The organism is Bradyrhizobium sp. BTAi1, from assembly GCF_000015165.1.
GTDB lineage: Bacteria > Pseudomonadota > Alphaproteobacteria > Rhizobiales > Xanthobacteraceae > Bradyrhizobium > Bradyrhizobium denitrificans.
This window is the reverse complement of record NC_009485.1, coordinates 1,903,689-1,960,489: the sequence shown is the minus strand read 5'-3', so window position 1 is coordinate 1,960,489 and position 56,801 is coordinate 1,903,689. Positions and strand designations below refer to the sequence as shown.

Below are 56,801 nucleotides of genomic sequence, written 5' to 3'. Positions count from 1 at the left end.
AAGGCCTCGCTCAGGATCTCGTCTGTCAGCGGAATGCTGCGCGCGACGCCGGCGGCGTCGCCACCTTCTGCCAGCATCCAGTGCGAATCTGGTTCCTTGCCGACCAGGTCGACGATGAATTTCAAGGGCACGCCGGTCCACTCATTGGTGCTGACGAGCCCGTGGGTGTGCTGCACCGTCAGATTCTCGTCGGCCTTCTTCCAGTTCTCCCAACCATTGCCGGTGCATTCAATGAAGACGACCCGAGAAACTGACGGCATGGCCTTGAGGTCTTCGACATTGAAGACCAGCGGCTTCCCCACCATGCCGTGGACCAGAAGGCGATGTTTCGCCGGATCGAGGTCGGGGGCGCCGGAGTGGCTGCGCTCATAGTGCAGATCGGTTGGCGTGATGCCGCCGAACAGCTTGTCGAGTGGCGCCTTGGAATTGATCGCATCGCTCGGATCGACGTTGCGCTTGCCGGGCCCGGCTTCGGGAATACGGGCAAGCTTCACATATTGCGATCGCTCGCTGTGCCCACTGAGATTGGCGCCGTCCTCGCGCGGCGGAACGTCGGCCAGCGAGTCCGCTGCCACCGGGGCGGCAATAAGGCTACCCGCAAGGCCTGCGGAGGCGGCGAAGAAACTCCTGCGCGACGGGCTGGCTCGTAGGCGGTCGGACTCAACAAGATCGGGCGGAGAATTGCCGTGGTCGGCCATCTCGATTTCCTGGAAGTCGTTGCACTGGTGCGAACATACTTCCCGTCCCGCATGCATTCCCTGATGCAGTTCTGAAGATTCCTGAAGTAAGGCGTGATTCAGACAGCTGAAGCCGAGCAAGGGCTTGGGGAGATGCCGGCGCCTCGCCCGTGGCTCTTCGGGAGGCTGATTTTAGCGCAGCGCTTCGAGCATGGTCCTCGCGGCGCGCAGATCGGCGGTGTCGAAGCCCTCGGTGAATCTCCCGAACGCGGATGCCAGAATCTGGCGCGCCTCCTCCGGCCGATCATGACCAAGCACGCCAGCGAGACTCACGGCGCTGCGCAATTCCCACAACAGCGCCCCCTGGCGGCGCGCGACATCGAGCGCTTCCTGAAAGCACGCCTGCGCCTCCGCGCGATCTCCGCCGGCCTGGAGCAGGAGTTCACCCTTGATCCGCAGCATCTCGGCGAGGTACCAGCACGCCTCACCTCGCTCGGCGTCCGCGAGCGCACGCGCGACGGTCGAGAGTGCTTCGGAAAGCCGCCCCAACCGGGCAAGGCCCTCGGCAAAAGCACCGAGGAAATCGGGGAACCGGACGGCCCAGCCGGGCTTGGCGTCAAGCACGCCGTGCAGCAAGGCCAAGCCCGATGCGAACTCGCCGCGCCGAATGGCAAGTGTCCCTTCCAAGGCGCGCCCGACGCTTTGCCAGAACGGCAGACTGCGCCGCGCGGCGAGGTCGACAAGGGTCGCCACGAAGTCTGCGCCCGCATCAAGATCACCGATCATCAGCGACAGCGGGCACAAGCCCCAGCCCAGGACGTAACGGATCGTGAGGGAATGTCCTGAAGCCCGCGCCTGTTCAAGGCTCTCCCGGGCCATCTGCGTTGCCTGATCCAGAAAGCCCTGAAGGCAAAGCACCCGCGCCAGCACGACTTTGGCGACCACAAGCTGATCGTGTTGAAACCAGATCACGTGACGCTGGCCGGCCGGAGCGACATAGCCTTCGACCACCCGTTCAAGGTAGCCGCGCGCCTCGACTTGGTCTCCGAGATAGTGCGTCGTGTAGCCGATCAAGCGGTCTCCGACGAGGATATCTGCGCTATCGCCTTTTCTGCCCGCGGCTTGCGCGAACTGCTGCGCGACGGAGCGCGCTGCCCCGTGCTCACCCTTGTGATCGAGGTAGCACCACGTGGCCCAAAGCGCCCGCAGCTCTGCATCGACATCATTGATACTTCTTGCGATTTCGAGTCCCTTCGACAGCACGGAGTCGATCTGCTCTTCGGCCCCCATCGATTGAACGACGGCTCTCCCGAACGCGATATAGAGCTGCATCCGCAGGTGTGCGCTCAAGGCCTGTTCGATCTCGGGACAGGCCAGCGCGCGCTCGGCGCGCTCCCGACATTCGGCGACCAATGACAGATTGAGCCAGACCGGCACGCAGGCCGCGGTGAGCGAAACCCCGATTGCCAGATCGCCGGCCGAAGAGAAGCACCAGTCGAGCGCGGCGCGGACGTTGTCAAGATCGCGGACCTCGTAAGCGATGCCGTCGGCTTTTGTCTCCAGCGACGCGCGCGAGCTGATCGGCATGAACAGGTCGCGAAAATACTCGGCATGAAGCCGCCGGGCGCGAGCGGCTTCGCCAGCATCGTTCAGCTTTTCCAGGGCATAGGCGCGGATCGTCTCGAGCATCCGCCAACGGTCGCCTGGCCCTGATCCATCCAGTGCTAGCAGCGATTTAGTCGCCAGCTTGCAGACGATATCCTCGACCACCGGCAAGGTATTCGCCGGCTCCTCCGCCACCGCAGCCGCTGCTTCCAGCGTAAAGCCACCATGAAAGACACCCAGACGACACAGAACGTGTTGCTCCAGCGGGGCTAGGAGCTCGTAACTCCAGTCGAGCGTTGCACGCAGCGTCTGGTGGCGCGCAAGCGCGGTGCGCCGACCACTGGTCAGCAATCCGAAACGATCGTCCAGCCGCGCCGCGACATGGCGAAGCCCGAGCGTGGCAGCACGGGCGGCCGCAAATTCGATCGCAAGCGGGATGCCGTCGAGGCGCCGGCAGATGGCGGAAATGGCCGAAATATTTTCGCCGTCGGGCAGGAAATCCGCCTGCGATGCCATCGCCCTGGAAACGAACAGCCGTGCCGCGCTGTGATCGAGAACCCGCTTCGGATCGGCCTGATTTTCGGGTGGCACGTCCAGCGGAGGAACGCGATACACATATTCGCCGTCGATGCGCAAAACCTCGCGGCTGGTTGCCAAAATCGATACGTGCGGACACAGGCGCACGATCGTTTCCGCAAACCGAGCCGCAGCCTCGATGACGTGTTCGCAATTATCAAGCACGAGAAGCAGCTTCTTGCCGCCCGTAATCTGCGCGATGGTATGCGATGCGGCATCCTCGCCGAGCCTCAGGCCCATCGCCCCCGCCACGGCGGACGGCAGGAGTGCGGGATCCGACAGCGACGCCAATTCAACAAGGAAGCGATCGCCATGAAAATCTGGGACCAGACTACGAGCGACCTCCAGAGCAAGTCTCGTCTTTCCGATTCCGCCCGGCCCCGTCAGCGTTACGACACGATACGTCGACAGGAGATTGCGCAGATGCTGTCCGGCAGCATCGCGACCAATCAACTCAGAGGTCGCCTCGGGCAGATTGGTTTGAAAGGTCGCCCCGGAGACCGCGTGGAAGTGTACCGGACTGGTCCTCAAGACCGCACCTGATGCCCTTGGCGCCCACGTGCCAAGCAGACGGTAACCGCGGCCGGATATCGTCTTTAACATTTCTCGGTCCGGTCCCAAGGCCTTTCGCAACGCGGATATATGGACTTGCAGGGTGTTTTCTTCGACGGTCGCACCCGGCCAAACTTGGGACAGCAGCTCGTCCTTTGTGACAAGCTTACCCTCCGATTTGATCAGAACTTCCATGATTTCGAAAGCTCGGCCACCAAGGGGGACAGGTCCCCCCCGCGCGCGTAGCTCACGACGATCGAGATCGATCTCCCACTCACCAGTTGCAAAAACGACTTTTCCGCCGAGTGCGGGCATTCTCGCAAATCCTCTCGAAACACTACATAGAGCCAAAGCGCAGGCGAGCACCAAATGCCGCACTTGCACTCCTAGGTTAGCATTTTTCCGTGATGGTCAGCGTGGAGAAAAGACATCTAGCGCGACGAACGGAAGAACCTAGACCCTTACGGCGATGCCTTGCCTTTTCCTGAACGACCCATAAGGGTGGATTATAGATAGGGTGATTCGCCTTCTTTGCGCTGAACCATTTGGCCGACTTACTCCCAGTCGGGACACTGACCCTACTTCAGAATTCTTCAGAAACTCATCAAGGTATCCGAGCGCGACAGCGGATATGATCCGCAGATGCATTGGTACAAACCATCATCGAGCTGATCGCAAAAATTATCGGGGCAATCCATGTCCACCGGCAAAGACGCCTCAGAAAACAAAGCCGTTGTTAAAGCGAGCTTCGACCGATGGAGTGCCGGTACCGGCACCCCATTCGAACTGCTGCTGGCGGACGCCGATTGGACGATTGTCGGCTCATCGCCACTATCGAAGACCTACGCGACTCGCGAAGCTTTTCTGGAGGAAGTGATTAAGCCGTTTAACGCTCGGATGGCTACGCCGCTGGTTCCAGCCGTTCGCGGCATCTACGCCGACGGAGACGTCGTGATCATATTCTTTGACGCCTCCGCGACAACGAAAGATGGACTGTCGTATCGCAATACGTACACATGGTATTTTCGCATGAAGGACAAGAGAGTGACAAGCGCTGTCGCCTTCTTCGACACGCGCGAGTTTGATGAGTTTTGGAATCGCGTGTCACCCGCGAAATGAAAGCCCATCGATTTCGGACCTGTTTTGCGCCCGGGGTCGCGGTTCCCTACCCCTCGCTTATTCTTTCATCACGTTGATCGCAGCGGCGAAATCAATGGCGTTTGGAAACGGAAAAGGCCCAGCCTCAATGATCACCAGTCGCTCTTCATCTGTATGGCTGGTCCTGTGTCCCAAGGCGCCAGCGGAGCCATGTCCAGCCAACGGGCGGGAGGACCAATGGATTCGAGCAAATCCACGACAATGTCCACTGCGACCAGACGGGAGGTCCTGATCGGGGACCGGAGCCATCGCTCTTGCCAAAACGCTGCCCGTCATAGCGGCGAGCTCAAGCCAAGCAACCATTGAAAATAGGATTGAGATCATGAACAGCATCAAGGTCAAAGACGGCGCGCAGATCTTCTACAAGGATTGGGGCACCGGACAGCCCATCGTGTTCCACCACGGCTGGCCGCTGAGCGCCGACGACTGGGACACCCAGATGCTGTTCTTCCTCGCTAAGGGATACCGGGTCATCGCGCACGACCGGAGGGGCCATGGCCGCTCAAGCCAGACCTCCGCGGGCAACGACATGGACACCTATGCAGCTGACGTCGCGGCCCTCGCTGAGGCCCTCGACCTTCGTGACGCAATACATATTGGCCACTCGACGGGAGGCGGCGAAGTTACGAGGTACGTCGCCCGGCACGGCAAGGGTCGGGTCGCCAAGGCGGTGCTCATCTCCGCCATCCCGCCCGTGATGGTCAAGTCGGCCAAAAATCCCGGTGGACTTCCCATTGAGGTTTTCGACGGCTACCGCGCGGCTCTCGCGGCCAACCGAGCGCAACTCTACCTAGATATCGCGAGTGGCCCGTTCTACGGCTTCAACCGCCCCGGCGCGGTCATCTCCGAAGGCACGATCCGCAACTGGTGGCGCCAGGGCATGATGGGGGGAGCGAACGCGCACTATGAGTGCATAAAGGTGTTCTCGGAGACCGATTTCACCGAGGATCTGAAGCTTATAGACGTGCCGGTTCTCATCATGCATGGCAGTGACGACCAGGTCGTGCCCATCGCCGACTCCGCCGAACTTTCTGTCAAGCTGCTCAAGAACGGAACGCTCAAAGTCTACGATGGCTACCCTCATGGAATGTTCACGACCCATGCCGATGTGATCAACCCGGACCTGCTCGCCTTCATCAAGTCATGAGCGCCGCTGCTGTCAGAGACCTCCCTCCGACCTGCATACACTGATTTAGAGAGTCGGCTCACCTGAGACCGGCTGCGGAAAAGTACATCATGAAATCCGGACACATGATCTCCCGCCGTGGATTCTGCCTCTGCTGCATGGGTACGGCAACATTCGCCGCCACCGGCGGGTGGATGAGCCCACGCGAGGCCTATGCGGAAGCACGCGGCCTGGTAAGTCTCATCAAGGATAGTGCCGCCCAGGCAAAAATCGTTACTCACAGGCTGAGAGACAACGTTTCCATTCTCGAGGGGTCCGGAGGCAACGTCGCGGTTCTGAGCGGAAGAGACGGCCTCGTCATGGTTGATGCAGGCATTAGTGTGTCGCGCCACCAGATGACCAAGGCTCTCTCCGCGATCTCCCCTCAGCCGGTGACGCATCTCATCAACACCCACTGGCATTTTGACCACTCTGATGGCAATCCTTGGATCGGCGCTGGAGGAGCTGAGATCATCGCCCATGAGAACACACGCAAGTACCTGTCGCAGGTGAAGCGTGTGGAGGATTGGGACTACAATTTCCTACCGCTCGTACAGACCGGGCTGCCCGGTCGGGTGTTCTCAAAGGAGCATTCGGTCAAGCTCAACGGTCAGTCGCTAACCCTGAAGCACTATCGCTCGGCACATACCGATGGCGACATTTCAGTAATGTTTGCTGAAGCGGACGTCCTGCATACCGGCGATACCTACTGGAACGGAATCTATCCGTTCATCGACTATTCGACAGGAGGCGGCATTGACGGCATGATCGCCGCTTCCGATGCGAACCTTGCCGCATCGACCGACAAGACAATCATCATCCCAGGTCACGGAAACCCAGTGAGCAATCGCGCCGAGCTGCAGGAATTCCGAGACATGCTTGTCGCCATCCGCGAGAATGTCGCAACGCTCAAGCGCCAAGGACGTTCGAAGAATGAGACCGTCGCCGCTAAGCCAACGGCCGCGTTCGACCTCAAGTGGGGCAATTTCGTTATTGATCCAGGCTTCTTCACCCGGCTGGTCTACGAGGGCGTCTAGAAACAGCCTCGGTTGATCCCGAAGTCCAGTAGCGAGTTCCTCGCTCCAATTTCCACGTGCCCGCGACTCCCTTTGGATCGTGGCGGCTCAAATCCCATGACAAAACTCCGTGCCCACAGGAGGCAACCACGTCGGAGACGACAAGCGGTCCGACCATCGATATTCCTGTTGAGCTGAAGGAAGTAAAGTCGGTTCACAGCATCGGGGGTCTCCAGTTTGAATGACCAGCGTTGGTGTGAAAGACTACGATCACATCTGATGCCGCCTTCCGGTTCGCGATATCTGTGGTGATCAGTTGAAGATGGACCACCGAAGCGGGCAGCCCCCTTCAACTGATGCGTGCGGCGCAAATCATCGTACTTGCGCCCATGTATGCGTAAAGCTCCGGTCGCCCTGAGGCTGACAAACTGCCTATGCGTAAGATTGGATAGGAATTCCCGGTGACGATGTTGCGCCAATGATTATACGCCACGTCATTCAGCGTGACGTAGCGGAGCGCGCGACCCACCGGGGGGAATCATCCCAGCAAGGTGACAAGGTGCTTTGCAGCCGCTCGCTCCTGTGAGCAGCTGCGCCCCCTGGAATGACGAAAGCCCCACGTTGAGGGTCAAAGGCCATCTTCCAAAGAACTCGCAAAAAAATGTGGAGCGTCCCAGATTCAACGTTTGACACTTCCAGGAAACGCTACGATCACAGCCAATGGTTGATGATTCGGACTGCTGCCTGTCGGCCCATGCAAGCTCCCCGCCATCCCAATGCATCCGTCTCGCAGTCAGGGCAACAAGCGATTCCGGATGAATATAGCCATGACTTATGGCTGCCGTATCGGCATTACCAAACGTCAGGGCCCGCTTTGCGTTCATTGCAACACGTTGCTCAAGGAGGACCTCAATGGTTAAAGGCGGAACGAACAACCCTGCTTGACCGAGATCTGCGCGGCACTGCGTGATGGTTGTGCTTTTCGCTGGGTGCGCGTTCCTCAGAACATTGAGGACGCGCGGCGCCTATTTCGCAACATAAATCATAGCTATCTCCGGATGGGACGGTTTATTCGCTCAGGCGTCGGCGGCCGACTTCTTCAGTTCCACATTCTCTTTCCAGAGCTGCATGGCCATCGCGAAGAGGCCATCAACATAGTTGTGCTAAGCCGTCATTGTTGTCGGATCGCGGCCGGATTTCGCGGTCATAAACCCGACGATATCGTCTGATTCAGCGACCTAACGGGCCGAGCTCTAGCAGGCGAAGCGCGATCGGATCGAGGGCGAGCGGCAGCGCAACATCGATCTTGTCATCCGATACGTCATTTCGGAGGACGACGCTCGGCAACGCATCGCGAGCTCAAAGAGGAGCGAGAGCGGGTAGAGGCGGAACTGGCCGCGCTTGAGGAAGCACCTGTTCCAGTTGCCCTTCACCCGGCAACCTTGGACCGATATGTCGCAACCGTCGATGCGCTGGCGGAAACTGTGGCGGACCACGCCAGTGCCGAGGACGACCGAGGCACGCTCATCGACGATTTCCGGGCTCTCGTGCACAGCGTCACGATCTACCCGAAGAGACCCAGGGAAGAATTTGAGATCGAAGTAAAGGGGAAGCTAGCCGCATTACTCGGGAAAGGAGTGTTCCCGGATGCCAGCTACAATAGTGGGTCACGCGTGGTAGCGGGGGAGGGACTCGAACCCCCGACCCCAGGATTATGATTCCCGTGCTCTAACCAGCTGAGCTACCCCGCCACGGTGTCCGATCAAGGCGAGAGGGGGTCGACGCGTGCGACCGGCCTTGTGAACGGGCCGCTTATAAGGAGCCGTTCCGGCCCCTGTCAAGCAAAGCCCGCCGCCGCGCGCCGATTTCGTTCTGTGCGATTTTTGTCCGCCTGCTCAAGGCCTTGCCATCGCATTCCCGGTGATGGCCGAGCTGGAAGCCGGCGCCCAGGGCGCAGCGCACGGCCGCGGTCGAATCCGCGCATTCCCCGAGGATCATTTCGGCTGCACGTTGGGATTGCCTCCGGGGCTGCCCGGCGGCGGAATCACTGGCGTGGTGCCGCCTTCAGGCGTCGGCGCATGCATCTCGGGATCGACGCCGCTCGGCGGGCACAACACACCATTGGTCTTGGCGAGCTTCTCGCCAAGCGGTTCGCCAGCGCGGCCGGTGGTGATGCCGTCGGGCGTCGGCGTAGCCCGCGCATTCGGCGCACATGCCGCGTTCTGCCTGGGGGCCGGCGCGGTCGCCTGCGGCGGCGTTGCCGGTGTCGGCGGTGCCTGGGCGTGGGCGGCAGACGCGGCCGACGCCAGCACGAAAGAGAGGAACAAGGATTGCCTGATGCTCATGGCGGAGCAACGCCGAGCCCGCGGCAGCGTTCCCGCGTGACGACGGGTCGATCAACCGAACTGCGCGCCCTGGCGATCAGCCCTTGCGATAACGAATCAGCGAGAAATGCCCGAGTGGCGGCATCGGCCGGCGTTCCGCGAGCGTCACACCGCCATGCTTCGCAGCCCAGTTCGCCAGCCGCGCCCAGGGGAACTCCGGCCGCCAGCCGAGCCGCCGCGCGATTGGCGCGAAGGCGAGCTCGAAAATTCGGCGCGGACCGCTCTCGGCACCGATGTGATTGACCAGGATCAGCTCGCCCCCCGGCTTCAGCACGCGGATGAAATCATCGAGAGTCGCTTCCGGATCCGGAACTGCGGTGATGACATATTGCGCCACAACCGCATCGAAGAAATTGTCCGGAAAAGCGAGATGCTTCGCGTCCATGACCGCGAGCGTCTCGACGTTGAAGAGCTTCAGCTCGCGCACCCGCGCCTGCGCGCGCCGGAGCATCGGCTCGGAAATGTCGACGCCGCAGATCCGGGTGGTGCGCGCATAGTCCGACAGCGACAGGCCGGTGCCGACGCCCACGTCGAGGATGCGGCCGCCGATACGGTCGGCTTCCGCGATGGTCGATTGGCGTCCCTGATCGAAGACCTTGCCGAACACCAGATCGTAGATCGGCGCCCAGCGCTCATAGGCCTTTTCGACCCCCGCGCGGTCGATGTCCCCCATGCCCCTGCCCTGAATGATTGATCAGCCGCGGACCGGCTCGGCCACGCGCTGCGGCCTGACGAGACCGGCGGTGGTGCGGCTCTCGGCAACGGCGCTCTGAATGAAGCCGCCGCCAAGAACACGCGCACGACCAGAGGCGGCGTCATAGAACACGCAGGCCTGCCCCGGCGAGACGCCCTCCTCGCCGGCGACGAGCTCGACCTCGTATTGTCCATCGGCGCCGCGGAGCCAGGCCGGCTGCGGCGGCCGCGTGGAGCGCACCCGCACGAACAGCTCGAGGCCGTCGCGCACGGCGGCATCCAGCACGCCGTCGCCGATCCAGTTGACCTCGCGCAGCGTGATGCGGTGCGTGCGCAGCGCCTCACGCGGGCCGACGACGACCCGGCGGGTCGCGACGTCCAGCTTCACGACATAAAGCGGTGCGCCGGCGGCGATGCCGAGCCCCTTGCGCTGGCCGATCGTGTAGTTGGCGATGCCCTGATGCGCCCCGAGCACCCGGCCATTGAGGTCGACGATCTCGCCGGGCTCCATCGCGTTCGGCCGCAGCTTGCCGATGATGTCGGTGTAGCGGCCGGTCGGCACGAAGCAGATGTCCTGGCTGTCGTGCTTGTCGGCGACCTCCAGGCCGAAGCGGCGCGCCAGTTCGCGCACCTCCGGCTTGGTCATGTCACCGAGCGGAAAGCGCAGATAGTCGAGCTGCTCACGTGTGGTCGCAAACAGGAAATAGCTCTGGTCGCGATCGGCATCGGCCGCGCACACGAGAGCGCGCGATCCATCCGCCAGCCGGCGCGAGGCGACATAATGGCCGGTGGCGAGCACCGAGGCACCGAGCTCGCGCGCGGTCTTCAGCAGGTCGCCGAACTTGATCGCGCGATTGCACTCGATGCACGGCACAGGGGTCTCGCCAGAGGCATAGCTGGCGGCAAAATTGTCGATCACCGACTCCCGGAAGCGGTCCTCATAGTCCAGCACATAATGCGGGATGCCGAGCCGCTCGGCGACGTTGCGCGCGTCGTGAATGTCCTGGCCGGCGCAGCAGGCGCCCTTGCGGTGGGTCGCCGCGCCATGATCATAGAGCTGCAAGGTGATGCCGACGACGTCGTAGCCTTCCGACTTCAACAGCGCAGCCGTGACCGACGAGTCCACGCCGCCGGACATGGCGACGACGACCCTGGTGTCTTCGGGACGGCCTTCGAGATCGAGACTGTTGAGCATGGTCAGGTCACTGCGATCGCGGCGTCAGGCGACGTGTTCCCGGCGCGGGAACGCCTCGCATGCGCCGTCTTTGCGGATGGCTGGCTCCCGGCGATCTCCGAACGAGGTAGGCTGATCGGACACGGCGCGGGAGCCATGGTCTTTTAATATAGGGGCGCTTCCTGCGAAGCAATCGCGCTGGCTCCAAGTATCGGCGGCAAATCTTGCCGGCCGGGCAGAAATGACGGGGCCCCGGCTGCCGCCTGCCCTGCCGAGCGCCGCAGCAAACCATTGTATATATTGTATTTTTTTAACCCTCTCAGTTTGGCCCACTCCTTGCTGAACTGGCTTGTCGAGTTTCATTGCGAGAGGTTCCAAGGTGTTCAGCGTTCCGTCAGACATCCCGGCCAGTACGACCGTCAGGACCGCCGTTGCCAAGACGTCCCGCTCGGACGCCTCGCAGCCGTCCGACAGCTTCGCCGCGCTGGTCGAGGCCGCGGCCGCGCCGGACACGTCCACATCTCCCCTGCCCGGCGGGTCGTCGTCTCCAGCGCCGCGCAGCAGCGCGTCCAGCCCGAGCCGCGAGTCTGCACGCACCGACTCCGACCGCGCGGCCCAGGCGAAGTCCCCTGACAAGAGCGACGGCAGCTCGTCGCGTCCCGACCGCAGCGACAAATCGTCATCCGATCAGACATCCGACCCCGTCAGCGACAAGAGCGCCACAACTGGCACGGCTGACGCCACCGACGGCAAATCCACCGACAAAGCCGACAAGAAGGACGGCGACCCGGCTACGGCGGATACGACCAAGGCGGCCGACGCAACCGCCAGCGCTCAGGCGACTGCAGCGCCGACTCCGGTCGCCGTTGCGCTTCCGTCCGAGATCATCTTGACTAACGTCGTCAGCGGCGCGGCTGCGACGAACAATGACGGGTCTTCCACCACGCCGGCGGCCTCTGTGCCGGCTGGTCCGAGCGGCGTCGGTCCGCAGGGTGCGGTCGATGCCACCGCCGGACTCGCAGCCGCCGCAGCCAAGTCGGCCGGTGCGACCAAGACGTCCGAGAACACCACCGCGGCGACCGCGGGCTCCGGCCCGGCCACGACGCCCTCCGGCGACGCGGCGGCCTCCGCGGACCAGAGCTTCACCGCCGCCCTCGATGCATCGGCGGCCGGCGACGCCAAGACAACCGGCAAGCCGGCTGCGCAAACCAAGACCGGCCTCGTGAACGGCGACGCCGGGAAGGTCACCGAGCAAGGCAACGGCCCTGTCCAGGGGGCTCAGCAACCGACTCACGGCCTGACGCAACAGCCCGCGGTCGGAGCGAAGCCGGAAACGGTCCCATCAGACGACACCGGCAAGGCCAGCGGCAATACCCAGCCGCCGTCCGGACACGATCGGAATGGTGCGCAAGCGGCCAATCAGGCGAACGCCCCGGCTTCCGATCCGACGGCGCAGCTGGCGACCGCGTTGCAGCCGCAGCTCACGACTCCGACCTCACAGTCAGGCCAGATCACGTCAGCCAATCTGACCGCGACGGCCGCCACGGCTACAGCCGTGCCGCTGCATGGGCTCGCGGTCGAGATCGCCGCGTCCGCGCTGAATGGCAAGAGCCGCTTCGAGATCCGACTGGACCCCGCCGAACTCGGACGCATTGATGTGCGCATCGACGTCGATCGTAACGGTCAGGTCACCTCGCATCTGCGGGTCGAGAAGCCGGAGACGCTCGCGATGCTGCAGCAGACCGCGCCGCAACTGCAGCAGGCGCTGCAGGACGCCGGCCTCAAGAGCAACAATAGCGGGCTGCAATTCTCGCTCCGCGACCAGAATTCGTCCGGCCAGAACGGCGGCGACAACCAGCAGAACGGCAACGCGCAACGCCTGATCGTGACCGAGGACGAAACGGTTCCAGCCCAGCTGGCCGGACGGTCCTATGGACGCATGTTCAGCGCGCAGGGCGGCGTCGATATCCGCGTTTAACAGGAGGCTTCCATGGCAATCGGTGACGCAATCACGTCAAGCCCGCCAGTTTCGGGGACGACCACCTCGTCCACATCGAACGGCAGCAGCCTGAGCTCGAAGGCTGGCTCGACCATCGCGGGCAACTTCCAGACCTTCCTGACGCTGCTGACGACGCAGCTGCAGAACCAGAACCCGCTTGATCCGCTGGACACCAACCAGTTCACGCAGCAGCTCGTTCAGTTCGCGGGCGTGGAGCAGCAGCTCAAGACCAACGACCAGCTGGGCTCTTTGATCTCCATGCAGCAGACGACCCAGGCCACCCAGGCGCTGGCCTTCGTCGGCAAGACGGCGGTCGTCAACGGCTCGACGACCAACCTGGCGAGTGGCAAGGCCAGCTGGGACCTCAGCATCCCCAAGGACTGCACCATGACCGCGACGATCACCAACAGCGTCGGTCAGACCGTCTTCAGTGGCACCTACAACGCAAAGGCGGGCGATAACCAGGCCTACAACTGGAACGGCCAGGGCAGCGACGGCACCCAATGGCCGGATGGAAAATACAAGCTCACCGTGACCGCCAAGGACAGCTCCGGCAATCCGGTGGCGGTGTCGACCCAAATCGAGGGGACCGTCTCCTCGGTCGACCTGACGCAACAACCGCCCTTGCTCTCGATCGGCGGCCAGACCTACACCGTGAGCCAGATCCAGCGGATCGTTAACTGACCGTTGGCGCCGCCCCCCGCTCTTAAGACAGCGGATACGGTTGCAGCTGAGCTTCAACCTCAAGCTCAGCCACGGCGGCAATATATCGGCGTAACCGCCGGAAATTCTTAACCAATCATTTACCCTATTCCCGCTCCCGGAGCCGTCAGGCGCCGGGAGCGCCGGCATTTGCGGCCAGGGCCGTATTCACGCCCTTTGCTTAGGCAAATTTTAAGCGAGGCGGCGTAGGGTCTTACCGTGAGTTCAGTGGTTAAGAGTTTGTGAGTACGCCATGACAGAACCCCATCGCCCGAGGGTGAAATACGTCATCGGGCCTGACGGCAGCCCGCTCACCATCGCGGATTTGCCTGCCCCAGGCACCAAGAGGTGGGTCATTCGCCGCAAGGCTGAAGTCGTCGCCGCCGTTCGCGGCGGATTGCTGTCCCTCGAAGAAGCGTGCAGCCGCTACACCCTGACCGTCGACGAATTCCTGTCGTGGCAGTTCTCGATCGACCAGCACGGTCTCGCCGGCTTGCGCACCACCCGAATTCAGCAATATCGCCAATAAAGCGTTTCAAACGCGGCGCGATGTCTTCGAAAATCGGCTTGGTCCCGCCAAGCCGATTTTTGCCATGTCTACACTTTGTTAGGACCCTTTAACCACCGTTAACCATATCGAAACCTTCCCATAGGCAATAATTGCCCAGTGGTTCGATTCAACCTCCGCGACCTGTCCGTACGGGGCCGCGGCTGAATCGGATCGCCACCTGGAATGCGGGTGTCGGCGAAGGTTACGGGTTGAATTTCGCGAATTCTGCAACCGGCCTTAAAGGCCTGCGAAGCTCAAATCACCTTCCTGCTGCCACCCGTCGAATGCCGAATTATGGGGCAGTTGCTTGCAAGGTCTCTTGGACTTCCTGAAGGGTTTGGGCGCCGCGCGGCTCACCGCCATGATCGCGGTCACTGCCGCTTTGATCGGCTTCTTCGGCTTCGTCATCATGCGGGTGACGGCGCCCCAGATGACGACCCTGTTCACCGACCTCGGCATGGACGACTCCTCCAGCATCATCAAGGATCTGGAGCGGCAGGGCATTCCGTTCGAGATCCGCAATGAAGGCAGCGTGATCCTGGTCCCGAAGGACAAGGTGACGCGGCTGCGGATGAAGCTCGCCGAAGGCGGCCTGCCCAAGGGCGGCGGCGTCGGTTACGAGATCTTCGACAAATCGGACGCGCTGGGCACCACGAGCTTCGTCCAGAACATCAACCATCTGCGCGCGCTGGAAGGCGAGCTCGCCCGCACCATCCGCGCCATCGACCGCATCCAGGCGGCCCGCGTCCACCTCGTTCTGCCCGAGCGGCCGCTGTTCTCGCGCGAGACGCCGGAGCCGTCGGCCTCGATCGTGGTCCGCGTGCGCGGCGCCCTCGATGCCGCTCAGATCCGCGCCATTCGCCACCTCGTCGCCTCAGCGGTCAACGGCCTGAAGCCGCAGCGTGTCTCGATCGTCGACGAAGCCGGACAATTGCTCGCCGACGGCACCCAGACCGACATCGACCAGCAGGTCGGCGACGAGCGCCGCAACACGTTCGAAAAGCGGATGCGCAAGCAGGTCGAGGACATCGTCTCCTCGGTGGTCGGCGCCGGCCGTGCCCGCGTCCAGCTCTCCGCCGATTTCGACTTCAACCGCATCACTCAGACCTCCGATCGCTACGATCCGGAAGGCCGCGTGCTCCGGTCGAGCCAGACCCGTGAAGAGCAGTCGGCCAGTTCGGAAAGCAACGGCCAGGTCACGGTCAACAACGAGCTGCCGGGCAACCAGCAGAACCAGCAGCAGCAACAGCCGCCGCGCGATCAGAGCAAGAAGACCGAAGAGACCAACAATTATGAGATTTCCCGGACCACCAAGACCGAAGTGACCGAAGCCGGCCGTGTGAACCGAATCTCGGTCGCGGTCCTGGTCGATGGCGCCTACTCCAAGAACGAGAAGGGCGAGCTGGTCTACAAGGAGCGCAGCAAGGAGGAGCTCGATCGCATTGCGGCTCTGGTCCGCTCCGCCATCGGCTTCGACCAGAAGCGCGGCGATCAGGTCGAGGTGGTCAACCTGAAATTCGCCGATGCACCGACGGTCCCGCAGATCAACGAGCCCAGCGGCTTCCTCGGAATGCTCCAATTCACCAAGGATGACGTCATGTACGTCATCGAGCTCGCCGTGATGATGCTGCTCGGCATTGTCGTAGTGTTCATGGTGGTCCGGCCGCTGGTGAAGAAGATCATCGCCTCCGACGAGGTCGCGGCAGCCCTGAAGAGCGCAGTCCCCGCCCTCACCGACGAGACCGCTCAGGCGCAGGCCCACGCCCAGCAGACCGCAACCCTGATCGACGTCGCTCAGGTCCAAGGACAGGTCCACGCCCAGTCGGTGCACCGGGTGGGCGAACTGGCCGACCGCAATCCGGGCGAAGCCGCCGCCATCATCCGCCAGTGGCTCGCCGAGCCGCAGCAGCAATGACCCGCTTTTGTTTGAACCGCAGCAACTGAACCGAACGTAGATTGTCATGTCGCTCCCGCAAACGCAGAACGCAAACGCCAACGACATCTCCACCGTCATCGCGACGCTTGCGAGCCGGCAGGCGCAGCGCGAGAAGACCGAACCCTTGAGCGGACCGCGGCGCGCCGCCGTGATGATGCTCGCGCTCGGCGAGCAGTATGGCGGCAAGATCTGGCAGCAGCTCGACGACGACGAGGTGCGCGAATTGTCGCTCGCGATGTCGACCCTCGGCACCGTCGAGGCCGACGTGGTCGAAGACCTGATGCTCGAATTCGTGTCGCGGATGTCGGCATCGGGCGCGCTGATGGGCAATTTCGACGCCACCGAGCGGCTGCTGCAGCAATATCTGCCGCCGGAGCGCGTCAACGGCATCATGGACGAGATCCGCGGCCCCGCCGGACGCAACATGTGGGAGAAGCTCTCCAACGTCCAGGAAGAGGTTCTCGCCAACTACCTCAAGAACGAATACCCGCAGACCATCGCCGTGGTGTTGTCGAAGCTCAAGCCCGAGCATGCCGCCCGTGTGCTCGCAATCCTCCCCGAGGACATGGCGCTCGACGTCATCGGCCGCATGTTGCGCATGGAGGCGGTGCAGAAGGAGGTCATCGAGCGGGTCGAGCAGACGCTGCGGGTCGAGTTCATGTCGAACCTGTCGCAGACCCGCCGTCGCGACGCCCATGAGGTCATGGCCGAGATCTTCAACAATTTCGACCGCCAGACCGAGACCCGATTCATCACCTCGCTGGAAGAAGAGAACCGCGAATCGGCCGAGCGCATCAAGGCGCTGATGTTCACCTTCGACGACCTGATCAAGCTCGATTCCGCCTCGGCCCAGACGCTGCTGCGCAACGTCGACAAGGACAAGCTGGGCGTGGCGCTGAAGAGCGCCAACGAGGAGGTGCGCAACTTCTTCTTCGGCAACATGTCGTCGCGTGCAGCCAAGATGCTGCAGGACGACATGGCCGCGATGGGCCCGGTGCGGCTGCGTGATGTCGACGAAGCCCAGGCCCTGCTCGTCAATCTCGCCAAGGACCTCGCCGCCAAGGGCGAGATCATGCTCAGCAAGAACCGCGCCGACGACGAACTGGTGTATTGATGGCCCAACCCGCGAAGTTCCTGTTCGACACCGACTTCTCCGCGCCCGAGAAGACGCGCGAGCGGGCGACGACGGCCGCGGAGATCGCGCAGAAGGTGGCCGCCGCCGAAGCCGCCGCCTATCGCAACGGCTACGAGGCGGCCCAACGCGAGGCCAAGGTGGAGGCCGACCGCCGGGTCGCCGCCGCACTGGAGCAGATCAATATCCATCTGCAGGGCATCGCCGCGCGCTATGCCGGCATCGAAACGCGCATGGAGACCGAGGCCGTGGATGTCGCGGTCGCCGTCGCCCGCAAACTATGCGCGGCGCTGGTCGCGGCCGAGCCGCTCGGCGAAATCACGGGCCTCGTTCGCGACTGTTTCGCGCATCTGGTGTCCACGCCGCATCTGGTGCTGCGCATCAACGACTCGCTGTACGAGGCTGCGCACGACAAGATCGAAAAGCTGGCCAAGCAGAGCGGCTTCGAGGGGCGTCTCGTCATCCTCGCCGAGCCGGAGATCGAGACTGGCGATTGCCGCATCGAATGGGCCGATGGCGGCGTCGTGCTGGAGCGCGCGGCGATCGACGCCAAGATCAACGAACTGGTCGGACGCTATATGGCGTCCAAGAAGAACTAGGCCATGGCAGTGGCCGAGGGAGTTTAAGTCATGAGCGACAACGAGATCCCGCTTCCCGACCTCAATTCGGCAGATGCGCCGCCTTTGAGCGACGACGTCGGTTACAACGAGGAAGAGCATGCCTCGCGCATCGCCGCCGACCTCGAGGCGGTGTTCGACGTGCCGGTGCAGGTCTCGGCCGTGCTCGGCCGCTCCAAGATGGATGTCGGCGAGTTGCTGAAGCTCGGACCCGGCACCGTCCTGGAACTCGACCGCAAGGTCGGCGAAGCCATCGACATCTATGTCAACAACCGTCTCGTGGCACGCGGCGAGGTGGTGCTGGTCGAAGACAAGCTCGGCGTGACGATGACGGAAATCATCAAATCCGACCGGAACTGACAGGAAACCCACGCGCGCCCGTCGAGAGCAGCGCGGTCGAATAGGAGATCAACATGCGGCTTCTGATCGTCGGAACGCTGAAAGGCCAGCTCACTGCGGCCACCAAGATCGCCATGGAGAACGGCGCCACCGTCACCCATGCCGAGGACAATGAACAGGCGATGCGGGTGCTGCGCGGCGGCAAGGGCGCGGATCTCCTGCTGGTCGACGTTGCGCTCGACATTCGCGACCTGGTGATGCGGCTCGACGCCGAGCACATTCATGTGCCGATCGTGGCCTGCGGCATCACCAGCGACGCCCGCGCCGCGGTCGCCGCCATCCATGCCGGCGCCAAGGAATACATTCCGCTGCCGCCGGATCCCGAGCTGATCGCGGCCGTGCTGGCCGCCGTGGCCAACGACTCCCGCGACCTCGTCTACCGCGACGAGGCCATGGCCAAGGTCATCAAGCTGGCGCAACAGATTGCCGGCTCCGACGCCTCGGTGATGATCACCGGTGAATCCGGCACCGGCAAGGAGGTGCTGGCGCGCTATGTCCACAGCCGTTCGCTGCGCGCCAAACGCTCGTTCATCTCGATCAATTGCGCTGCGATCCCCGAGCATCTCCTGGAATCCGAGCTGTTCGGCCACGAGAAAGGCGCCTTCACCGGCGCGGTTGCGCGCCGCGTCGGCAAGTTCGAGGAGGCCAATGGCGGCACCCTGCTGCTCGACGAAATCTCGGAAATGGATGTGCGGCTGCAATCCAAGCTGCTGCGCGCGATCCAGGAGCGCGTGATCGACCGCGTCGGCGGCACCCGCCCGGTGCCGGTCGACATTCGCATCATCGCAACCTCCAACCGCAACCTTGCGGACGCCGTGCGCGAAGGCACGTTCCGCGAGGATCTGCTGTTCCGGCTCAACGTCGTGAACCTGAAGATCCCGCCCTTGCGTGAGCGTCCCGCCGACATCCTCGAACTGGCGCAGCACTTTGCCCGCAAATATTCGGAGGCCAATGCCGTGCCGCTGCGGCCGATCTCGGCGGAAGCCAAGCGCGTCCTCACCACCAACCGCTGGCCGGGCAATGTGCGCGAGCTGGAGAACACGCTGCACCGCGCGGTGCTGATGGCGCAGGGCGACGAGATCGGGCCGGACGCGATCCTGACGCCCGACGGCGCCCGCTTGGACATCGGCAAGACGCAGCCCGCCGTCGCCCATGCTACGATGGCCGCCGAGCAGGTCACGCGCGCGCTCGTCGGTCGCACAGTCGCCGACGTCGAGCGCGACCTGATCCTGGAAACCTTGAAGCACTGCCTGGGCAACCGGACACATGCGGCCAACATTCTGGGCATCTCGATCCGCACGTTGCGCAACAAGCTCAACGAATATGCCGATGGCGGCGTGCCGATTCCGGCGCCGGGCACCGGCGATACGCCGCGCATGCCGAGCCCGGCATAAGATCGCGCGGATTTATGACCTCGTTCTCGGCGGCGCGCTCATGCTGGGCGCGCCGTCTGCGTTTTCGACAGCCGATGCCGCCTCCCGCGACGTGCTCATGGGATGCTGGGAGCAGGCCTCCCATGCGCCTCTGGTCAAGCCGCAACAAGGCGAGGAATGGGGCTCGCGCAGTTGGTGCTTCCGCACGCGTGGCCGGATGGCCTCGTTCAATTTCGCCTGCGGCCGCGACGGGTGTGACGGCTGGGACGGCGTGTGGCGTTATCGCTGGCGGCCGCCGATCCTGTCGCTGTCCGACGTCGAGACCTCGGCGGATGGCAAGGGGCAGAGCAAGGTGTGGCGGCGTTGCCGCGTGCAGTTTCTGACGAAGGACTGGATGCAGCTCCAGGACTGTGAGCAATCCTCCGAGCCCTGGATTCGCAAGCCGTCCCGGTGACGCACCCAGCGATGCAATCCGACGTTACGAATAGTTCGGCGCCTCGGGATTGCGGAAGATGTGGATCGGATCGCCGGGCGTGAACTCACGCTGCGTGAGCACCGCATAGGCATAGAGCGCGAGATAGAGGATCGCGACCGTGCCGACCAGGTAGAGCGCCCAGGTTCCGATCCGTTTCATCCGTTCCGCCGTCCACAACGCCGCAGGCCCGGGCGGTTCTACGGGGTCGGAGGTCCAGATGCCACCCTGTCGGCGTTGATCTCACCGTTTGGGCGGGAGCCTTGGATCGGGCACGCTCAGCGCCGCCAACCTGGCCAAGTCGTCCTCACGGTCCACCGGCACATAGCCGCCATGCCAATATGCCAGGGCAGCCGCTTGCGGCGCGACCTCGACATGCACCACCCGGCCGATCACGATACCGTGGGAATGCCGCTCGATGATCTCCTCCACCTCGCAATCGAGCGCGGCGAGTGCGCCAGCCAGCAGCGGAACGCCCGTCACATGCCTGCGCCATTCGGCGCCGGCAAAGCGCTCGGCCCCCTTCAGCCCGCCTTTTCCAGCAAACCGCTCGGCCACGTCGATCTGGTCCGCGGCCAACAGATTGGCGCCGAAAACGCGCTCGCGCTGCAGGATCGGCCAAGACGACGCATTGCGATTAAGGCTGACGATCACGGAAGGAGGATCGACCGACAATGAGGACAGCGAGCTCACGGTCATGCCGGTGATCTCGTCGCCGCGACCAACGGTAATGACGCTCACGCCCCCGACGAGCTGGCGCATCGCAGAACGGAAGTCGGGCTGAAGCGCCGTGGCGTCGGGCATGAGGCGGACGATGGAGTTCATTGCGTTGATCTTTCCTACCCTGCCCCGCCCGGTCCAAGCAACTGGCCCAGAATCGAGCCTTCCAGAGCGGCAAGCTCGGCAGAGCCGCGCTGGCGCGGCCGCGCCAAATCGACCGTGATGTCCTCGGCAATCCGGCCTTCCTCGATCACCAGCACGCGATCTGCCAGGGCGACGGCTTCGGAGACGTCATGGGTGACCAGGATTGCGGTAAAGGTTTGGTCGGCCCAGACCCGCTCCAGCAGCCGCTGCATCGCGATGCGTGTCAGCGCATCGAGCGCGCCGAGCGGCTCGTCGAAGGCCAGCAAGCGCGGTCCGCTGACCAGCGCGCGTGCCAGCGCGACGCGCTGCTTCTGGCCGCCCGACAGCACCGCCGGCCATTGCTCGCGCTTGTCGGCAAGGCCGACTTCCTCCAGCGCCTGTCGCGCACGGTCATGCGCGCCCTCGGCCTTGCGGTCGCGGCCGAGACCGACCTCGACATTGGCGAGCACCCGCGCCCAAGGCAACAGCCGCGGCTCCTGGAACATGACCCGCACGTCCTCGGGACGCGCAGCCGCGTCGCCAAAGCTGATCGTGCCCGACGTCGGCTTGTCGAGTCCCGCGATCAGCCGCAGCAGCGTGCTTTTGCCGCAGCCACTCTGGCCGACGATGGCGACGAATTGCCCGGCCGGGATCTCCAGATCGATGCCGCGCAGCACCTCATTGTCGCCAAACGATTTGCGGAGGTCGCGGATCACCAGCGGCAGGCCGCGAGTCTCGGATTTGGCGGGCTGCGGGGTCACGCTGGACTTCTTCGCGGGGCGGAAAGTCCCAGCATGCGCGAGCGCATCGCTGCTGTCGATCGCCTCGACGCCGGACACGGGGATTCGGAGCGCTTGCTGCATTTACAGACCTCAATGCTTGCTGAAGGCCGGATGCCAGGACAGAGTCAGCCGCTCCAGCGCGCGCGAGGCGCTGTCAGCGACCTTGCCCAGCAGGGCGTAGATCAGGATGGAGAGCACGACGACGTCGATCTGCATGAACTCGCGCGCCTGCATCGCCATGTAGCCGAGCCCCGAGGACGCCGCGATCGTCTCGGCGACAATCAAGGTGAGCCACATGATGCCGAGCGCGAAGCGCAGGCCGACAAAGATCGACGGCAGCGCGCCGGGGAAGATGACGCGGCGGAACAGCTCGCTGTCGGTCATGCCGTAGACCCGGCCCATTTCAATGAGTTGCGGATCGACGGTGCGAATCCCGTGCAGCGTGTTGAGATAGACCGGGAAGAACACGCCGAGTGCCACGAGAAACAATTTCGCGCTCTCGTCGATGCCGAACCAGAGAATGACCAGCGGGATCAGCGCCAGATGCGGTACGTTGCGCACCATCTGCAAGGTGGTGTCGGTGAGCTTCGCAGAGAGCTGCGACAGGCCGTTGGCGAGTCCAAAGGCGAAACCAATGCCGCCGCCGATCAGGAAGCCGATCGAGGCGCGCCAGAAACTGACCCAGATATTGCGGCCGAGCTCGCCCGACCACAACAGCTTCCAGCCGGCGCGGGCGACGTCGCTCGGCGCCGGCAGCACGCGCGGCGAGACGAGGCCGGCGACCGAGGCCGCCTGCCAGATCAGGATGATCGCGAGCGGCACCAGCCAAGGCAGTAATCCATCCGCCTTCGGCACCGTGAGCTGACGGACCTTGTTGCCGACCTTGGGAAGGCTTTCGATCAGGCTCATGATTGCGACGCCCGCTGCAGAGGACGATGCTCGTTGGCAATGGTCTCGCCGAACGGCCCGGTATTGGCCCGGAGCTTGGTCACGTTGCCGCCCTGCTCCGTCACGTTCAGCCCGAGCTTCGGGAATACCAGCTCGGCGAAGCGATAGGCTTCTTCGAGATGCGGGTAGCCGGAGAGGATGAAGGTGTCGATGCCGAGATCCTGATATTCGCGGATGCGCGCCGCCACCGTGTCGGGATCGCCGACCAGCGCCGTGCCGGCGCCGCCGCGCACGAGGCCGACACCGGCCCACAGATTCGGGCTGATCTCGAGCTTGTCGCGCCGGCCACCATGCAGCTGTGACATGCGCTGCTGGCCGACCGAGTCCATGCGCGCGAAGATCTTCTGCGCCGAGGCGATGGTCTCGTCGGTGACGTACTTGATGAGGTCGTCAGCCGCAGCCCAAGCCTCTTCGTTGGTCTCACGCACGATCACGTGCAGGCGGATGCCAAAGGACAGCTTGCGGCCACGCTTGTCGGCGACGGCCCTGACCTTCGCGATCTTGGCGGCGACATCGGCCGGCGGCTCGCCCCAGGTGAGATACTTCTCCACGGTGTCGACGGCGACATCGATGCCGGCGTCCGACGAGCCGCCGAAGAACAGCGGCGGCCGCGGCGACTGCACCGGCGGAAACAGCAGCCGGCCGTCCTCGACCTTGATGTGCTTGCCGGAGAAATTGACCGCCTCGCCCTCGAGCAGCGCGTTGTAGACGGTGAGGAATTCGCGGGTGACCTCGTAGCGCTCCTCATGCGACAGGAAAATGCCGTCGCCCTTGTTCTCGACCGGGTCGCCGCCGGTGACGACGTTGACGAGCAGGCGCCCGTTGCTGACGCGGTCGAGCGTCGCGGTCATCCGCGCCGCCACGCCCGGCGACTGCAGGCCCGGCCGCACCGCCACGAGATAGCGCAGCTTCTCGGTGAACGGCGCCACCGCCGAGGCGACGATCCAGGAATCCTCGCAGCTGCGCCCCGTCGGGATCAGCACGCCGTAATAGCCGAGCTGGTCGGCGGCCTGCGCGATCTGGCGCAGATAGTTGAAATTGACCTCGCGGCCGCCTTCTGAGGTGCCGAGATAGCGGCCGTCCCCATGGGTCGGCAGGAACCACAGCACATTCGGCTTCGAAGCGTTACTCATGCCATTCTCTTTCGATGGAGGCCGCGATCAGGCGTCAGGTGGACGGCGTCCACTTCCAGACGATGTCGGCGACGTTGACTTGCTTGGGAATGAGGCCGACGCGGGCGAAACGATCGGCGACCGCCTGCTGGCTCTTGATGATGTCGTCGTCGAGTGGCACGACGCTGTAGATCGAGCGGTCGACGAAGCGGCGCACGGCCTCGATGTCGACGCCGGTCGCTTCCGCCTGCGCCTTCGCCACGTCCTCGTGATGGCTGTTGGCCCACACGCCCTCGGCGGCGAAGGCCGCGTTGAGCCTGGCGACGATGGCGGGATATTTTTCGACGAAGTCGCTGCCGACGATGTAGAACGAGTTCGGCTTATGCACGTCCTTGTCGAACACGATGGCGCGCGCATTCTCCTTCAGCTCGGCCAGCGCCAGATACGGATCCCAGATCGACCAGGCGTCGACCGAGCCCTTGACGAAGGCCGCAGTGGCATCCGCCGGCGCCAGCGGCGCGGGGATGATGTCGCTCCAGGCAAGCCCCGCCTTCTCGAGCGCGGCCACCAGCAGATTGTGCGCACTGGAGCCCTTGCCGAAGGCGACACGCTTGCCCTTGAGATCGGCCAGCGTCTTGATCGGCGAATCCTTGGGCACGATGATCGCCTGGCTGCTGCCGTTCTGCTTGACGGCCGCGGCATAGCGGATCTTGGCGTTGGCGGCCTGGGCGAAGATCGGCGGCGCATCGCCGACATAGCCGAAATCGACGCTGCCGACATTGATGGCTTCGAGCAGCGGCGGCCCGAACTGGAAGTCGACCCAGACGACGTTGATGCCGTCAGCCTTGAAGGCATTCTCGATGGTGCCGCGCGCCCGCACCGCCGGGAAGAAGCCGCCCTTCTGGGTGCCGATGCGGATCTCCTTCGGCCTGTCCTCGGCGCGCAGCGGCGTCGCGCAAGCGATCACCGCGGTCGATGCCAACGACAGTTTCAGAAAATCACGACGCTTCATTGACCTCTCCGACCATGACTGCGCATCCACGTTGATGCAGCGCGAGAAACAATGATGGTCGCGGGCAAAACTGGTGTCGAGCACCCCGGAAAAATAGCGATGCCGGTCCTATGCGCGCGCGGTCGGAAGCAGGGTTTGTTTCAAATAGCCCGCGAAAAGCAGCGAGAATTTCTCAGGGGGCTGCGACGCAATCACGCATCTTCACGCGCCATCAACCAAGATCGAAGGGAGCGATCGGCGAATCCGATGTGGCGGTAGGACAGGCAGGTCCGGAGTTCCATGCCTTGATCCACGTCAACGCAAGTTCCCCAGGGTTCCGCTAGCGTGCAAACAGGCGCGGCCCGGATGCCGCAAACTCCCCATCCCCTAGCAGAGAATTCTCTCATGTCGCTCGTTGGCAGCGATGCGAACGCGCGTGCGCGTCGCAGACGCATGGAAATTTTTGCCTTCCTCTTCCTCACCGCCGTGCTGATGCCCGCGCTTGCGGTCGCCACCGTCGGCTCCTACGGGCTGACGGTGTGGGTGTACCAGATGATGGCAGGTCCTCCCGGACCGCCGGCAGCGCATTGAACGCAAGGACGGCTCTCATGCTCTCACGCCGCACTCCCCTCGACCGTCGCGCGCTGATCACCGGCCGCGTGCTCACCGCCGAGCCCGTGGTCGCGCCGCCCTCGGGCGAGATCGCCTCGATCATCGTGCAGACCCGCCCCGACCAGCTCGACCGCGTCGCCGCCGAGATCCTCGCGCTCGCCGGCTGCGAGATCCACGGCCGCGACGCGCGCGGCAAGCTGATCGTCGTCGTCGATGCCCCGAACGCCGGTGCGCTCGGCGCCACCATGACCACGATCTCCGCAATTCCCTGCGTGCATTCCGCCTGCCTCGTCTTTCACGCCATCGACGCCGGCTAATCAACCGAGACCGCCATGACCGACATGAAGATCGATCGTCGCCAGATGCTGAAGCTGGAGGCCGCCGCTATCGCGGCAGCCGCCGCCGGCATGCCCAGCACCTCGCTCGCGGCCAACCTCGTTACCGAGCGGGAGGCCAGCGAACTCAAATGGGACAAGGCCGCCTGCCGCTTCTGCGGCACCGGCTGCAGCGTGATGGTCGCGACCAAGGACAACCGCGTGGTCGCCACCCATGGCGACATCAAGGCCGAGGTCAATCGCGGCCTCAACTGCGTCAAGGGCTACTTCCTGTCCAAGATCATGTACGGGCATGATCGCCTGACGCATCCGATGCTGCGCAAGACCAACGGCAAGTACGACAAGAATGGCGAGTTCACGCCCGTCTCCTGGGACGAGGCGTTCGACATCATGGCGCTGAAGTTCAAGGATGCGCTCAAGAAGCGCGGCCCCTCCGGCGTCGGCATGTTCGGCTCGGGACAATGGACGATCTGGGAGGGCTATGCGGCCTCGAAGCTGTTCAAGGCCGGCTTCCGCACCAACAACATCGACCCCAATGCGCGGCACTGCATGGCCTCGGCCGTGGCCGGCATGATGCGCACCTTCGGTATCGATGAGCCGGCCGGCTGCTACGACGACATCGAGGCCGCCGATGCGTTCGTGCTGTGGGGCTCCAACATGGCGGAGATGCATCCGATCCTGTGGACCCGCGTCACCGACCGCCGGCTGTCGGCGCCGCATGTCAAGGTCGCCGTGCTCTCGACCTTCGAGCACCGTTCGTTCGACCTCGCCGATATCGGCATGGTGTTCAAGCCGCAGACCGATCTCTATTTGCTCAACGCGATCGCCAACCACATCATCAAGACCGGCCGCGTCAACAAGGACTTCGTCCAGGCGCATACCGTGTTCAAGAAGGGCCAGACCGACATCGGCTACGGCCTGCGGCCCGAGCACCCGCTGCAGAAGAAGGCGACGGGTGCCGCCAAGGCCAACGACGCCACCGACATCAGCTTCGACGAATACGCCAAGTTTGTCTCGGACTACACGCTGGAGAAGGCCGCCGAGATGTCCGGCGTGCCGTTGAACCGGCTCGAGGCGCTGGCCGAGCTCTATGCTGATCCCAAGACCAAGGTGGTCTCGTTCTGGACCATGGGCTTCAACCAGCACACCCGCGGCGTCTGGTGCAACAACCTCGTCTACAACATCCATCTCCTGACCGGAAAGATCGCCGAGGCCGGCAACAGCCCGTTCTCGCTGACCGGCCAGCCCTCGGCCTGCGGCACCGCGCGCGAGGTCGGCACCTTCTCGCACCGCCTGCCCGCCGACATGGTCGTCACCAACAAGGAGCACCGTACCAAGGCGGAGCACATCTGGCAGCTGCCGGAGGGCACGATCCCGGACAAGCCCGGCTATCACGCGGTGCTGCAGAGCCGGATGCTGAAGGACGGTCTGCTCAACGCCTATTGGGTGCAGGTCAACAACAATCTCCAGGCCGGCCCCAACGCCAACGAGGAGACCTATCCCGGCTTCCGCAATCCCGACAATTTCATCGTCGTTTCCGACGCCTATCCCTCCGTCACCGCGCTCGCCGCCGATCTGATCCTGCCGACCGCGATGTGGGTCGAGAAGGAAGGCGCCTATGGCAATGCCGAGCGGCGCACGCAGTTCTGGCACCAGCTGGTGTCGGCGCCGGGCGAGGCGCGCTCGGATCTCTGGCAGCTGATGGAGTTCTCGAAGCGCTTCAAGATCGAGGAGGTCTGGCCCGAGGAGCTGATCGCGAAGAAGCCGGATGTCCGCGGCAAGACGCTGTTCGACGTGCTCTACAAGAATGGCCAGGTCGACAAATTCCCGCTCGACCAGATCGAGGCGGGCTATGCCAACGACGAGTCCAAGGCGTTCGGCTTCTACGTCCACAAGGGCCTGTTCGAGGAATACGCCGCGTTCGGCCGCGGCCATGGCCACGACCTCGCGCCGTTCGAGGCCTATCACAAGGAGCGCGGCCTGCGCTGGCCGGTCGTCGACGGCAAGGAAACGCGCTGGCGCTTCCGCGAGGGTTCGGACCCTTACGTCAAGGCCGGCACCGGCGTGCAGTTCTACGGCTTCCCCGACGGCAAGGCGCGCATCTTCGCCCTGCCCTACGAGCCGCCGGCGGAATCGCCCGACAAGGATTATCCGTTCTGGCTGTCCACGGGACGCGTGGTCGAGCACTGGCATTCCGGCACGATGACCCGCCGCGTGCCCGAGCTCTACAAGGCGTTCCCCGAAGCCGTCTGCTTCATGCATCCGGACGACGCGCAGGAAGCAAACTTAAGGCGTGGCGACGAGGTCAAGGTCGCCTCGCGGCGCGGCTTCATCCGCGCCCGCGTCGAGACACGCGGCCGCGACAAGCCGCCGCGCGGCCTCGTCTTCGTGCCGTGGTTCGACGAGTCGAAGCTGATCAACAAGGTGACGCTCGACGCCACCGATCCGATCTCGCTGCAGACCGACTACAAGAAATGCGCGGTGCGCATCGAGCGGGTGTGACGACCATGATCAAGAAACTTGCAATGATGCTGCTCGCGGCCAGCCTCGCGGCCGGCTCGAGCACCCTGCTCGCCCAGAGCGTCTCCTCCTCCCTGCGCGGCCCTGCTGCGCTCAATGACGAGGGCCCGGCGCCGCCGATGCAGCCGATGAAGAACACCGCCGAGAAGGAGGTGCGCAATTATCCTGAGCAGCCGCCGGTGATCCCGCATTCCATCGACGGCTACCAGGTCGACATGCAGGGCAACAAATGCCTGTCCTGCCATGCCCGCGCCCGTACCGCAGAGTCCAAGGCGCCGATGCTCTCGATCACCCATTTCATGGATCGTGACGGACAGTTCCTGGCCTCGGTGTCGCCGCGCCGCTACTTCTGCACCCAATGCCACGTGCCGCAGAGTATGGCCAATCCGCCCGTCAGCAACGACTTCGTCGACATCGACACGGTGCTGTCGCACGACAAGCCGGGTGGCAAACGATGAGCAGCGCCGACATCCCGCAGGGGACGGGAGCGCCGACCCCCGAAAAACGGCTCGGCCTCGTCCGTCGCGCCTGGCAGTTCGTGCTCGACCTGATCGACGTGCTGCTCAAGCCGAGTTCGATCTTCGGTCTCGGCGTGCTGGTACTCGCCGGCTTCGTCGCCGGCGTGATCTTCTGGGGCGGCTTCAACACCGCGCTGGAGATCACCAACACCGAGAAGTTCTGCACCGGCTGCCACGAGATGAAGGACAACGTGTTCGCCGAGTTGAAGACGACCGTGCACTTCTCGAACCGCTCCGGCGTGCGCGCATCGTGCCCGGACTGCCACGTGCCGCACAACTGGACCGACAAGATCGCGCGCAAGATGCAGGCGTCCAAGGAGGTCTGGGGCCATCTGTTCGGCTCGATCGACACCCGCGAGAAGTTCACCGACCGAAGGCTCGAGCTGGCGCTGCACGAATGGGCGCGCTTCAAGGCCAATGATTCCCTGGAGTGCCGCAACTGCCACAGCGCGCAGTCGATGGACATCACCAAACAGTCGCCGCGCGCCGTCGAAGCCCACCAGCGCTTCCTCTTCACCGGTGAAAAGACCTGCATCGACTGCCACAAGGGCATCGCGCATCATCTGCCGGACATGAGGGGCGTGCCGGGCTGGCAGTAGGCTCACCTTCCTTCTGAATCGAGCCGTAGCAATCGCCGCGAGCCCCCTGCGCCCCCTCCCCCGCCTGCGGGGGAGGGCTGGGGTGGGGGCGCCACACGGGCAGTCCCGCCGGAGCATTCCCCCACCCGCACGCGGGGGAGGCTCGGACCCATGCGCATCGAGCGCTTGATCTCCCGCCCGCAGCCCTTAGGTTCACAGAATGTCCCGAGTCGCCCTGCGGCTCCTTCCCCGTGAGCCATGACCACCTTCTCCCCCCACCAGGATTCCGCCCTCAAAGCCGTTTCGGACTGGCTGAAGGCGAAGCCCGGCCAGAATGGCACGCCGCAGGTGTTTCGGCTGTTCGGCTATGCCGGAACCGGCAAGACCACGCTCGCCCGCCACATCGCCGAGGGCGTCGATGGCGAGGTCAAGTTCGCGGCCTTCACCGGTAAGGCGGCGCTGGTGATGCGCAACAAGGGTTGCGACGACGCCTCCACCATCCACTCACTGATCTATCGCGCCCGCGAGAGCGGCGAGGAGCAGCCGAACTTCGAATTGTGGGACGACGCGCCGGCGTCCAAGGCCAAGCTGATCATCATCGACGAATGCTCGATGGTCGACGCCGATCTCGGCCGCGACCTGTTGTCGTTCGACTGTCCGCTCCTGGTGCTCGGCGATCCCGCGCAGCTGCCGCCGGTGCAGGGCGGCGGCTTCTTCACCGAGAGCGAGCCGGACGTGATGCTGACCGAGGTGCATCGCCAGGCCAAGGACGATCCGATCGTGCGGATGTCGATGGACGTGCGCGAAGGCAACACGCTCGACATCGGTCGTTATGGCGAGAGCGAGGTGGTCGAGCGTCGTGAACTCGATCCGTCCCGCGTCATGGAGGCCGACCAGGTGCTGGTCGGCCGCAACGCCACGCGCCGCGCCTACAACAACCGGTTCCGGCAGCGCCTCGACATCGAGGACGCGCTCCCCGTGGCCGGCGACAAGCTGGTCTGCCTGCGCAACAACCGCAAGAAGGGCCTGTTCAATGGCGGCCTGTGGCGGGTGAAGTCGCGCGCCACCTCCAAGTCCAAGATCGTCACGATGCGCGTCGCGCCCGATGAAGATCTCGGACGCAAGGTGACCAAGGTCTCGGTGCGCGGCGAATGCTTCGCTGGCGGTATCGAGGACATCCCATGGGACCAGCGCAAGCCCTATGATGAGTTCGACTACGGTTACGTGCTGACCGTGCACAAGTCGCAGGGCTCGCAATGGGACGACGTCGTGCTGTTCGACGAGAGCTTCGCCTTCCAGGAAGCCCGCGCGCGCTGGCTCTACACCGGCATCACCCGCGCCGCGAAGCGCCTATCCATCGTTGTTTAACCTTCGCATCGAGAGATGGCGGTATCGCACTGCCTCGCACAGCCTCAAGCTGCGACCAGTTGATCCAGGTCAACCTGCCGCAGCACGCTTGGCAGATAAAAATCGATTCACATCTCTGCACGGCAACAGCAGGCGGGGCGCAATCGCATGGCAAGGAAGACCACGAAAGACACGGCCTCGAATGGGTCACGCACCAAGCGCGCGAGCGCGAAGGCCAACGTCGCGCGACGGCAATCCGCAGCTCCGCTCGATCCGATCGCCCAGTCGCTGATCGATGAATCGATGCAGGCGGCGCAGATCACCGAGCTGTCGGCCTTCGAGAGCGTGCTGAATGGACCGCCGAGGCTCGACGCGAACAGCGCTCCGGTGAGGGCCATGCTCGACGGCGCCGCGCCCGATGATGCCAAGCTGATGAAGGCGCTGATCGACGGCCGGGAGACGAAACGCGACAAGCGCCACACCTCCGACGAACTCGCCGACAATTGGCGACAGGGCGGCTATCCTTACAAATACCGCATGTATCGCAAGGACTATGAGGAGCAGAAATTCATCCTGCAGACCGAGCTGCTCAAGCTGCAGAACTGGATGAAGGATGCGCGGCAGCGCCTGGTACTCTTGTTCGAGGGCCGCGACGCCGCCGGCAAGGGCGGTACCATCAAGCGCTTCATGGAACACCTCAACCCGCGCGGCGCCCGCGTCGTGGCGCTGGACAAGCCGAGCGACGTCGAGCGCGGCCAATGGTACTTTCAACGCTATGTCGAACACCTGCCGACAGCGGGCGAGATCGTGCTGTTCGATCGCTCCTGGTACAACCGCGCCGGCGTCGAGCGCGTGATGGGCTTCTGCTCTCAGGCCGAATATGACGAATTTCTCCGCCAGGTGCCGGAGTTCGAGCGCAACCTCGTGCGCAGCGGCATGCACCTGATCAAGTTCTGGTTCTCGGTCAGCCGCGAGGAGCAGCGCCGCCGCTTCAAGGAGCGCGAGGCGCACCCCTTGAAGCAGTGGAAGCTGTCACCGATCGACACCGCCTCGCTCGACAAATGGGACGACTATACCCGCGCCAAGGAGGCGATGTTCTTCTCGACCGACACGGCCGACTGTCCGTGGACCGTGATCAAGTCGGACGACAAGAAGCGCGCGCGGCTGAACGCGATGCGCTGCGTGCTGCACTCTCTGCCCTATGCCGGCAAGGACGTGTCGCGCATCGGCCATGTCGATGACCTCATCGTCGGCCGCGCCAGCGTCATCCACGAGCGCGAGGAGCACGCGAACTGAGGCGAGCTTCCCCGCACGAGCGCGCGTCGCGCATCGTGCGGTTCGCCACTCTTCCTCGCATCAGCGCCGATGCGCAAGGCCGGCCGGACCGAAGCGTCCCGGCGCGGGAGCGGGTTGCGGATGGGCTGGCGCAGCGCCATGGGTCCGCACCAGCCCCATGCGTCCGGCCGGCGTCAGCGCGCCGCCATTGAGCACGTCGCGATTGGGATACATCGCCTGAAAGGCCGCGGGCTCTTGTTGTCCCCAGAACCAGCCCTGCGCCGATGCCGGGGCAGCCGCCATCGTCGGCAGCAGCAGCGCTGCCGTCAGCATTTTCCAAGATGTCATGATGGGTCTCCGATCTCTGGCGGTGGGAGATCGCGGATTCACTCGGCCGGTTCTCTTGAAGGATCGTTTCCGTCAGAGGCGCGATCGCCTCATCGCTGTTGGCCCGGATATGGTGAGCATCGGATCGGTCGTCCACGCCGATCGTCCACCGGACGCATCACGACCGCGCGACAATTATTCGATCGATAGCGAAGTGTACCATGACTTGAACGCCACGGTTTGCGCGTCGCTTTGCTTTGCCGCCAGCGGGTCGGCATAACGTCCGCGCAGGAGCGGCAGGGCCGATCGGAACATAGTCGCGGCGGATCTCGGACGGAGCCAGCAGGAACATCAATGGTCGAAGAACGTCGTACCTCGGGCGAGGCCGGCCTCGCCAGCCGCATGCTCCGCGGTCGGCGAGGCGGACCGGCAGGCCCCTGGCGGCTTGTTCACGCAGTCGTGTGGCCGCCGCTGTAACGCCCAGAGACCGCCGACGTATCTTGCGACAGAGGCCGGGACGGGCCAGTGTTCCGGCCGGCGACATGAAACAAGTCACCCAGACGAGGATCCAAGATGCGCCTCACCCGCTCCCTTTTCATCAAGACCGCCCTGCTCGGCGCCATCGCAGCGGCCGGACTCCTGGCGTGGCAGCCGCTGCACGCCGCCGAGGAGGCGGTGGTGATCCCGCCGCCGGCACAGGACCAACCGGCCGGCGACGGGCTGGAGACCGCCGTGGTCGCCGGCGGCTGTTTCTGGGGTGTCCAGGGCGTCTATCAGCACACCGCCGGCGTGGTCAGCGCGGTGTCTGGCTATGCCGGCGGCACCAAGGCCACAGCCGACTATCGAACGGTCTCGAGCGGCACCACGGGCCATGCGGAATCGGTGCAGATCAAGTTCGACCCGAAGACGATCAGCTACGGGAAGATCCTGCAGATCTTCTTCTCCGTCGTGCACGATCCGACCCAGCTCAACCGCCAGGGCCCTGACACCGGCCCGCAATATCGCTCGGCGATCTTCACCACGTCAGACGCGCAGAAGAAGGTGGCCGAGGCCTATATCGCCCAGCTTGAGAAGGCCAAGGTGTTCGGCAAGCCGATCGTGACCAAGGTGGGTAAGCTCGAGGCGTTCTACCCGGCTGAAGCCTATCATCAGGACTATCTGACGCTGCACCCGAGCCAGCCTTATATTGCCTATAACGACCTGCCGAAGATCGAGAACCTGAAGAAGATCTTCGCGGAGAACTATATCGAGAAGCCGACGCTGGTCAGCGACGCGAAAGCGACGAACTGAGCGTGACCGGAGCCGATGAAGAGCCGGGCGATCGCTTGAGGCGATGCTGCCGGCCGAGATGTCATCGAAAGGAGCGGACTGGGCTGGTCCGCCGAAGGAGCTGAGATGAGCGACACCAAGACGAGCGACAAGGTCGTCAAAACCGAGGCCGAGTGGCGCAAGGAACTGACGCCGATGCAGTACGCCGTGCTGCGCGAGAAGGCGACCGAACGTCCGTTCTCGGGCGAGTACGAGCATGAGCAGCGCGCCGGGAGCTATGTCTGCGCCGGCTGCGGCCAGACCCTCTTCGAATCCGACGCCAAGTTCGACTCCGGCTGCGGCTGGCCGAGCTTCACCCAGCCGGCGGTCGAAAGTCATATCGACGAGGAGACCGACTATACCCACGGCATGGTCCGCACCGAGGTGCTGTGCTCAAAATGCTCGGGCCATCTCGGCCACGTGTTCCCCGACGGTCCGGGGCCGACCGGCCTGCGCTATTGCATCAACTCGGCGGCACTGAAGCTGAAGCCGCGGTGACGACGATGGCATGCTCCCGGCGCCGCTTCCACGGCGGTATCGGGAGCCGGCGCGGCGAATTTCCCGTTCCGGAGCGGCCAAAATCCGCCGCGCGGCGCGAGATTTTCGCTGTGCGGATCGGCCTCCCCTGCATTCACAAGTTGCAGATCGACTAAATCATTGAAAAGATAAAATATTTTCATCAGGCCCGCAGCAGGCTGGATTTACGATGTGACCGGGCAGGATTCGCATTTCTGTCAAATCGGCCTATATTAGGGGTCGTAACTGACATGCAGGGCTGGGCCGCCTGGAGCGGCATATACCGCCCTCCACTCCCGCAATCGCTGGCGTCATTGCCAAGCTTGATCGTTCGAAAGCTCGCGTCAGCGCTCTTAGCCGACAAGAAGAGGTCTCAGACCATGCGTCCAATGCGTCCGTTCAACTTCAACACTTCTGCCGAACTGTTCCCCGCCGCCATTCGCAAGAAGAAGCGGGCGGGCTTCGCCTATCGGCGGTTCGGCACTGCGGCTGAAGCAGTCCGCTTCGCCATGGAAGAGTTGCCGGCGGACTCGCTGAACGGCGCCTATCTGCAGGTCGAGGAGGCCCGTTTCGACCAGAACGGCATCCGCACCCTGTATGAGAGCGAGGCGTTCCCGCTGCCGCGCCGTGCGGTTGAGAAGGCTCCGGACGCCGACGCGGCGTAACCCGACTAGGCCTTCAGACGAAACCCTGCCCCGCCTCGAGCGGGGCAGTTTTTTTGTGGCCTGCGTGTGCTGCTTCGCCGCGCCTCACCGCGGCTGGGTGTCCAGCCAGCGCCGCAGGATCCTGGCGTTGCGCATATTGGCGCGGAACAGCACGTCGAAGGCGTCGCCGGCGACCGGCACCATGCCGATCACGCCCTCGACCGCGACATTGCCGAGCATGCGCGTGATCACGTGCCAGGGCGCGCCGAGCGCGCGGGCCTCGCGCACCAGCCACAGCGATAGCGCGGTCGCGATGAGGTCGCCGACAACCGGGATCAGGCCGATGATCCCGTCGATGCCGTAGCGAATATTGGTGCCGGGCAGCACGAAGGCGACGTCGAGAAGCTTGGCCACCGCCTCGAGCCGCGCAACGCGCTGCTCACGGGTCAGATTGCCGAACGGGTTGGTGGTCTGAAAGTCGAAGCGGAGGCCGCCGGGCCCGTCGAAGGCGCCGCCGGACGGACCCTGAAACGGTCCTTGCGGGATCTCCCGCCCGTCCTGGTCGATGATCGGCCCACGCGCCTCATGCGCGTTGAAGCGCGCCTGCGAGGCACGTCCGGTTGGACGGCGGGATGTCGTCGAGACCTGGTCTTGCATGCCCATCACATAGAAACGCGGCGGCGCCGCGCAAGTTGCGTCACGCCGTCACGCGCTGTGCTCGCGGGGCTGACCGGGCGCGGCGCCGGGGAGCGGCTCGTCGACATAGCGATGAACCAGCCAGGACGACACCGTCGCCGGAATGAAGCCGACCATCCCATAGAGGATCCATTGCAGGGCCCCCGAATCGGAACCATGCGAGGCATAGTTGAAGCCGGCCAGCAGGAAGCCGACGCTGCCGACCAGCAGCATGCGCAGCCCCGGCGGAATGCGCCGGACATGGAACAGGATGTCGTCGATCGCGCACATCATGAGGGCGGGCAGGAAGCCGAACAGATAGCTGAACTGCAGCGAGGTGACGAACACCTTGAACAGTTTGGCCACCTCGCCCGCGTCGGTGTTGGTCCAATAGCCGGACATATAGGTGGTGACCAGGAGCAGCACGAAGCCGCCCAGCGCCGGCCCGACGGCAACGAAGATCAGATACCGCTTCATGCCAAACCTCCTGCCTCGCCTAATGGCCGAACCCGCGAAGCCCGTGCCGTCCGGTCAGTCACCCCACAGCGTGAACGCGTCGTTGAAGGCCCGCTCCCCCGGTGCGCCCTTTTCGATCGCGATGATCGCCCGCCGCTGATTGGTGTAGACCAGGGGCACGTCGAACCAGGAGCGCTCCTTCAGGAGCTGAACATTGCGGGTCCGGTCGGCGTCCACATTGGACAGGCCGACCAGGAAGAAGCCATCGGTGACCTTGACCGCAAGGCCGGCCAGCGGCGTTCCGCGCGACTGCTCGTTGGATTTCATCAGGATGCCGGGCACGTTACCGACACCGCCGCCGGAGAAATCCTGCGGCAGGATGAAGGTCAGCTCGGCGGTGTGGCTCGCGGGCAGCGACGTGTCGGTGTTGCGCCGGAACGACATCGTCATCTTGAACTTGCGATCAGGAATCTCGATGTCCGCCCGAACGGCGATATCCGCCTTCTGCGTCCCCGTCGCCTTGATCTGCTCGGTGCGCCAGACCACCGATCCGATATATTGCTTGCCCTTGGGATCGCCGGGATCCTCGTCATAGAGCACGACCCGCTGCGCGACCGGCGCGATCTGGTCCGAGGACGGCGCCTGGCCGACCCGGTCGGTGATCTTCGGCTTCGTCAGCGGCGCGCCATTGTCCTTCGGCACCTCGACGGTCGAGGACGATTTGAACAGGTTGGTGACGGCGCTGACCAGCGGCCGGCCCCACAGAATGCCGGCGCCGATCAGGATCAGCACGATGCCGGCACCGATGGCGGCCTTGAACGGGAAGGTCGAGCCGCTCCGCTCCGACTTCTTCTTGCCCTCGCGCTCCGCCCCGGCGCGCTGACGGGCGGACGTGGCCGGCAGAGCGTAACGTTCCGCCTCCTGGACCGACTCGTCATAGGAATAAGGCGGCTCGGGCAGTGGCGGCCGGTCGTCATCGCCGTCGAGACGATCGAGCTCGGTCGCGGGAACATTGGCGTAGGTCTTCCGCGCGGCGCGATTGGCCTGGGCGGTCGCCTTGCCGAGATCGTCGACATCGGCCGTGATGTCGCGGAAGCCGCGCATCGCCGGCGTTGCAGCGGGGCCGTTGCTGTCCGGACCGCGGCGCGGAGCGGCGGTTCGTTCGCGCACCGGCGGAGGCGGTGCGTCCTGAGCTGCCGCTTGCGGCGGCTGGGGACGCAGCGGAGCCGTCGGCGCGGCAGCGGCGGGTGGCAGATCAGGCCGCGGGGCACGGGCAGGCCTTGCGTCCGGCGGCTCGGAGCCGAGCGGCGGACGATCATCGCGGGACATCGGCGGCACTGCCGCGGGCCGAGGCCGAGGGGCGGGAGATGGCGCCTGGTCCGGTCCGGGCCCGGGCTGGGCCACCGGCGCCGCCGGCCCATCCGGATTGCGCGCTCCGGCCCGCCGCAAGGCATCGCCTGGACGCGCGGCGCCGCTGGACGCCCGCTGCGCCTCGCGGGCGCGCTGGGCTGCCTCCGCTTCCACCTTGCGGACGGCCTCCTCCAGCGACAACCGCTCACGCGTGATCTCGGACTCGCTGAGTGGCGGCTGGACGCTCCGCAGCTGGGCGATCAGCGCCGCCCGAGCCCGCTCATAGAGCGCGCGCCGGCTCTCGCCGGGAGCATTGGGGTCCAATCCGGCAATGGCACGGGCTATCAGCGGGTAGTAGTCGGCCATATCAACTCAATTCGCGGGCTGCGCTGTCGGGTCCCGTCATGCCTCAAAGGGATTCTGGACCAGAATAGTATCCTCGCGTTCGGGGCTCGTGGAAAGCAGCGCGATCGGACAACCCACCAGTTCCTCGATCCGCCGGACGTATTTGATAGCCTGTGCCGGCAGATCGGCCCAGGAGCGCGCATTCGCGGTCGGCTGCTTCCAGCCTTCGATGGTCTCATAGATCGGTTCGACCCGGGCCTGTGCGCCCTCGCCTGCCGGGAAATGATCGATCTCCTTACCGTCCAGCCGATAGCCGGTGCAGACATCGATCGTGTCAAAACCATCGAGAATGTCCAGCTTGGTCAGTGCAAGACCGTTAATGCCGCACGTCCGCACCGCCTGGCGAACCAGAACGGCATCGAACCAGCCGCAACGACGCGGCCGGCCGGTGTTTGTTCCGAATTCACGGCCACGCTCGCCGATCTTGCGACCCGTCTCGTTGTCTTGCTCGGTCGGGAACGGCCCCTGCCCGACCCGCGTCGTGTAGGCCTTGCACAGGCCGAGCACGTAGCCGATCGCGCCCGGCCCAAGGCCGGCGCCGGTCGCGGCCTGCGCCGCCACGGTGTTGGACGAGGTCACGTAGGGATAGGTGCCGTGATCGACGTCGAGCAGTGCGCCCTGTGCGCCCTCGAACAGCATCCGCTTGCCCTCGCGGCGCTTGATGTCGAGCAGCCGCCAGACCGTTTCGGCATAAGGCAGCAGCTTCGGTGCGAATGCCGTCAGCTCGCGCAGGATGTCCTTGCCGTCGATCTGCTCCAGGCCGAGACCACGGCGCAGCGCGTTGTGATGGGCGAGCAGGCGATCGATCTTATGCGGCAGCGTGTCGAGATCGGCCAGATCCATCAGCCGGATCGCGCGCCGGCCGACCTTGTCCTCATAAGCCGGGCCGATGCCGCGGCGCGTGGTGCCGATCGCGGTCGCGGCGCTGGCGGATTCCCTGAGCGCGTCGAGCTCGCGGTGGAGCGGCAGGATCAGCGTGACATTCTCGGCGACGCGCAGATTGTCCGGGCTGATAGCGACGCCCTGCGACTGCAGCTTGCTGACCTCGTCCAGGAAAGCCTGGGGGTCGAACACCACGCCATTGCCGATCACCGACAGCTTCCCAGTCCGCAGCACGCCGGACGGCAGCAGCGCGAGCTTGTAGGTCGCGCCGTTGATGACGAGGGTGTGGCCGGCGTTGTGACCGCCCTGGAAGCGCACGACGATGTCGGCCTGCTCCGACAGCCAATCGACGATCTTGCCCTTCCCCTCGTCACCCCACTGGGCGCCGACGACCACGACGTTAGCCATGCGCAGCTCTTTCCTGTGCCAAGATCCAAAACAGCACGATCGGCTCGGGCGATATCGCTTCCGATGAGGGGCCAGCCTGGCCAACCATGCGCCCAGCCCTAATCGCGGCCGGGACCGCTCGCTTGCGAGGCGACCCACCGGATAAAGGAAGCCGCCGGGCTAGGCAAGCAAGAACGGGCCCCAGGAGCACAGAGAGCGCCACCAAGCCTTTGATAAGCCCCAAAATTTCAAGCCGCCCCGGCTGCGGATCGGGCGACCCGGCCCTTGCGCTTCTGGCGGCGCAATGATCCAGGTCCCCCATTGAACACCCGAACGGCGGCGATTCTACGATCGAAGCGGCGCGCCGTCAGGCTGGATCCGGCCATCGACAACCTCGATGATGCGATCACAGCGCCGTGCCAGGTCGAGGTTGTGGGTGACCAGCAGAAAGCTGGTGCCGACCGCGCGATTGACCTCCCGCATCAGCCCGAAGACCGCTTCTGCGGATTTGGTGTCGAGATTGCCGGTGGGCTCGTCCGCCAGAACCAGATCGGGATTCATGGCCAGCGCCCTGGCCACCGCGACCCGCTGCTGCTGACCACCCGACATGTTGCTCACGAGATGGTTGGCGAATTTGGCGAGGCCGACCTGGTCCAGCAGGCGCGAGGCCTGGGCCTCGATCTCGGGACTGGGGAAGCCGCGATCGACCAGGAGGGGCATCATCACATTCTCCTTGGCCGTGAAGGCCGAGATCAGGAGATGAGATTGGAAGATGAAGCCGATGGTGTGCCCCCGCAGATGAGTGAGTTCGGTATCACCGAGCACCGCCGTATCCTGACCCTTGATCGTCAGCCGGCCGGAGGTCGGCCGGTCGAGCAGGCCGACGATATTGAGAAGGGTGCTCTTGCCGGAGCCGGACGGACCAATCAGCGCGACGAACTCGCCGCGATCGACCTCGAGGTCGATGTCATGCAGCACCTCGGTCTCGGTCGGCTGGCCGACGTTATAGGCCTTGCACACCTTCTCCAGGCGCAGGATGTCCTCAGCCACGGATCGCCACCACCGGATCGAGCCTGGCAGCGCGCAACGCCGGCGCCGTCGCGGCGAGCAATCCCGTCACGGTGGCGAGCACCGCCGTGATCAGGAACAGGCGCCGCTCCAGGATCAGCGGAAACAGCTCCGAACCGTCGGCCTGGCGCTGTACCGCGTGCCAATAGATCAACGCACCGGCGCCCATCGCGGCGCCGAACAGCGACCCGATGAAACCGAGCAGGCCGCCCTGCAGGAGAAACAGGCGCATGATCTGGCCGCGCGAGGTCCCCATCGCGCGCAAGATGCCGATCTCCTTGGAGCGCTGGATCACTGAAACGATCAGCACCGCGGCAATGCCGAACGCGACCGACAACCCGACGAAGACCCGGATCAGCGTGTTGGAGGTCTCCTGGGCGCGCACGGCGGTGAAGAACTGCGCATTGGTCTTGATCCAGCTGTCGGCCTTCACCAGATTGGCCGCCTGGATGCGCTGCGCGATGTCCTCGGCGGCATAGATGTCCTGCACGGTGATGTCGATCGTGGTGACGCCGCCGACCATGCCGAGCAGCGACTGCGCCGTGCGCAGCGCGACATAGGCCGCCCGCTGATTGACGCCCTTGTTGCCGAGATCGACGAGGCCGGTAACTGTCAGCACGCGGTTGGCGCCGGATGCCGCCTGGACGTTGAGCTTGTCGCCGACGACGGCGCCGAGATCCTTGGCCAGTTCGATCCCGATGATGATGTCGTCGCTGGTCAGCCGCGGCTCGCCGGCCGCGATGTAGTCCGGTACGCGCACGATCGTGAAATAGCTCTCCGGCTCGATCCCCGAGAGCGTGACGGCGCGACTGGCGTCGCCACGAATGGCGAGAGCGGAGCCCGAGATGGTCGGCGACACCGCCGTGATCTCCGGCATCGCCTGCATCTGATTGCGGATCTTGGGCCATTGATCAATCGAGATCACGCGCTGGCTCGGGCGCTGCACGATAGCGTCCTCGATTACACCGTGGTCATTGCGCAAGGGACGTGCGACCTGATCGGGCGTCAGCAATTGGATCTGCGGCTGCGAGGTCAGCACGCGCTTGATGAAATTGGCCTCGAGCCCCGCCAGCATCGCCGACATGAAGACGATCACGCCCACCCCGATCGCGATGCCGCCGATGATGAACAAGGTCTGGAGCCGCCCTTCACGCAGGAAGCGCACGGCCGCGATCCACTCGAACGGCAGCCAGCGGTTCACGGCAGCACCGCACGGAAACGCTGGCCGGTCACGACGCCGGAACTCTGGGGAACCGCGACATCCCCGGCGCTCAAGCCAGCGACGATCTCGACATGGCTGTTGCCGCGGATGCCGACGCGAACCGGAATCTTGGCCGCGCGACCGTCCTTGACGCCGAGCACCCAGGGCTGGCCCGAGGTGAGGTCATGAACCGAACGCACCGGCAGCTCCAGAGTATCCCGACGAGCCGCAACCTCGATGTCGACAGACACCGTCATGTCCTGGCGCAGATAATCCGGCGGATCCTTGACGGTCAGCTTGACCTGCACGGAGGCGCGGGAGATATCGACGCCGGGATTGATGTAGCTGACGACCGCAGCGAAGCGCCGGTCGGGATAGGCGTCGGCCGAGGCCAGCGCGGTCTGGCCCAGCGCCAGCTTGCCGAGATTGCGCTCGTCGATCTGCAGCACGAGTTGGACGTCTCCCGCCGGCGCCAGCACCAGCAGCGCTTTGCCGGGCTGCGCCACGGCGCCCTTCTCGACGTTGCGCGTGATCAATACACCGTCGCGCGGGGCCAGAATGGTGGCGTAACCGAGACGGGATTGCGCCGTGTCGAGATTGGCGCGCGCCTGGTTGAGCTGGGTCTCGGCCATCACGGAGTCGCTGCCGCCGGGACTCGCCGTGAACACCTGAAACTCGGCCGCGCGCTTCTGCGCCAGAGCCACATCGAGCGTCTTCTGCGCCTCGTCGAGCGCAGCCCGGGTGGCGTAGCCATTGCTGGCCAGTTGCGATGTACGGTCGTAGGTTTGCTGGGCATTGAGCAGGGTCGCCTGCGCCTGACGCAGCGCTTCCTTGGCCGACGGCAAGGTCAGCTCGGCGAGTTGGCGCATGCGCGCCTCCGCCTGCGCGACGGCGCCCTGCGCCTGCAGCACGGCGGCCTTCAGTTCGCGCGCCTCGAGCGAGATCAGAGGCTGGCCCTTGGTGACACGCTGCCCTTCCTGCACCAGTACGTCGTCAACGGTTCCGGTGATCTGGCTGCCGATCTCGACGCGATAGGGCGTCTCGACATGGCCGCTGGCGACCACAGTCTCGACCAGATCACCACGCCGGACCAGATCAACCACCACCGCTGGACCAAGGACCGCACGCACGCTCTGCCAGCCGCCGAAGCCAAGCAACAGCATAACGGCAAGGACGAACCAGCGGTGCGCCCAGACGACGGACCCGAGAGCGGACAGCGAGCTGGCTTTCTGACGTGGGAGGGCTGCAGTTTGATCGACCATCTCTGTCAATACGTAAGCGCCCAAAGAAACGGGCGGAGTTTCGTCCGCGCATGCCTGACCATGCGGCGCGCCAGCCCCACGGCCCGCACCGGTAAAGTAGGTCATCGCAGCATCAGCATCTTGCGCTAGGTCAACCGCGATGCGGCGCATCGTGCAAATCAGGACCAATGGCCATGAACATTCGTCCACAAACATGAACGGGGCCACGTGAGCAGCAACACCACCTCGAGCCTCAACCGCTTCTGGCACCTTCCGCAGGCGACGATCTGCGGCAGCTTGGGCTGCGGCCTGAATGGCCTCGGCCAGACTGACGCTGAACAGCGCCTCCAGCGCTACGGCCGCAACGCCGACATGCCGTCGCACGTGGTCGGCCCTCTGCGCGCCGTGCTGCGCCGGCTGCTCGAGCCGCTGTCGCTCATTCTGCTGGTGGCTGGCATCATCTCGATGGGCACGGGCGACGTGATCGGTGGCGCGATCATCGTCATGATCCTGGCGCTCTCGATCGGACTCGATACGGTTCAGGAGGGACACGCCGTCAGGGCCGCCGAGGAGCTCCGCCGCTCGGTCGCCTTGAAGGCCGAGGTGCTGCGCGACGGCACCTATCGCGAGATCTATGTCGAGGAGGTCGTGCCCGGCGACATCATGCGCGTGCGCGCCGGCGACATCATTCCTGCGGACGCGCTGGTCATCGAATCCAAGGCCTTCACCGCGGGCGAGGCCGCGCTGACCGGCGAGCCCTATCCCGTCACCAAGCAGACCGGCGTTCCGACGGATGAGAGCGACACGTCGACCGCGCTGTTCCGCGGCTCGGTGGCGCAGACCGGCGAGGCCGTCGCGCTGGTCGTCAACACCGGACCGAATACAATGTTCGGTGCCGCCGCCTCGGCGCTGGCCGAGGTGCAGGGCCGCACGGCGTTCGAGCGCGACCTGCATGAATTCGGCCTTGTGATCGCCCGGCTCACGCTGGCGCTCGTGCTCATCGTGCTCGCGGTCCGGGTCGTGTTCGGCCGCGACGTCCTCGATTCGCTCCTGTTCTCCGTCGCGCTGGCGGTGGGGCTGACACCCGAATTGCTGCCGATGATCACCACCGTGACCTTGTCGCGCGGCGCGCTGCGCATGGCCAAGCGCAACGTCATCGTGAAGCGGCTCGCTGCGATCCACGATCTCGGCGCGATGTCGGTGCTGTGCACCGACAAGACGGGGACACTGACATCCGCGGAGATTACGCTTGCCCGCAGCGTCGGGCCCGACGGCAGCGAGGCTCCGCGCGCCGCCGAGCTCGGCGCCATCGCCGCCGCGCTCGGCGGCGACCGCGGCTCACTCGACGCCGCGCTGATCGCGGGCGCCGATCATGCCGCGTCAGGATGGAGCCTGGGAGGCCAGCAGGCCTTCGACTTCTCGCGCCGCCTCGGCTCGGTGCTGGCGATGCGCGGGCAGGACCAGATCCTGATCGTGAAGGGCGCGCCCGAAGCGGTGATCCCGCTCTGCACGCAGCAGCGGCAGGGCGGGACGGTCGCACCAATCGATGACGAGGGCGGCGCCGCCATCAGCGCGCGGGTTCATGCATTGGCGCAGGAGGGCCTGCGCACCGTGGCGATCGCCTCGCGGCCCTGGAGCGGCGCACCACGCGAGATTGAAACGGATGACGAGCAGGAGCTGATCTTCGAGGGATTATGCGCCTTCGCTGATCCGCCGAAGCCGACCGCCGCGGCCGCGATCGCGCAGCTCGCCCGCGCCGGCATTACGCTCAAGATTCTGTCCGGCGACGATCCGGTGGTGGTCAAGCGGCTGGCCGGCCTGGTCGGGCTGAAAGCGGATCGTGTGCTGTCCGGCAGCGACATTGCCGAGCTCAGCGACGATGCGCTCGCGGTGCAAGTGCGGTCCACCGACGCCTTCGGCCGGCTCGCGCCGGATCAGAAATCACGGATCGTCAAGGCGCTGCAGGCTTCGGGCGAGGTCGTCGGCTTCCTCGGTGACGGCATCAATGATGCACCGGCCCTGAAGGTCGCAGACATCGGCCTGTCCGTCGACGGAGCCACCGGCGTGGCGCAATCGGCGGCTGACATGATCCTGCTCGCCTCCGATCTGGAGGTCGTCGCCGACGGCGTCGAGGAAGGCCGGCGCACCTTCGCCAACATCCTCAAATACGTCCGGATGGGCGCGAGCTCGAATTTCGGTAACATGCTCTCGATGGCGGTCGCATCGATCATGCTGCCGTTCCTGCCCATGCTGCCGACGCAGATCCTGCTCAACAACCTGCTCTATGACCTGTCGGAACTCGGCATCCCCTTCGACCGCGTCAGTCCGCAGGCCACGGCACGTCCGCAGCGCTGGGACATGAAGCGTCTGCTTCGCTTTGCAGCCATCATGGGACCGCTCTCGTCGGTGTTCGATTTCCTGACCTTCGGCGCGCTGCTCTATCTGTTCCAGGCGACGCCCGACGAATTTCGCACCGCCTGGTTTCTCGAATCTATGGCCACCCAGATTCTCGTCATCTTCATCATCCGGACCAATGGCCGGCCATGGAGCAATCGCGCCGATCCGATGTTGACGGCCTCCTCGTTGATCGCGCTCGTCGTTGCGCTGGTCGTGCCGTTCACACCCGCCGGCGCCTGGTTCGGCTTTGTAACACCGCCGGTCCCCCTGCTCATGGCCATCATGGCCCTTGTCGCCGCCTATCTGCTCTGCGCGGAATGGCTGAAGTCCTTCGCGATACAAGCCGGCCCCGGGCGATCGCACCGGCCGCATCCCGCTCACCACCGAGCTGCGTGACCGCCCTGGCTGCATAGTCGCGATGCATCTGCCCTCTTGATAGGCAGCCGGGATTGGTGTCTCTCGCAAGAGCCGGGGAGGAACGTCGGCCGGGTCCTGCCGGCCGAATGCCGCGGCCTACCGAACCGGGGCCAACACCGACCCATGTCCGCCGCCGATCCCACCGCATCCGCCGCGCCCAAACGCGCCTGGATCGCGAACCAACCCTATGTGCTGCTCAGCATCACGGCGCTGTGCTGGGCCGGCAATGCGATCGTCGGCCGGCTCGCTGCCGGCCATATCCCGCCGGTGACGCTGTCGTTCCTGCGCTGGTCGCTCGCCTTCCTGCTGATCCTGCCGCTCGCCTGGAAACAGCTCCGTCAGGACTGGCCGGCAATCCGGTCGCGGCTCGGCATCATGATCGCGCTCTCCCTGACCGGCATCGGCGCCTTCAACACCTTGCAATATTGGTCACTGGAATACACCCAGGCGCTCAACACGCTGTTGCTGCAATCCTCCGGCCCGCTGATCGTGGCGGTGTGGTCGATGCTGCTGCTGCGCGTGCATCTGACCGCGGCGCAGGCCATCGGCATCGTGTTGTCGCTCGCTGGCGTGCTGCTGATTCTGACGCGGGGCCATCCGACGGCGCTCGCCAGCATCACCTTCAACCGCGGCGACCTGATCTTCCTGCTGGCCATGGCCATCTTCGGTTTCTACTCGGTACTATCGCTGAAGCGCCCGCAGATTCACGGCCTGTCGATGGTGGCGTTCACGTTCGGCTGCGGCGCCGCGAGTTTGATCCCCCTGCTGGTCTGGGAACTTCACGCCCGCCCGGTGATGGTCCTGGATGCCAAGAACCTGCTCTCTTTGCTCTATGTCGCGATCTTTCCGTCGACCATCGCCTATCTCTGCTTCAATCGCGGCGTCCTCTTGATCGGCGCCAACCGCGCTGCCCCGTTCCTGCACGTGGTGCCGGTGTTCGGCTCGATCATGGCCTTTGTCTTCCTCGGCGAGCAGCCGGAGATCTTTCACGTCATCGCCTTCGCGCTGGTGCTCGGCGGCGTCTTCATCGCCTCCCGCAAGCAGGCGACGTGAGACTCCTGCAAAGGCCAGCCGCTATCGGATCGCCTTGACTGTCATGTAGAGCGCCATCACCGACACAAAGCCGATCAGCAGGACGCGCAATCGCGCTGGCGACACGGCATTGGCCAGGCGAGCTCCCACATCGGTTCCGATCACCAGTCCGATGATGACAGTGAGCAGCGTCGACCAGGGCGGCAAGGCGCCGTGCCGCCAGTAGATCCAGGCTGACGGGATGGTCGTTGGCACCAGTGTCAGCACCAGGCTGATCATCTGGGCGCGATGCTGAGCCATCCCGAGCACTGCGCTCAAGCCGACCACGGTGGCCAGCCCTCCGCCGATGCCGAGAAAGCCGGACGACACGCCGGCCGCGCAGCCGACCCCAAGCAGCGCAAGGGCGCCTGGATCAAGCTCGGCATCCATCGTCTGGGCCGGCTCGCGATGTGACGACCGACGCAACAGCAGCACATCGAGCAGCAGCAGATAGATCACATAAGCCCATTGCAGCACGGTCGCCGCGGTTCCGTTGGCGATCACGGCGCCAATGACGCCGCCCAGCAGAAAACCGGACCCCAGCCATACCACCATCGACGGCGACACCCGGCCGCCCTCGTCCCGATAGCGCTTGATGCCGGCGAGGCTGGTCGGCGGAATTTGCGCCACCAGAGACAGGCCTTGCGCCACGTGTTGCTCGGCGCCGAGCAGGAGAACTGCGAACACGACGAGACCACCGCCGGGACTGACACCCAGCAGGCCCGAGGTGAAGCCGCCGATCAGGCCGGTGCCGAGTCCGCCGACCAGCTCGAGACCGTTTGTCATCGGCGCACCGGATGCTGCTGGTTCGAGCTTTCGTGCATCATCGCCTCGTCGCGATGCCGGATAGCAGCGCCTCGAACGCCGTCATGGCGTCGGAGGAGGAGAAAGGCTCGCCCCAAAGGCGCTGCAGCACGAAGCCCTGGAACATGGCGACCATGGTCCGGGCGATACTGCGCGGGTTGACGGCCCGGTCGACGACGCCCAACCGTTGGCCGCGCTGCAGCAGTTCGGTGATCACGGCGACCGGCTTGCGAACCCCGTCGACCACCTGCTCGCAAATCGCTTCGTCTCGCAACGCCTCGGCCCAGAGCTGCAAAGCGATGCGCCGGCTCCGCAGCCCTTCCTCCTTCTGCATATCCACGAGCGAGGCACGCGCGATCGCGCGCAGCCCGTCGAGCGGATCCGCACTGTCACGCGCAGCCGCCAGCAGAGCGGCGTCGCGGCCATGGCGGCGTTCGCCGATCGCCTGAATCAGCTCGTCCTTGCTGGCAAAATGCCCGTAGATGCACCCTGCGCTCAGGCCCACTTCAGCAATCACGTCGGAAATCGTGGTTTGATGAAAGCCCTGGCGAGCGAAGCAGGCCTCCGCTGCCCGCAGGATCTCATCGCGGCGCGCCGCCATCGTCGCCGGCTTCAGCTTCGGCATGCACAGCTCCGGTCAGAACACGCGCCAGACGGGGATCATGTTTCCCCTGCATCATAAAAAACGAATATTCTTTTTGTAAAGGGCATTGTCGCATGTTCGGACATGGCGGCCTCCCATCGCGCGCTCTTGTCTTGGCTCCGCTTTCGGGCACAAGCTCGGGTCAACAATCGAAGCTGGAACCTTGCCTGCCCCCTCGCAACCACGCTCTCCGTTCGCCTGGCTCAACAATCAGCCCTATGTGCTGCTCACGCTGGCCTCGCTGTTCTGGGCTGGCAACATTGTGCTGGCGCGCTATGTGGCCGGGCATGTGCCGCCACTGACGCTGTCCTGCATCCGCTGGATCGGAACATTCCTGATGCTGTGGCCTTTCGCCCGGACGCATCTGGCGCGCGACTGGCGGACGCTGCTCGCACATTGGCCGCTTCTGCTGCTGCTGGCACTGACCGGCTTTGCGGTCAATAACGCGCTGTCCTATTGGGCGATGCAATATACGCAGGCGCTCAACGGGCTGCTGATTCAATCCTCGGCGCCGTTGTTCGTGGCGCTGTGGTCGCTCGCTTTGTTCGGGGTGCGGTTGAGCGTGGGGCAGCTGACGGGCATTGCGATGTCGCTGACCGGCGTTCTCGTGATCCTGCTTCGCGGCGATCTCGGCGCGCTCGGTGCGATCCAGTTCAACCGAGGCGACCTGATGTTCGCCTCCGCGCTACTGGTTTTCGGACTCTACTCCGCCGTCATGACGCGCCGGCCGGCCGTGCACCAGCTTTCCCTGATCTCATGCTGCACGGCAATGGGAGCCGTGCTGCTGCTGCCCTTGGCGATCTGGGAATATTCATCCGGCTCCGTGCTCACGCCCGACCTGCTGTCGATCGCAACACTCGGCTATGTCGTGGTGTTCGCCTCGGCGCTGGCCTATTTGTTCTTCAACCGCGGCATCAGCCTGATCGGGCCGAACCGCGCCGCGCCGTTCCTGCACCTGGTGCCCCTGTTCGGCTCGGTGCTGGCGATCGTTCTGCTCGGCGAAGAGCTCAAGGCTTTCCACCTCGCCGGCTACGCGCTGGTGATCGGCGGCGTGATCGTGGCATCGCGCTCGCCGCTCCGGCCCGCTCGAGCCGGCGATCAGCGCAAGGACGGCTCGTTGCGGCAAGACGCCTCATGAAGGCCGGCAGGCATCATCCAGTTGTCATCGAAATGTCAGCATCGCGTTAGGGCTCCTGATCAGAACGGCGCATGGTTAAAGCTTTCAGGAGGCTTCGCATGCATCGATATCTGCTTACCACCGTCGCCGCCGTCGTTCTGACCGCCGGTGCGGCACTGGCCCAGGGCGAGGGCGAATTCCCCGCGACACTGGCAGGCCACGCGGTGATGCCGGCCGAGTCCTTCGTCGACGCCCCCGCCGATGCGCCCGTTGATCTCAAGACTTCGGGCAAATACACGACCGGCAAGCGCATCGACGCGATCGGGACCGTGATGGGCAAGTCCTACGAACGCGCCACCGGGGTGTCCCTGCCGTTCAAGGGCCAGCCTTTGCAGGGCCATTCCGGCATCAAGAAGATGGCTGACGGCACCTTCTGGGTACTTACCGACAACGGCATGGGCTCGCGCTACAACTCGCCGGACTCGATGCTCTATCTGAACCACTACAAGATCGACTGGAGCACCGGGAAGGTCGAACGGCTCGAGACCATCTTCCTGCACGATCCTGAGCGGAAGGTGCCGTTCCGCATCATCCACGAAGACACCGCCAGGCGCTATCTCACCGGCGCCGATTTCGACACCGAAGGCTTCCAGATCATCGGCGACAATCTCTGGATCGGCGACGAGTTCGGTCCCTACATCATCAAGGCCGACAAAGGCGGCAAGGTGCTCGCCGTGTTCGAGACGGTTGCGGACGGCAAGCCGGTTCGATCGCCCGACCATTGGGCGGTGCAATCGCCCGGCGCTCCCGGCGCGACCTACAGCAATGTCAATCTGCGGCGCTCGAAGGGCTTCGAGGGCTTCGCCTCGTCCGTCGACGGTAAATTCATCTACGGCCTGCTCGAAGGCCCGCTCTGGGATGGCGAGAAGAAGGAATGGGAGAAGGTCGATGGCAAGGAAGCGTCGCGCATCCTCGAATTTGACGTCGCCGCCGAGAAGTTCACCGGCCGTTATTGGCAATACGTGTTCGAGCAGAACGGCAATGCGATCGGCGACTTTAACATGATCGACCCGAGCCAGGGCCTGGTCATCGAGCGCGACAATGGCGAGGGCACCAGCGACAAGGCCTGCCCGCAGGGCGTCCGCGGCGAGAACTGTTTCCCGGACGTCGCGAAGTTCAAGCGCGTCTACAAGATCGAACTGTCCGACGCCAATGTCGGCAAGCCGGTGCGCAAGATCGCCTATATCGACCTGATGAAGATCAAGGATCCGGACAAGAAGGCGCGCAAGCCGCTCAACGACGGCGTCCTCACCTTCCCGTTCTTCACAATCGAGAATGTCGATCGCGTCGACGACACGCACATCATCGTCGGCAACGACAACAACCTGCCGTTCTCGTCAAGCCGCGAGCCGAACAAGGCGGATGATGATGAGTTCGTGCTGCTCGAAGTCGGCGACTTCCTGAAGGCGAAGTAACGGCACGTCGATTGCAGCCGCCGTCGCGCCGAGAGCCTGTCTCGGTCGACGGCGGACCGCAGACAAATCAAGCCGTTCGCACCTTCGCCATGAAGCCGTCGACGGCCTGCTGCAACAGGCCGGATTGGCTGTCGAGCTCGCGTGCGCTGGAGAGCACCTCGGAGGCCGCCATGCCGGTCGCCTCCGCGGCCTTGGTGACACCGCCAATATGGGCGCTGATCTCGTTCGACCCCGCGGCCACCGACTGGATGTTGCGCGCGATCTCGCGCGTCGCATCGCCCTGCTGCGCGATCGAGCTCGAGATCGAGTTGGTGATCTCGCTCATCTGCGCGATGGTCTGGGTGATCCCGGTGATGGCGGCGACCGCATCCTGGGTCGAGGTCTGCATGGCCACGACCTGCGCGGAGATCTCCTCCGTCGCTTTGGCGGTCTGATTGGCCAAGGCCTTGACCTCTGAGGCGACGACTGCGAAGCCCTTGCCGGATTCCCCGGCGCGCGCCGCCTCGATGGTCGCGTTGAGGGCGAGCAGGTTGGTCTGGGCCGCAATCGAGTGGATCAGCTTGACGACTTCCCCGATCTTCTCGGCACCGCTCGACAGCACCTGCACCGTGGCATTGGTGCGCTCGGCATCGTTCACCGCCTGGCTCGCGACCTCGCTGGAACGAGCCACCTGACGCGAGATCTCCGCCACCGAGCTCGACAGTTCCTCCGCGGCGGCGGCCACGGTACCGACATTGTCGTTCGCGCTCTGCGTGGCGGCGCTGACCGTAGAGGCGCGCGCGCTGGCATCGCTGGCGGTCGATGTCATCGACTGCGCCGTGTGCTGCATGCCCTCCGCAGCCGACGCCACCGAACGGACAATGCCGTTGACGCTGCGTTCGAAGTCGGCAGCGAGATTTTCCATCGCGGACCGGCGCTCGGCCAGCGCGCGCTGCTGGGTCGCAGCTTCCGCCTGCTCGAGCTCGCGCATCCGCAGCGCGTTGTCCTTGAAGATCTGCACGGTGGCCGCCATCGAGCCGATCTCATCGCCGCGACCGACGCCGGGAATCTCACCCTCGAGCCGTCCGTCGGCGATCTCGCGCATGCGGCCGCCGAGGCGATCGAGCGGCACGCTGATGCTGCGGCCGATCAGCCAGGCGATGCCGCCGGCAATCACGGCAATGCCCGCGCAAGCCAGCCACATCATCCATTTCAGCGGCTTCAGCTTGGCATCGAGATCGTCGACATAGACACCGGTGCCGACGAAGGCGTTCCAGGCCGGAATGGCGAGCGCATAGGAGATCTTGCGCGTCGGCTGCTCCTGGCCGGGACGGAGATATTCATAGTGCAAGGTGACCTCGCCATTCTTGGCGACGCCGTCGCGCAGCTCCACCACGAGCTTGCGCCCGTTGAGCTCGAAATCGATGACGTTCTGGCCGCGCTGCTTGGGATCCTGGGACAGGATGACATTGCCTTCCATGGTGTAGGAAAACAAATAGCCCATGCCCTTGTCGAACGTCATGGTGCTACCGCGCTTGACGAACTCGTCGATCGCGGCCTCTTTCGTCATCCTGCCGGCCTCGACCTCCTTGATCAGGCCGAGCGCCATGTTGCGTGCCGTCTCGACGATCGCCCGGCACTGCTCGATGCGCGCGTTGACCATCTCCCGCTGCATCAGATTGCCCGCAAATGTGCCCGCGGCTGCAAGCCCCAACAGCGCAACGCCGACGACAATCCCGAGCTTGGGGGCGATCCTGATATTGTTCAGCAGCACGCGACACTCCACCCGACCGACGCGATCGGTCGCCAAACGTAAACTGCCGATGAATTCATCACGCGATGGTTAGAGCTCCGTTGCCGGGAAGACCCGTAAAAACCCGGGTTCAACCTGTCGCGCGGACGTCGTCCGCCGGTGCCTTCATGGACACCGGCCGCAGCGGCGCGAACTCCTCGGCGGTCAGCGTCTCCTTTGCGATCAGCAGCGCGACGCCCTGCTCGAGATCGCGGCGATGCGCATCGAGGATCGCACGGGCGCGCGCGCCGCCCTCCGCGATGAGATCGCGCACGGCAAGGTCGATCTCCCGTCCGGTCTGTTCGGCCGCCGATACGAGCTGATCCTGCGGCTGCAGGAACGAGGCCTGCGGCCGCGGCGCGTAGGTGCGCTGGCCGACCGTCGCGTCCATGCCGTATTTGGTGACCATCTCGATCGCGATCTCGGTCGCACGCTGCAGATCGTCGGCCGCGCCGGTGGACACATCACCGTCGAAGATCAATTGCTCGGACGCGCGTCCGCCCATCAGCACTGCGATGCGGTTCTTCAACTCGCTGACGGCCAGCAGGAAGCGGTCCTCGGTCGGGCGCTGCATGGTATAGCCGAGCGCGCCAACACCGCGCGGAATGATCGACACCTTCTGCACCGGATCGACGCCGGCCAGATTGGCGGCGACCAGCGCATGGCCCATCTCGTGATAGGCGACACGCCGCCGTTCAGCGGGATTGAGCACTCGGCTCTTCTTTTCCAGGCCGGCCACGATCCGCTCGATCGCGGCGGTGAAATCGTCGAAGGTGACCTCATGTCCTCTGCGGCGGGTCGCAGCGATGGCGGCCTCGTTGATCAGATTGGCAAGGTCGGCGCCAGTGAAGCCCGCGGTCAGCGCGGCGACCTTGTCGAGATCGACGCTCTCGGCCATCGTGATCTTGCGGACATGCACCTTGAGGATCGCCAGCCGTCCGCCTTTGTCGGGCCGGTCGACCAGCACCTGGCGGTCGAAGCGACCGGCGCGCAGCAGGGCCGGATCGAGGATCTCCGGCCGGTTGGTGGCGGCGAGCAGGATCACGCCGGCGCTCGGATCGAAGCCGTCGAGCTCGGCGAGCAGCTGGTTGAGCGTCTGCTCCTTCTCGTCATAGCCGCCGAGCCCGCCGCCGGCGGTCCGGCTGCGCCCGAGCGCGTCGAGCTCGTCGATGAAGATGATGCAGGGCGCGGCCTTGCGCGCCTGCTCGAACAGATCGCGCACTCGCGCGGCGCCGACGCCGACGAACATCTCGACGAATTCCGAGCCGGAGATCGAGAAGAACGCCACACCGGCCTCGCCTGCGACGGCGCGCGCCAGCAGGGTCTTGCCGGTGCCGGGCGGGCCGACCAGCAGAATGCCTTTCGGCACATGCGCGCCGAGACGGCCATAGCTCTTCGGGTCCTTCAGGAACTGCACCACCTCCTGCAGCTCGAACTTCGCCTCGTCGACGCCGGCAACGTCGGCGAAGGTGACCTTGGTGTCGGTCTCGACATAGACCTTGGCGCGCGACTTGCCGATCGACATCAGCCCGCCAAAGCCCTGCCGGTCCATCACCTTGCGGCCGAGGAACACCCAGATCAGATAGAACATCAACGCCGGCACGATCCAGGACAGCAGCGTCTGGATCACACCGCCCGAGGGCACGCCGGTCACCGTGACGCCCTTGGACGCCATCTTTTCCGCCAACGCAGGATCGACGCGCGCGGTGATGAACGAGGTCTTGCCGTCCTGCTGCTTGTCCTTGAACTTGCCCTGGATGGTGTCCTGGCTGACGGACACTTCCGCAATCTTGCCTTGCTCGACCAGTTGCTCGAACTGGCTGTAGGGAATGGTCTCGACCGTGTTGTAGGTCGTCAGCAGCCATTGCAGCAGCAGCATGCCGACCCCGGCAAGAAAGATGTAGCTGACCGCGATGGCTTGCTTGCGGGTGTTGGGATCGGATTCCATGTCACGCTCTCTTTCGGGCAGCTCGCTCGCCGCTCATCGGGGGAGCGGGACCGAATGGCTCCCGTCGCGCATAACAGGCTCTCGGCAGCACGGCTTGTCATGGATCAAGCGACGGCGCGGCCACCGTGTCGCGCATCGACGGCGCATCGCGGCCGAACGCCTCCAGCGCGCGCCGAACCGTCTCGACGAGATCCAAGGCGACCGGCGACGGGCTGCGCTGCGGCGGAAACACGGCCGCGAACTCGAAATCGATGCGCGGCAGGAACGGACGCACGGTAACGCCGCGTCCGTCGAACTCGCGCGCCGTGAACGGATCGCAGATCGCGACGCCCAATCCCGACGACACCATGCCGCACATGATCTCCGACAGCGTCGTCTCGACCCGCAGCACCCGTCTGACATCCTCGCGATGAAAGATCTGGTCGATGACATGCCGGCTGGTGGATCCGGCCGACAGCGAGATGAAAGTCTCCCCCTCGAAATCGCCGGGCATCAAGGCCTGCTTGGCACACAAACGATGACCGGCCGGAAGAACGGCCACGCGCGCCAGCGCCGGCAATTTGACGCTCGGCAAACCGGCATGGGCAATGGGGACCTCGGCAAAGCCGACGTCACATTGCGCATTCAGCACCCAGTCGATCACGATCGGCGAGATCACGCCGAAAAACGCCAGGTTGAGATTCGGCCGCTCGATCAGGAAGTGCCCGGCCAGCCGGGGCAAATAACCATTGGCCAGCGCCGGCAGCGCCGCGATCCGCAGCGTGCCGGTGCGACGGCCGCGGATCTCCTCGGCCGCCGCCGTGATGCGATCGAGCCCGACAAAGGAGCGCTCGACCTCCATGTAAAGGGCCGTGGCCGCCGCGGTCGGCACCAGGCCGGTGCCGCGCCGCTCGAACAGCTCCATCTTGAGCAGCGCCTGGAAGTCGCGCAGCAGGCGGCTGACCGCCGGTTGCGTCACCGCCATGAGCTTGGCCGCCTCCGTGACGCTGCCCGTCAGCATCATCGCCCTGAAGGCCTCGACTTGTCGCGAATTGATCCTGGCCATGGCCGCCATTCATAACATTTGAGCATGAATAGCTTGCCATTATTCATTGGACGATAAAAGGTGGGGCTGCGATCTTTTTCATCAGTTGGAGAGACGGCTCGTTTTTTAGGCTACCCGGCCGCAACGCGGGGTGGGACGTCCGAACGCGCAGCTGGATCTCACGGCGGTCCTCGAGACCGGCGCGCACATAAGGGGAGATCCTTCATGAAGCACCTGAACGTTCTGACGATGGTCAGCCTTGCCGTCCTCGCCTCGGCCTCTCAGGCCTGGGCTCAGCAGAAGACGCTGTACGTTGCCGGCTATGGCGGCTCGTTCGAGAAGACGATCCGCGACGAGGTGATCCCGCCATTCGAGCAGGCCAACGGCGTGAAGGTCGAATATGTCGCCGGCAATTCCACCGATACGCTGGCCAAGCTGCAGGCCCAGAAGGGCAACCAGCAGATCGACGTCGCCATCCTGGACGATGGTCCGATGTATCAGGCGATCCAGCTCGGCTTCTGCGACAAGGTGACGGGCCTCCCCGGCGATCTCCTCGACATCGCGCATTTCAAGGACGACCGTGCCGTCGCCATCGGCCTCGTGGCCACCGGCCTCATGTACAACAAGAAGGTGTTTACCGAGAAAGGCTGGGCGCCGCCGACCTCGTGGAACGACCTCAAGGACCCAAAATACAAGCAGCAGCTGGTCATTCCGCCGATCAACAACACCTACGGCCTGAACGCCCTGTTGATGCTGGCGAAGATGAACGGCGGCAGCGAGACCAACGTCGAGCCCGGCTTCAAGATCTTCAAGAACGACATCAATCCCAACGTGCTGGCCTATGAGCCCTCGCCGGGCAAGATGACCGAGCTGTTCCAGTCGGGCCAGGCCGTTATCGCGGTGTGGGGCTCGGGCCGTGTGCAGAGCTTTGCGAACACCGGCTTCCCGGTCGACTTCGTCTATCCGAAGGAAGGCGCCGTCAGCCTGCTGACGACGGCGTGCCCGATCGCCAAGACCTCGACCTCGCCTTTGGCATCGAGCTTCATCAAGCTGCTGCTCGATCCGAAGATCCAGCTCACCATGCTCAAGGAATATGGCTACGGCCCGGTCGTGAAATCCGTCGTGGTGCCCGACGGCGTCGGCGCGATGGCGCCGATCGGCGAGCGTGCGACCAAGGTCTATGCGCCCGATTGGACCGTGGTCAACGAGAAGCGCGAGGAATGGACCAAGCGCTGGAATCGCGAGGTCGAGCGCTGAGAAGTTTGCCGCGAGCTCTCTCTCGCACCGCTGCGCTCCCTCTCCCCGTTCTTCACGGGGAGAGGGCTGGGGTGAGGGGCAGCGGCCCGATCGGTACGAATTGTTAGACCTGTCCCCCCTCACACGGATGGCATCTTGCGATGCCATCCGACCTCTCGCCGCAAGCGGGGCGAGGTTGCAGCGAACGCGTTGCTAGACGCCGATGATGTCTGGCATTGCAGAAGCATCGCCTTGTCCAGCGCCATCCTTGTGTCGTCCCGGAAACCCGCATGTCCCTCCTCGAACTCGACCGCGTCGGAAAATCCTTCGGCCCCAACACGGCCGTCGAAGAGTTCAGCCTCGCTGTCACCAAGGGCGAGTTCATCTCGTTTCTCGG

Annotated in this window: 52 protein-coding genes, 1 tRNA gene and 1 pseudogene (2 of these 54 cut by a window edge); 28 read left to right on the top strand and 26 right to left on the bottom strand. The window is 64.5% G+C overall.

The features are described 5' to 3' along the window. Both soxC and BBTA_RS08815 read right to left on the bottom strand, forming a co-directional pair. Nucleotides 1-818, bottom strand: the 5' portion of a protein-coding gene (gene soxC / locus BBTA_RS08820; RefSeq protein WP_244424390.1) for a sulfite dehydrogenase. The gene continues 586 nt to the left of window position 1, outside the view; 818 of the gene's 1,404 nt are visible here — the first part of the coding sequence; it begins with the start codon at nt 816-818; the stop codon falls past the left edge of the window. 51 nt (nt 819-869) lie between these two features. Beyond that, nucleotides 870-3,725, bottom strand: a complete 2,856-nt coding sequence (locus BBTA_RS08815; protein WP_041750499.1) for a winged helix-turn-helix domain-containing protein — start codon at nt 3,723-3,725, stop codon at nt 870-872. A 381-nt stretch (nt 3,726-4,106) separates the two neighbouring features. Here BBTA_RS08815 and BBTA_RS08810 point away from each other — a divergent pair, with 381 nt between their 5' ends. The 3 genes from BBTA_RS08810 (at nt 4,107) to BBTA_RS08800 (ending at nt 6,770) form a co-directional block, all read left to right on the top strand. After that, complete coding sequence (locus BBTA_RS08810; protein WP_012042120.1) at nt 4,107-4,529, top strand: nuclear transport factor 2 family protein; 423 nt, start codon at nt 4,107-4,109, stop codon at nt 4,527-4,529. Nucleotides 4,530-4,890: 361 nt separating this feature from the next. Continuing rightward, nucleotides 4,891-5,715 (top strand): alpha/beta fold hydrolase, encoded by an 825-nt coding sequence (locus tag BBTA_RS08805; RefSeq protein WP_012042118.1) that lies wholly within the window; start codon nt 4,891-4,893, stop codon nt 5,713-5,715. A gap of 89 nt (nt 5,716-5,804) precedes the next feature. Beyond that, nucleotides 5,805-6,770: an MBL fold metallo-hydrolase gene (locus tag BBTA_RS08800; protein WP_012042117.1), complete on the top strand. Its 966-nt coding sequence runs from the start codon at nt 5,805-5,807 to the stop codon at nt 6,768-6,770. 220 nt (nt 6,771-6,990) lie between these two features. Here BBTA_RS08800 and BBTA_RS41280 read toward each other — a convergent pair. The 5 genes and pseudogenes from BBTA_RS41280 to mnmA all read right to left on the bottom strand — a co-directional run. Beyond that, a pseudogene (locus BBTA_RS41280) lies at nt 6,991-7,092 on the bottom strand (sulfur reduction protein DsrE); the annotation flags it as partial. A 1,331-nt stretch (nt 7,093-8,423) separates the two neighbouring features. After that, nucleotides 8,424-8,500 (bottom strand) — tRNA-Met (locus tag BBTA_RS08790). 243 nt (nt 8,501-8,743) lie between these two features. After that, entirely contained in the window at nt 8,744-9,094 is a 351-nt protein-coding gene (locus BBTA_RS08780; protein ID WP_041750496.1) for a hypothetical protein, read from the bottom strand. Between the two features lie 76 nt (nt 9,095-9,170). Further along, complete coding sequence (locus tag BBTA_RS08775; RefSeq protein ID WP_012042113.1) at nt 9,171-9,806, bottom strand: class I SAM-dependent methyltransferase; 636 nt, start codon at nt 9,804-9,806, stop codon at nt 9,171-9,173. A 21-nt stretch (nt 9,807-9,827) separates the two neighbouring features. Further along, on the bottom strand, nt 9,828-11,021 hold the full coding sequence (gene mnmA, locus BBTA_RS08770) for a tRNA 2-thiouridine(34) synthase MnmA (protein ID WP_012042112.1): 1,194 nt from the start codon (nt 11,019-11,021) through the stop codon (nt 9,828-9,830). 358 nt (nt 11,022-11,379) lie between these two features. Here mnmA and BBTA_RS08765 point away from each other — a divergent pair, with 358 nt between their 5' ends. The 9 genes from BBTA_RS08765 to BBTA_RS08725 all read left to right on the top strand — a co-directional run bounded on the left by BBTA_RS08765 (nt 11,380) and on the right by BBTA_RS08725 (nt 20,162). Continuing rightward, nucleotides 11,380-12,978, top strand: a complete 1,599-nt coding sequence (locus BBTA_RS08765; protein ID WP_041750495.1) for a flagellar hook-length control protein FliK — start codon at nt 11,380-11,382, stop codon at nt 12,976-12,978. A gap of 12 nt (nt 12,979-12,990) precedes the next feature. Further along, entirely contained in the window at nt 12,991-13,683 is a 693-nt protein-coding gene (locus BBTA_RS08760; protein ID WP_012042110.1) for a flagellar hook assembly protein FlgD, read from the top strand. Between the two features lie 271 nt (nt 13,684-13,954). Beyond that, complete coding sequence (locus tag BBTA_RS08755) at nt 13,955-14,230, top strand: DUF1153 domain-containing protein (protein ID WP_002714638.1); 276 nt, start codon at nt 13,955-13,957, stop codon at nt 14,228-14,230. A gap of 328 nt (nt 14,231-14,558) precedes the next feature. Continuing rightward, nucleotides 14,559-16,166, top strand: coding sequence for a flagellar basal-body MS-ring/collar protein FliF (gene fliF, locus BBTA_RS08750; protein WP_012042109.1), 1,608 nt, complete (start codon nt 14,559-14,561; stop codon nt 16,164-16,166). 46 nt (nt 16,167-16,212) lie between these two features. Then, nucleotides 16,213-17,301: a flagellar motor switch protein FliG gene (fliG, locus tag BBTA_RS08745; protein ID WP_012042108.1), complete on the top strand. Its 1,089-nt coding sequence runs from the start codon at nt 16,213-16,215 to the stop codon at nt 17,299-17,301. Beyond that, on the top strand, nt 17,301-17,918 hold the full coding sequence (locus BBTA_RS08740; protein ID WP_012042107.1) for a FliH/SctL family protein: 618 nt from the start codon (nt 17,301-17,303) through the stop codon (nt 17,916-17,918). Before fliG ends, BBTA_RS08740 begins: the two co-directional genes overlap by 1 nt. A gap of 30 nt (nt 17,919-17,948) precedes the next feature. Next, nucleotides 17,949-18,296: a flagellar motor switch protein FliN gene (fliN, locus tag BBTA_RS08735; protein ID WP_012042106.1), complete on the top strand. Its 348-nt coding sequence runs from the start codon at nt 17,949-17,951 to the stop codon at nt 18,294-18,296. A gap of 53 nt (nt 18,297-18,349) precedes the next feature. Continuing rightward, on the top strand, nt 18,350-19,729 hold the full coding sequence (locus BBTA_RS08730; RefSeq protein WP_012042105.1) for a sigma-54-dependent Fis family transcriptional regulator: 1,380 nt from the start codon (nt 18,350-18,352) through the stop codon (nt 19,727-19,729). A 40-nt stretch (nt 19,730-19,769) separates the two neighbouring features. Next, a complete protein-coding gene (locus tag BBTA_RS08725; protein ID WP_012042104.1) occupies nt 19,770-20,162 on the top strand; it encodes a hypothetical protein in 393 nt (130 codons plus the stop codon). 24 nt (nt 20,163-20,186) lie between these two features. Here BBTA_RS08725 and BBTA_RS40685 read toward each other — a convergent pair whose 3' ends face one another. From BBTA_RS40685 to BBTA_RS08695, 6 genes are all read right to left on the bottom strand, one after another. Continuing rightward, on the bottom strand, nt 20,187-20,342 hold the full coding sequence (locus BBTA_RS40685; protein WP_012042103.1) for a hypothetical protein: 156 nt from the start codon (nt 20,340-20,342) through the stop codon (nt 20,187-20,189). Between the two features lie 81 nt (nt 20,343-20,423). Further along, nucleotides 20,424-21,005 (bottom strand): flavin reductase family protein, encoded by a 582-nt coding sequence (locus BBTA_RS08715; protein WP_041750494.1) that lies wholly within the window; start codon nt 21,003-21,005, stop codon nt 20,424-20,426. A 14-nt stretch (nt 21,006-21,019) separates the two neighbouring features. Further along, the gene (locus BBTA_RS08710; RefSeq protein WP_012042101.1) at nt 21,020-21,886 is read right to left on the bottom strand and encodes an ATP-binding cassette domain-containing protein; all 867 of its coding nucleotides are present in this window, start codon (nt 21,884-21,886) and stop codon (nt 21,020-21,022) included. Nucleotides 21,887-21,895: 9 nt separating this feature from the next. After that, on the bottom strand, nt 21,896-22,714 hold the full coding sequence (locus BBTA_RS08705; RefSeq protein WP_012042100.1) for an ABC transporter permease subunit: 819 nt from the start codon (nt 22,712-22,714) through the stop codon (nt 21,896-21,898). Further along, a complete protein-coding gene (gene ssuD, locus BBTA_RS08700; protein ID WP_012042099.1) occupies nt 22,711-23,886 on the bottom strand; it encodes an FMNH2-dependent alkanesulfonate monooxygenase in 1,176 nt (391 codons plus the stop codon). Before ssuD ends, BBTA_RS08705 begins: the two co-directional genes overlap by 4 nt. A 34-nt stretch (nt 23,887-23,920) precedes the next feature. Beyond that, nucleotides 23,921-24,877 (bottom strand): aliphatic sulfonate ABC transporter substrate-binding protein, encoded by a 957-nt coding sequence (locus BBTA_RS08695; protein WP_041750493.1) that lies wholly within the window; start codon nt 24,875-24,877, stop codon nt 23,921-23,923. Between the two features lie 384 nt (nt 24,878-25,261). Between BBTA_RS08695 and napE the strand changes: the two genes are divergently transcribed. The 7 genes from napE (at nt 25,262) to ppk2 (ending at nt 32,062) form a co-directional block, all read left to right on the top strand. Then, nucleotides 25,262-25,447: a periplasmic nitrate reductase, NapE protein gene (napE, locus tag BBTA_RS08690; protein ID WP_012042097.1), complete on the top strand. Its 186-nt coding sequence runs from the start codon at nt 25,262-25,264 to the stop codon at nt 25,445-25,447. Between the two features lie 17 nt (nt 25,448-25,464). Beyond that, entirely contained in the window at nt 25,465-25,785 is a 321-nt protein-coding gene (locus BBTA_RS08685) for a chaperone NapD (RefSeq protein ID WP_012042096.1), read from the top strand. 15 nt (nt 25,786-25,800) lie between these two features. Next, entirely contained in the window at nt 25,801-28,305 is a 2,505-nt protein-coding gene (napA, locus tag BBTA_RS08680; protein WP_012042095.1) for a nitrate reductase catalytic subunit NapA, read from the top strand. A gap of 23 nt (nt 28,306-28,328) precedes the next feature. Then, on the top strand, nt 28,329-28,781 hold the full coding sequence (locus BBTA_RS08675; protein WP_083780771.1) for a nitrate reductase cytochrome c-type subunit: 453 nt from the start codon (nt 28,329-28,331) through the stop codon (nt 28,779-28,781). Then, a complete protein-coding gene (locus BBTA_RS08670) occupies nt 28,778-29,440 on the top strand; it encodes a NapC/NirT family cytochrome c (RefSeq protein WP_012042093.1) in 663 nt (220 codons plus the stop codon). The genes BBTA_RS08675 and BBTA_RS08670 overlap by 4 nt, the downstream gene beginning before the upstream one ends. A gap of 237 nt (nt 29,441-29,677) precedes the next feature. Then, entirely contained in the window at nt 29,678-30,787 is a 1,110-nt protein-coding gene (locus BBTA_RS08665; RefSeq protein ID WP_012042092.1) for an ATP-dependent RecD-like DNA helicase, read from the top strand. A 147-nt stretch (nt 30,788-30,934) separates the two neighbouring features. Continuing rightward, entirely contained in the window at nt 30,935-32,062 is a 1,128-nt protein-coding gene (gene ppk2 / locus BBTA_RS08660) for a polyphosphate kinase 2 (RefSeq protein WP_012042091.1), read from the top strand. A gap of 60 nt (nt 32,063-32,122) precedes the next feature. Here ppk2 and BBTA_RS08655 read toward each other — a convergent pair whose 3' ends face one another. After that, a complete protein-coding gene (locus BBTA_RS08655) occupies nt 32,123-32,389 on the bottom strand; it encodes a hypothetical protein (protein ID WP_012042090.1) in 267 nt (88 codons plus the stop codon). A gap of 552 nt (nt 32,390-32,941) precedes the next feature. Between BBTA_RS08655 and msrA the strand changes: the two genes are divergently transcribed. From msrA to BBTA_RS08640, 3 genes are all read left to right on the top strand, one after another. Then, nucleotides 32,942-33,658 (top strand): peptide-methionine (S)-S-oxide reductase MsrA, encoded by a 717-nt coding sequence (msrA, locus tag BBTA_RS08650; RefSeq protein ID WP_012042089.1) that lies wholly within the window; start codon nt 32,942-32,944, stop codon nt 33,656-33,658. A 105-nt stretch (nt 33,659-33,763) separates the two neighbouring features. Continuing rightward, nucleotides 33,764-34,174 carry a peptide-methionine (R)-S-oxide reductase MsrB gene (gene msrB / locus BBTA_RS08645; protein ID WP_012042088.1) on the top strand — a complete coding sequence of 137 codons (411 nt, stop codon included), beginning with the start codon at nt 33,764-33,766 and terminating at the stop codon, nt 34,172-34,174. 398 nt (nt 34,175-34,572) lie between these two features. Continuing rightward, nucleotides 34,573-34,857 carry a hypothetical protein gene (locus BBTA_RS08640; protein ID WP_012042087.1) on the top strand — a complete coding sequence of 95 codons (285 nt, stop codon included), beginning with the start codon at nt 34,573-34,575 and terminating at the stop codon, nt 34,855-34,857. Between the two features lie 84 nt (nt 34,858-34,941). On the opposite strand, the gene BBTA_RS08635 is transcribed toward BBTA_RS08640, so the two are convergent. The 7 genes from BBTA_RS08635 to BBTA_RS08605 all read right to left on the bottom strand — a co-directional run bounded on the left by BBTA_RS08635 (nt 34,942) and on the right by BBTA_RS08605 (nt 42,522). Beyond that, on the bottom strand, nt 34,942-35,493 hold the full coding sequence (locus tag BBTA_RS08635) for a DUF4112 domain-containing protein (protein ID WP_012042086.1): 552 nt from the start codon (nt 35,491-35,493) through the stop codon (nt 34,942-34,944). Between the two features lie 48 nt (nt 35,494-35,541). Beyond that, nucleotides 35,542-35,988, bottom strand: coding sequence for a DUF5413 family protein (locus BBTA_RS08630; protein WP_012042085.1), 447 nt, complete (start codon nt 35,986-35,988; stop codon nt 35,542-35,544). Between the two features lie 54 nt (nt 35,989-36,042). Continuing rightward, the gene (locus tag BBTA_RS08625; protein ID WP_012042084.1) at nt 36,043-37,683 is read right to left on the bottom strand and encodes a hypothetical protein; all 1,641 of its coding nucleotides are present in this window, start codon (nt 37,681-37,683) and stop codon (nt 36,043-36,045) included. Between the two features lie 36 nt (nt 37,684-37,719). Further along, the gene (locus BBTA_RS08620) at nt 37,720-39,012 is read right to left on the bottom strand and encodes an adenylosuccinate synthase (RefSeq protein ID WP_012042083.1); all 1,293 of its coding nucleotides are present in this window, start codon (nt 39,010-39,012) and stop codon (nt 37,720-37,722) included. Between the two features lie 324 nt (nt 39,013-39,336). Further along, entirely contained in the window at nt 39,337-40,041 is a 705-nt protein-coding gene (locus BBTA_RS08615; RefSeq protein ID WP_012042082.1) for an ABC transporter ATP-binding protein, read from the bottom strand. After that, on the bottom strand, nt 40,034-41,260 hold the full coding sequence (locus BBTA_RS08610) for an ABC transporter permease (RefSeq protein WP_012042081.1): 1,227 nt from the start codon (nt 41,258-41,260) through the stop codon (nt 40,034-40,036). Before BBTA_RS08610 ends, BBTA_RS08615 begins: the two co-directional genes overlap by 8 nt. Next, the gene (locus BBTA_RS08605) at nt 41,257-42,522 is read right to left on the bottom strand and encodes an efflux RND transporter periplasmic adaptor subunit (RefSeq protein ID WP_012042080.1); all 1,266 of its coding nucleotides are present in this window, start codon (nt 42,520-42,522) and stop codon (nt 41,257-41,259) included. Before BBTA_RS08605 ends, BBTA_RS08610 begins: the two co-directional genes overlap by 4 nt. Nucleotides 42,523-42,729: 207 nt before the next feature. On the opposite strand from BBTA_RS08605, the gene mgtA reads away from it, so the two are divergent. Together mgtA and BBTA_RS08595 are read left to right on the top strand one after the other, a co-directional pair. Next, nucleotides 42,730-45,294 carry a magnesium-translocating P-type ATPase gene (mgtA, locus tag BBTA_RS08600; protein ID WP_012042079.1) on the top strand — a complete coding sequence of 855 codons (2,565 nt, stop codon included), beginning with the start codon at nt 42,730-42,732 and terminating at the stop codon, nt 45,292-45,294. 144 nt (nt 45,295-45,438) lie between these two features. Beyond that, nucleotides 45,439-46,368 (top strand): DMT family transporter, encoded by a 930-nt coding sequence (locus BBTA_RS08595; RefSeq protein ID WP_012042078.1) that lies wholly within the window; start codon nt 45,439-45,441, stop codon nt 46,366-46,368. 21 nt (nt 46,369-46,389) lie between these two features. Here the strand turns inward: BBTA_RS08595 and BBTA_RS08590 are convergent, their stop codons facing one another. Beyond that, on the bottom strand, nt 46,390-47,172 hold the full coding sequence (locus BBTA_RS08590) for a sulfite exporter TauE/SafE family protein (RefSeq protein ID WP_012042077.1): 783 nt from the start codon (nt 47,170-47,172) through the stop codon (nt 46,390-46,392). Between the two features lie 37 nt (nt 47,173-47,209). Beyond that, complete coding sequence (locus BBTA_RS08585; RefSeq protein WP_012042076.1) at nt 47,210-47,815, bottom strand: TetR/AcrR family transcriptional regulator; 606 nt, start codon at nt 47,813-47,815, stop codon at nt 47,210-47,212. 181 nt (nt 47,816-47,996) lie between these two features. Here BBTA_RS08585 and BBTA_RS08580 point away from each other — a divergent pair, with 181 nt between their 5' ends. Then, nucleotides 47,997-48,971: a DMT family transporter gene (locus tag BBTA_RS08580; RefSeq protein WP_012042075.1), complete on the top strand. Its 975-nt coding sequence runs from the start codon at nt 47,997-47,999 to the stop codon at nt 48,969-48,971. A 98-nt stretch (nt 48,972-49,069) separates the two neighbouring features. Next, nucleotides 49,070-50,425 carry an esterase-like activity of phytase family protein gene (locus tag BBTA_RS08575; protein WP_012042074.1) on the top strand — a complete coding sequence of 452 codons (1,356 nt, stop codon included), beginning with the start codon at nt 49,070-49,072 and terminating at the stop codon, nt 50,423-50,425. A 67-nt stretch (nt 50,426-50,492) separates the two neighbouring features. On the opposite strand, the gene BBTA_RS08570 is transcribed toward BBTA_RS08575, so the two are convergent. From BBTA_RS08570 to BBTA_RS08560, 3 genes are all read right to left on the bottom strand, one after another. After that, entirely contained in the window at nt 50,493-52,178 is a 1,686-nt protein-coding gene (locus BBTA_RS08570) for a methyl-accepting chemotaxis protein (protein WP_012042073.1), read from the bottom strand. 109 nt (nt 52,179-52,287) lie between these two features. Continuing rightward, nucleotides 52,288-54,144: an ATP-dependent zinc metalloprotease FtsH gene (gene ftsH / locus BBTA_RS08565; RefSeq protein WP_012042072.1), complete on the bottom strand. Its 1,857-nt coding sequence runs from the start codon at nt 54,142-54,144 to the stop codon at nt 52,288-52,290. A gap of 97 nt (nt 54,145-54,241) precedes the next feature. Continuing rightward, entirely contained in the window at nt 54,242-55,189 is a 948-nt protein-coding gene (locus BBTA_RS08560) for a LysR substrate-binding domain-containing protein (protein WP_049795480.1), read from the bottom strand. A 204-nt stretch (nt 55,190-55,393) separates the two neighbouring features. Between BBTA_RS08560 and BBTA_RS08555 the strand changes: the two genes are divergently transcribed. Together BBTA_RS08555 and BBTA_RS08550 are read left to right on the top strand one after the other, a co-directional pair. Further along, the gene (locus BBTA_RS08555) at nt 55,394-56,425 is read left to right on the top strand and encodes an ABC transporter substrate-binding protein (protein ID WP_041750490.1); all 1,032 of its coding nucleotides are present in this window, start codon (nt 55,394-55,396) and stop codon (nt 56,423-56,425) included. A 269-nt stretch (nt 56,426-56,694) separates the two neighbouring features. Continuing rightward, nucleotides 56,695-56,801 carry the 5' end (the start) of an ABC transporter ATP-binding protein gene (locus tag BBTA_RS08550; RefSeq protein ID WP_041750489.1) on the top strand. Its footprint extends 934 nt past the window's final position, so only the first 107 of its 1,041 coding nucleotides appear in the window; the start codon lies at nt 56,695-56,697; its stop codon lies beyond the right edge, outside the window.

What these genes read in the sequence shown, in the direction of transcription:
- BBTA_RS08625 (WP_012042084.1), bottom strand. Translation starts at nt 37,683, where the DNA reads ATGGCCGACTACTACCCGCTGATAGCCCGTGCCATTGCCGGATTGGAC.
- BBTA_RS08780 (WP_041750496.1), bottom strand. Translation starts at nt 9,094, where the DNA reads ATGAGCATCAGGCAATCCTTGTTCCTCTCTTTCGTGCTGGCGTCGGCC.
- mnmA (WP_012042112.1), bottom strand. Translation starts at nt 11,021, where the DNA reads ATGCTCAACAGTCTCGATCTCGAAGGCCGTCCCGAAGACACCAGGGTC.
- ssuD (WP_012042099.1), bottom strand. Translation starts at nt 23,886, where the DNA reads ATGAGTAACGCTTCGAAGCCGAATGTGCTGTGGTTCCTGCCGACCCAT.
- BBTA_RS08635 (WP_012042086.1), bottom strand. Translation starts at nt 35,493, where the DNA reads ATGCAAGACCAGGTCTCGACGACATCCCGCCGTCCAACCGGACGTGCC.
- BBTA_RS08595 (WP_012042078.1), top strand. Translation starts at nt 45,439, where the DNA reads ATGTCCGCCGCCGATCCCACCGCATCCGCCGCGCCCAAACGCGCCTGG.
- ftsH (WP_012042072.1), bottom strand. Translation starts at nt 54,144, where the DNA reads ATGGAATCCGATCCCAACACCCGCAAGCAAGCCATCGCGGTCAGCTAC.
- BBTA_RS08710 (WP_012042101.1), bottom strand. Translation starts at nt 21,886, where the DNA reads ATGCAGCAAGCGCTCCGAATCCCCGTGTCCGGCGTCGAGGCGATCGAC.
- BBTA_RS08685 (WP_012042096.1), top strand. Translation starts at nt 25,465, where the DNA reads ATGCTCTCACGCCGCACTCCCCTCGACCGTCGCGCGCTGATCACCGGC.
- BBTA_RS08665 (WP_012042092.1), top strand. Translation starts at nt 29,678, where the DNA reads ATGACCACCTTCTCCCCCCACCAGGATTCCGCCCTCAAAGCCGTTTCG.
- BBTA_RS08740 (WP_012042107.1), top strand. Translation starts at nt 17,301, where the DNA reads ATGGCCCAACCCGCGAAGTTCCTGTTCGACACCGACTTCTCCGCGCCC.
- BBTA_RS08555 (WP_041750490.1), top strand. Translation starts at nt 55,394, where the DNA reads ATGAAGCACCTGAACGTTCTGACGATGGTCAGCCTTGCCGTCCTCGCC.
- BBTA_RS08715 (WP_041750494.1), bottom strand. Translation starts at nt 21,005, where the DNA reads ATGAACTCCATCGTCCGCCTCATGCCCGACGCCACGGCGCTTCAGCCC.
- BBTA_RS08705 (WP_012042100.1), bottom strand. Translation starts at nt 22,714, where the DNA reads ATGAGCCTGATCGAAAGCCTTCCCAAGGTCGGCAACAAGGTCCGTCAG.
- ppk2 (WP_012042091.1), top strand. Translation starts at nt 30,935, where the DNA reads ATGGCAAGGAAGACCACGAAAGACACGGCCTCGAATGGGTCACGCACC.
- BBTA_RS08760 (WP_012042110.1), top strand. Translation starts at nt 12,991, where the DNA reads ATGGCAATCGGTGACGCAATCACGTCAAGCCCGCCAGTTTCGGGGACG.
- BBTA_RS40685 (WP_012042103.1), bottom strand. Translation starts at nt 20,342, where the DNA reads ATGAAACGGATCGGAACCTGGGCGCTCTACCTGGTCGGCACGGTCGCG.
- BBTA_RS08725 (WP_012042104.1), top strand. Translation starts at nt 19,770, where the DNA reads ATGCTGGGCGCGCCGTCTGCGTTTTCGACAGCCGATGCCGCCTCCCGC.
- BBTA_RS08675 (WP_083780771.1), top strand. Translation starts at nt 28,329, where the DNA reads ATGATGCTGCTCGCGGCCAGCCTCGCGGCCGGCTCGAGCACCCTGCTC.
- BBTA_RS08620 (WP_012042083.1), bottom strand. Translation starts at nt 39,012, where the DNA reads ATGGCTAACGTCGTGGTCGTCGGCGCCCAGTGGGGTGACGAGGGGAAG.
- BBTA_RS08800 (WP_012042117.1), top strand. Translation starts at nt 5,805, where the DNA reads ATGAAATCCGGACACATGATCTCCCGCCGTGGATTCTGCCTCTGCTGC.
- BBTA_RS08590 (WP_012042077.1), bottom strand. Translation starts at nt 47,172, where the DNA reads ATGACAAACGGTCTCGAGCTGGTCGGCGGACTCGGCACCGGCCTGATC.
- BBTA_RS08630 (WP_012042085.1), bottom strand. Translation starts at nt 35,988, where the DNA reads ATGAAGCGGTATCTGATCTTCGTTGCCGTCGGGCCGGCGCTGGGCGGC.
- BBTA_RS08695 (WP_041750493.1), bottom strand. Translation starts at nt 24,877, where the DNA reads ATGAAGCGTCGTGATTTTCTGAAACTGTCGTTGGCATCGACCGCGGTG.
- BBTA_RS08730 (WP_012042105.1), top strand. Translation starts at nt 18,350, where the DNA reads ATGCGGCTTCTGATCGTCGGAACGCTGAAAGGCCAGCTCACTGCGGCC.
- napA (WP_012042095.1), top strand. Translation starts at nt 25,801, where the DNA reads ATGACCGACATGAAGATCGATCGTCGCCAGATGCTGAAGCTGGAGGCC.
- BBTA_RS08810 (WP_012042120.1), top strand. Translation starts at nt 4,107, where the DNA reads ATGTCCACCGGCAAAGACGCCTCAGAAAACAAAGCCGTTGTTAAAGCG.
- fliN (WP_012042106.1), top strand. Translation starts at nt 17,949, where the DNA reads ATGAGCGACAACGAGATCCCGCTTCCCGACCTCAATTCGGCAGATGCG.
- BBTA_RS08605 (WP_012042080.1), bottom strand. Translation starts at nt 42,522, where the DNA reads ATGGTCGATCAAACTGCAGCCCTCCCACGTCAGAAAGCCAGCTCGCTG.
- msrA (WP_012042089.1), top strand. Translation starts at nt 32,942, where the DNA reads ATGCGCCTCACCCGCTCCCTTTTCATCAAGACCGCCCTGCTCGGCGCC.
- BBTA_RS08670 (WP_012042093.1), top strand. Translation starts at nt 28,778, where the DNA reads ATGAGCAGCGCCGACATCCCGCAGGGGACGGGAGCGCCGACCCCCGAA.
- BBTA_RS08585 (WP_012042076.1), bottom strand. Translation starts at nt 47,815, where the DNA reads ATGCCGAAGCTGAAGCCGGCGACGATGGCGGCGCGCCGCGATGAGATC.
- napE (WP_012042097.1), top strand. Translation starts at nt 25,262, where the DNA reads ATGTCGCTCGTTGGCAGCGATGCGAACGCGCGTGCGCGTCGCAGACGC.
- BBTA_RS08775 (WP_012042113.1), bottom strand. Translation starts at nt 9,806, where the DNA reads ATGGGGGACATCGACCGCGCGGGGGTCGAAAAGGCCTATGAGCGCTGG.
- fliG (WP_012042108.1), top strand. Translation starts at nt 16,213, where the DNA reads ATGTCGCTCCCGCAAACGCAGAACGCAAACGCCAACGACATCTCCACC.
- BBTA_RS08815 (WP_041750499.1), bottom strand. Translation starts at nt 3,725, where the DNA reads ATGCCCGCACTCGGCGGAAAAGTCGTTTTTGCAACTGGTGAGTGGGAG.
- BBTA_RS08640 (WP_012042087.1), top strand. Translation starts at nt 34,573, where the DNA reads ATGCGTCCAATGCGTCCGTTCAACTTCAACACTTCTGCCGAACTGTTC.
- BBTA_RS08560 (WP_049795480.1), bottom strand. Translation starts at nt 55,189, where the DNA reads ATGGCCAGGATCAATTCGCGACAAGTCGAGGCCTTCAGGGCGATGATG.
- BBTA_RS08575 (WP_012042074.1), top strand. Translation starts at nt 49,070, where the DNA reads ATGCATCGATATCTGCTTACCACCGTCGCCGCCGTCGTTCTGACCGCC.
- BBTA_RS08805 (WP_012042118.1), top strand. Translation starts at nt 4,891, where the DNA reads ATGAACAGCATCAAGGTCAAAGACGGCGCGCAGATCTTCTACAAGGAT.
- BBTA_RS08755 (WP_002714638.1), top strand. Translation starts at nt 13,955, where the DNA reads ATGACAGAACCCCATCGCCCGAGGGTGAAATACGTCATCGGGCCTGAC.
- msrB (WP_012042088.1), top strand. Translation starts at nt 33,764, where the DNA reads ATGAGCGACACCAAGACGAGCGACAAGGTCGTCAAAACCGAGGCCGAG.
- BBTA_RS08655 (WP_012042090.1), bottom strand. Translation starts at nt 32,389, where the DNA reads ATGACATCTTGGAAAATGCTGACGGCAGCGCTGCTGCTGCCGACGATG.